The 57,671-nt window shown below is 63.7% G+C and carries 35 protein-coding genes (1 of these 35 running past the window's edge); 13 read left to right on the top strand and 22 right to left on the bottom strand.

The annotated features are described in order from the left end of the window. The 16 genes from V3C40_RS26620 to V3C40_RS26545 all read right to left on the bottom strand — a co-directional run. A protein-coding gene (locus tag V3C40_RS26620) for a glutamate synthase-related protein (RefSeq protein WP_034753803.1) crosses the window boundary here: on the bottom strand, positions 1–4,279 show its 5' portion. It extends 422 nt beyond the left edge of the window; only the first 4,279 of its 4,701 coding nucleotides appear in the window; the start codon lies at positions 4,277–4,279; the stop codon falls past the left edge of the window. A 194-nt stretch (positions 4,280–4,473) separates the two neighbouring features. Continuing rightward, positions 4,474–5,181: a transposase gene (locus V3C40_RS26615; RefSeq protein ID WP_331778966.1), complete on the bottom strand. Its 708-nt coding sequence runs from the start codon at positions 5,179–5,181 to the stop codon at positions 4,474–4,476. 154 nt (positions 5,182–5,335) lie between these two features. After that, the gene (locus V3C40_RS26610) at positions 5,336–6,016 is read right to left on the bottom strand and encodes a response regulator transcription factor (RefSeq protein WP_034753797.1); all 681 of its coding nucleotides are present in this window, start codon (positions 6,014–6,016) and stop codon (positions 5,336–5,338) included. Positions 6,017–6,152: 136 nt separating this feature from the next. Then, on the bottom strand, positions 6,153–7,280 hold the full coding sequence (locus tag V3C40_RS26605; protein WP_331778965.1) for a PAS domain-containing sensor histidine kinase: 1,128 nt from the start codon (positions 7,278–7,280) through the stop codon (positions 6,153–6,155). Between the two features lie 49 nt (positions 7,281–7,329). Then, positions 7,330–10,434, bottom strand: coding sequence for a DEAD/DEAH box helicase (locus V3C40_RS26600; RefSeq protein ID WP_070303719.1), 3,105 nt, complete (start codon positions 10,432–10,434; stop codon positions 7,330–7,332). A gap of 207 nt (positions 10,435–10,641) precedes the next feature. Continuing rightward, complete coding sequence (locus V3C40_RS26595; RefSeq protein WP_254671660.1) at positions 10,642–11,130, bottom strand: YbjN domain-containing protein; 489 nt, start codon at positions 11,128–11,130, stop codon at positions 10,642–10,644. Positions 11,131–11,155: 25 nt separating this feature from the next. Further along, positions 11,156–11,824, bottom strand: coding sequence for a hypothetical protein (locus tag V3C40_RS26590; protein WP_331778964.1), 669 nt, complete (start codon positions 11,822–11,824; stop codon positions 11,156–11,158). 9 nt (positions 11,825–11,833) lie between these two features. Then, positions 11,834–13,567: a putative porin gene (locus V3C40_RS26585; RefSeq protein ID WP_331778963.1), complete on the bottom strand. Its 1,734-nt coding sequence runs from the start codon at positions 13,565–13,567 to the stop codon at positions 11,834–11,836. Positions 13,568–13,605: 38 nt separating this feature from the next. Further along, entirely contained in the window at positions 13,606–14,322 is a 717-nt protein-coding gene (locus tag V3C40_RS26580; protein ID WP_223279041.1) for an energy transducer TonB family protein, read from the bottom strand. Between the two features lie 10 nt (positions 14,323–14,332). Further along, entirely contained in the window at positions 14,333–14,743 is a 411-nt protein-coding gene (locus tag V3C40_RS26575; RefSeq protein WP_331778962.1) for an ExbD/TolR family protein, read from the bottom strand. 13 nt (positions 14,744–14,756) lie between these two features. Next, entirely contained in the window at positions 14,757–16,538 is a 1,782-nt protein-coding gene (locus tag V3C40_RS26570; protein WP_331778961.1) for a DUF2341 domain-containing protein, read from the bottom strand. A gap of 56 nt (positions 16,539–16,594) precedes the next feature. Further along, entirely contained in the window at positions 16,595–18,232 is a 1,638-nt protein-coding gene (locus V3C40_RS26565; protein WP_081368398.1) for a ShlB/FhaC/HecB family hemolysin secretion/activation protein, read from the bottom strand. A gap of 144 nt (positions 18,233–18,376) precedes the next feature. Then, positions 18,377–32,038, bottom strand: coding sequence for a filamentous haemagglutinin family protein (locus V3C40_RS26560; protein ID WP_331778960.1), 13,662 nt, complete (start codon positions 32,036–32,038; stop codon positions 18,377–18,379). A gap of 173 nt (positions 32,039–32,211) precedes the next feature. Then, the gene (locus V3C40_RS26555) at positions 32,212–33,159 is read right to left on the bottom strand and encodes a FecR family protein (RefSeq protein ID WP_331778959.1); all 948 of its coding nucleotides are present in this window, start codon (positions 33,157–33,159) and stop codon (positions 32,212–32,214) included. Beyond that, positions 33,152–33,709 (bottom strand): RNA polymerase sigma factor, encoded by a 558-nt coding sequence (locus tag V3C40_RS26550; RefSeq protein WP_034753775.1) that lies wholly within the window; start codon positions 33,707–33,709, stop codon positions 33,152–33,154. The genes V3C40_RS26555 and V3C40_RS26550 overlap by 8 nt, the downstream gene beginning before the upstream one ends. A 2-nt stretch (positions 33,710–33,711) precedes the next feature. Beyond that, on the bottom strand, positions 33,712–34,374 hold the full coding sequence (locus V3C40_RS26545) for a secretin and TonB N-terminal domain-containing protein (RefSeq protein ID WP_331778958.1): 663 nt from the start codon (positions 34,372–34,374) through the stop codon (positions 33,712–33,714). A 260-nt stretch (positions 34,375–34,634) separates the two neighbouring features. Here V3C40_RS26545 and V3C40_RS26540 point away from each other — a divergent pair, with 260 nt between their 5' ends. The 5 genes from V3C40_RS26540 (at position 34,635) to V3C40_RS26520 (ending at position 38,954) form a co-directional block, all read left to right on the top strand. Beyond that, a complete protein-coding gene (locus V3C40_RS26540; RefSeq protein ID WP_331778957.1) occupies positions 34,635–35,012 on the top strand; it encodes a hypothetical protein in 378 nt (125 codons plus the stop codon). A 94-nt stretch (positions 35,013–35,106) separates the two neighbouring features. Then, on the top strand, positions 35,107–37,455 hold the full coding sequence (locus V3C40_RS26535) for a Tex family protein (protein ID WP_046683175.1): 2,349 nt from the start codon (positions 35,107–35,109) through the stop codon (positions 37,453–37,455). Between the two features lie 4 nt (positions 37,456–37,459). Continuing rightward, complete coding sequence (locus V3C40_RS26530) at positions 37,460–37,930, top strand: GNAT family N-acetyltransferase (RefSeq protein WP_331778956.1); 471 nt, start codon at positions 37,460–37,462, stop codon at positions 37,928–37,930. A 105-nt stretch (positions 37,931–38,035) separates the two neighbouring features. Beyond that, positions 38,036–38,347 (top strand): Grx4 family monothiol glutaredoxin, encoded by a 312-nt coding sequence (grxD, locus tag V3C40_RS26525; RefSeq protein ID WP_034753766.1) that lies wholly within the window; start codon positions 38,036–38,038, stop codon positions 38,345–38,347. Continuing rightward, positions 38,340–38,954 (top strand): UbiX family flavin prenyltransferase, encoded by a 615-nt coding sequence (locus V3C40_RS26520; RefSeq protein ID WP_331778955.1) that lies wholly within the window; start codon positions 38,340–38,342, stop codon positions 38,952–38,954. The genes grxD and V3C40_RS26520 overlap by 8 nt, the downstream gene beginning before the upstream one ends. Positions 38,955–39,109: 155 nt before the next feature. Here the strand turns inward: V3C40_RS26520 and V3C40_RS26515 are convergent, their stop codons facing one another. Further along, a complete protein-coding gene (locus V3C40_RS26515) occupies positions 39,110–39,436 on the bottom strand; it encodes a hypothetical protein (RefSeq protein WP_046683172.1) in 327 nt (108 codons plus the stop codon). Positions 39,437–39,525: 89 nt separating this feature from the next. Beyond that, entirely contained in the window at positions 39,526–39,933 is a 408-nt protein-coding gene (locus tag V3C40_RS26510) for a hypothetical protein (protein WP_034753756.1), read from the bottom strand. A gap of 721 nt (positions 39,934–40,654) precedes the next feature. Here V3C40_RS26510 and V3C40_RS26505 point away from each other — a divergent pair. From V3C40_RS26505 to V3C40_RS26480, 6 genes are all read left to right on the top strand, one after another. Beyond that, the gene (locus tag V3C40_RS26505; protein WP_034753754.1) at positions 40,655–41,059 is read left to right on the top strand and encodes a MerR family transcriptional regulator; all 405 of its coding nucleotides are present in this window, start codon (positions 40,655–40,657) and stop codon (positions 41,057–41,059) included. Positions 41,060–41,196: 137 nt separating this feature from the next. Further along, on the top strand, positions 41,197–42,381 hold the full coding sequence (locus V3C40_RS26500) for an isovaleryl-CoA dehydrogenase (RefSeq protein WP_034753750.1): 1,185 nt from the start codon (positions 41,197–41,199) through the stop codon (positions 42,379–42,381). Between the two features lie 53 nt (positions 42,382–42,434). After that, entirely contained in the window at positions 42,435–44,234 is a 1,800-nt protein-coding gene (gene aceK, locus V3C40_RS26495; RefSeq protein ID WP_331778954.1) for a bifunctional isocitrate dehydrogenase kinase/phosphatase, read from the top strand. Continuing rightward, positions 44,231–45,427 (top strand): acetyl-CoA C-acyltransferase, encoded by a 1,197-nt coding sequence (locus V3C40_RS26490; RefSeq protein WP_331778953.1) that lies wholly within the window; start codon positions 44,231–44,233, stop codon positions 45,425–45,427. Before aceK ends, V3C40_RS26490 begins: the two co-directional genes overlap by 4 nt. A gap of 80 nt (positions 45,428–45,507) precedes the next feature. Beyond that, a complete protein-coding gene (locus V3C40_RS26485; RefSeq protein ID WP_331778952.1) occupies positions 45,508–46,176 on the top strand; it encodes an SDR family oxidoreductase in 669 nt (222 codons plus the stop codon). 39 nt (positions 46,177–46,215) lie between these two features. After that, positions 46,216–47,343 carry an acyl-CoA dehydrogenase family protein gene (locus V3C40_RS26480; RefSeq protein WP_331778951.1) on the top strand — a complete coding sequence of 376 codons (1,128 nt, stop codon included), beginning with the start codon at positions 46,216–46,218 and terminating at the stop codon, positions 47,341–47,343. Between the two features lie 422 nt (positions 47,344–47,765). Here the strand turns inward: V3C40_RS26480 and V3C40_RS26475 are convergent, their stop codons facing one another. The 4 genes from V3C40_RS26475 to V3C40_RS26460 all read right to left on the bottom strand — a co-directional run bounded on the left by V3C40_RS26475 (position 47,766) and on the right by V3C40_RS26460 (position 54,690). Continuing rightward, positions 47,766–48,659, bottom strand: coding sequence for a YihY/virulence factor BrkB family protein (locus V3C40_RS26475; RefSeq protein WP_034753736.1), 894 nt, complete (start codon positions 48,657–48,659; stop codon positions 47,766–47,768). An 87-nt stretch (positions 48,660–48,746) separates the two neighbouring features. Then, positions 48,747–49,826, bottom strand: coding sequence for a S66 peptidase family protein (locus V3C40_RS26470; protein ID WP_331778950.1), 1,080 nt, complete (start codon positions 49,824–49,826; stop codon positions 48,747–48,749). Between the two features lie 88 nt (positions 49,827–49,914). Further along, positions 49,915–52,668, bottom strand: coding sequence for a TonB-dependent receptor (locus V3C40_RS26465; protein WP_331778949.1), 2,754 nt, complete (start codon positions 52,666–52,668; stop codon positions 49,915–49,917). 216 nt (positions 52,669–52,884) lie between these two features. Continuing rightward, a complete protein-coding gene (locus V3C40_RS26460; RefSeq protein WP_331778948.1) occupies positions 52,885–54,690 on the bottom strand; it encodes an ABC transporter substrate-binding protein in 1,806 nt (601 codons plus the stop codon). 214 nt (positions 54,691–54,904) lie between these two features. Between V3C40_RS26460 and V3C40_RS26455 the strand changes: the two genes are divergently transcribed. After that, positions 54,905–56,143 carry a nucleoside recognition domain-containing protein gene (locus V3C40_RS26455; RefSeq protein ID WP_034753725.1) on the top strand — a complete coding sequence of 413 codons (1,239 nt, stop codon included), beginning with the start codon at positions 54,905–54,907 and terminating at the stop codon, positions 56,141–56,143. A gap of 8 nt (positions 56,144–56,151) precedes the next feature. Next, the gene (gene dacB / locus V3C40_RS26450; RefSeq protein WP_331778947.1) at positions 56,152–57,654 is read left to right on the top strand and encodes a D-alanyl-D-alanine carboxypeptidase/D-alanyl-D-alanine endopeptidase; all 1,503 of its coding nucleotides are present in this window, start codon (positions 56,152–56,154) and stop codon (positions 57,652–57,654) included. The last annotated feature ends 17 nt before the right edge of the window (positions 57,655–57,671 follow it).

Below are 57,671 nucleotides of genomic sequence, written 5' to 3'. Positions count from 1 at the left end.
GGTCGCCCAGGCCCTCGACCACCGTGGTGGCGCCCGAGTTGCGCACGGCAAAGCGTTCGCCTGCCACGCCATTGAAGAACGCTTCGCCGGCGATGGCGCCGTACAGCACCGTGTTGCCGATGATGATGTTGTCCACGGCCCAGCCGCGGAACTCGGTATTGGGCCGCACGATGATGCGCCCGCCCGACAAGCCTTTACCCACGTAATCGTTGCCTTCACCCACCAGGTCGATGGTGATGCCGTGCGCCAGGAAGGCACAGGCCGACTGGCCCGCCGTGCCTTGCAACTGGATGTGGATGGTGTCATCCGGCAAGCCGGCATGGCCGTATTTCTTCGCCACTTCGCCGGACAGCATGGTGCCCACCGTGCGGTTCAAGTTGCGTACGGGCGAGATGAACGAGACGCGCTCGCCCTTTTCCAGCGCCGCGCGCGCTTGCGCGATCAGCTTGTGATCGAGCGCCTTTTCCAGCGCATGGTCCTGGAACTCCACGTGCCGGCAAGCTTGGCCATCTGGCGTTTCCGGCTTGTGGAAGATGGCCGAGAAGTCCAGACCCTGCGCCTTCCAGTGCGAAATCGCCTTCGATTTGTCCAGCAGGTCGACACGGCCGATCAGCTCGTCATACGTACGGATGCCCAGCTGCGCCATCAATTGACGGGCTTCCTCGGCAACGAAGAAGAAGTAATTGACGACATACTCGGGTTTGCCCGAGAACTTGGCGCGCAGCACCGGATCTTGCGTGGCCACGCCCACCGGGCAGGTATTCAAGTGGCATTTGCGCATCATGATGCAGCCTTCGACCACCAGCGGCGCCGTGGCGAAACCGATCTCGTCGGCGCCCAGCAGGGCGGCGATGACCACGTCGCGGCCCGTCTTCATCTGGCCGTCGGCCTGTACGCGGATGCGGCTGCGCAAGCCGTTCAAGACCAGCGTTTGTTGCGTTTCAGCCAGACCCAGCTCCCATGGCGTGCCCGCATGTTTCACGGAAGACAATGGCGACGCGCCCGTGCCGCCGTCATGGCCGGCAACGACCACATGGTCGGCTTTTGCCTTGGTGACGCCGGCGGCCACAGTGCCGATACCCACTTCCGACACCAGCTTCACGGAAATCGACGCGCGCGGATTGGCGTTCTTCAAGTCATGGATCAGCTGCGCCAGGTCCTCGATCGAATAGATGTCATGGTGCGGCGGCGGCGAAATCAGGCCCACGCCCGGCACGGAGAAGCGCAGGCTGGCGATGTATTCCGACACTTTATGCCCTGGCAACTGGCCACCTTCGCCCGGTTTCGCGCCCTGCGCCATCTTGATCTGGATCTGGTCGGCCGAGTTCAGGTAGGCGGCCGTGACGCCGAAACGTCCGGACGCCACCTGCTTGATGCGCGAACGCATGGAATCGCCTTCCTGCAGCGGAATGTCGACGACAATCTGCTCGGCGCCCACGATGGACGCCATGGTGTCGCCCTGGCGGATCGGGATGCCCTTCAATTCCTGCGTGTAGCGGTTCGGATCTTCGCCGCCCTCGCCCGTGTTCGACTTGCCGCCGATACGGTTCATGGCGACCGCAAGCGTTGCGTGCGCTTCCGTGCTGATCGAACCGAGCGACATGGCGCCCGTGGCGAAACGCTTGACGATTTCCTTGGCCGGCTCCACTTCATCGAGCGGGATGGCCTTGGTCGGGTCGAGCTTGAACTCGAACAGGCCGCGCAGGGTCAGATGGCGACGGCTCTGGTCGTTGATGATTTGCGCATACTCTTTATAGCTGGAGAAATTGTTGCTGCGCGTGGAATGCTGCAGCTTGGCAATCGCGTCCGGCGTCCACATGTGGTCTTCGCCGCGCACGCGGAACGCGTACTCGCCGCCCGCGTCGAGCTTGTCGGACAGCACGGGATCGTTGCCGAAGGCCAGCGCATGCAGGCGCAGCGCTTCTTCCGCCACTTCAAACACGCCGATGCCTTCCACGTTCGACGCCGTGCCCTTGAAGTATTTGTCGACCAGCGACTTGTTCAAGCCAATCGCTTCGAAGATTTGCGCGCCGCAGTAGGACATGTAGGTCGAAATACCCATCTTCGACATGACCTTCATCAAGCCTTTACCCACCGCCTTGGTGTAGTTATAGATGGCTTTGTCGCCCGACAAATCGCCCGGCAAGCCATGCGCCATGTCGGCCAGGGTTTCCATGGCCAGGTACGGGTGGACGGCTTCCGCGCCGTAGCCGGCCAGCAAGGCGAAGTGGTGGGTTTCGCGGGCCGAGCCCGTTTCCACGACGAGGCCGGTGGAGGCGCGCAAGCCCTTGCTCACCAGGTGCTGGTGAACGGTGGACGTTGCCAAGAGCGCAGGGATCGCCACCTGGTCGGCGCAAATGGCGCGGTCCGAGACGATCAGGATGTTGTGGCCGGATTTCACGGCATCGACGGCTTCCGCGCACAGCGAGGCCAGGCAGGCTTCCACGCCTTCCTTGCCCCAAGCCAGCGGGTAGCAGATGTCCAGTTCGTACGACTTGAACTTGCCGCCCGTGTGGGCGCTGATGTTGCGCAGACGGGCCATGTCGTCAAAGCCCAGCACGGGCTGCGCCACTTCCAGGCGCATCGGCGGGTTGACGTTGTTGGTATCGAGCAAGTTCGGTTTCGGGCCGATGAAGGACACGAGCGACATCACCATCGCTTCGCGGATCGGGTCGATCGGCGGATTCGTCACTTGCGCGAACAGCTGCTTGAAGTAGTTATACAAAGGCTTCAGTTTGTTCGACATGACGGCCAGCGGCGAGTCATTGCCCATCGAGCCCGTCGCCTCTTCGCCGGCCACGGCCATCGGCGCCATGAGGAACTTCAAATCTTCCTGCGTATAGCCGAACGCCTGCTGGCGGTCGAGCAAGGACGGCTGGGCTTTTTCGCCCTGCGCGCGGTCCAGCTTTGCCTGGCCTTCGGCCAGCTTGATCTCGTCGAGCTTGATGCGCACGGAGTTGATCCACGCTTTATACGGCTTGGCGTTAGCGTAGGTGTTTTTCAATTCCTGGTCGTCGATGATGCGGCCCGCTTCCAGGTCGATCAGGAACATTTTGCCAGGCTGCAAGCGCCATTTCTGGATGATCTTCGACTCGGGAATCGGCAGCACGCCCGATTCCGACGCCATCACCACGAGGTCGTCATCCGTGACGATGTAGCGGGCTGGACGCAAGCCGTTGCGGTCCAGGGTGCCGCCGATGTGGCGGCCGTCCGTAAACGCCATGGCGGCCGGGCCGTCCCACGGTTCCATCATGGCGGCGTGGTATTCATAGAAGGCGCGGCGGTTGTCATCCATCGTCGTGTGGTTTTCCCACGCTTCCGGAATCATCATCATCATCGCCTGGGCGATCGGATAGCCGGCCATCAGCAGCAATTCGAGCGCATTGTCGAAACACGCCGTGTCGGACTGGCCTTCATAGATCAGGGGGAACAGCTTTTGCAGGTCGTCGCCCAGCACGGCCGACTTCATGACGCCTTCGCGCGCGCGCATCCAGTTGAAGTTGCCTTTGACGGTGTTGATCTCGCCGTTGTGCGCGATCAAGCGGTACGGGTGGGCCAGCGGCCATTCGGGGAAGGTATTCGTCGAGAACCGCTGGTGCACGAGGGCCAGGGCCGAGATGCAACGCGCGTCCTGCAAGTCCTTGTAGTACACGCCCACCTGGTCGGCCAGCAGCAAGCCTTTATAGACAATCGTGCGGGCCGACATCGACGGCACGAAGAATTCCTTGCCATGCAACAGTTTCAAGGCCTGGATGGCGTGGCCCGACGATTTGCGGATCACATACAGTTTGCGCTCGAGCGCGTCGGTGACCATGATGTCGGGGCCGCGGCCGATGAAGATCTGGCGAATGACGGGTTCCTTGGCGCGCACGGTAGGCGACATCGGCATGTCCGTATCGATGGGCACGTTACGCCAGCCCAGTACGACTTGTCCCTCGATGCGCACGGCGCGTTCGATTTCCTGTTCGCAAGCGATGCGCGATGCGTGTTCCTTCGGCAGGAAAACCATGCCCACGCCGTATTCGCCAGGCGGCGGCAATTCCACGCCCTGCTTGGCCATTTCTTCGCGGTAGTACTGGTCGGGAATCTGGATCAGGATGCCGGCGCCATCGCCCATCAGCGCATCGGCGCCCACGGCGCCCCGGTGATCGAGGTTTTTCAGTATCAGCAAACCCTGTTCGACGATCGAATGGGTCTTGTTGCCCTTGATATGGGCGACGAAACCGACGCCGCAGGCATCGTGTTCATTGGCTGGGTCGTACAGGCCTTGCGCTTTCATGGGCTTCTCCGCTGCATATGACTATCGAAAAACTAGAGTAGTGCAACGCAACAAAAAACTCAACCAGAACAATTAGGGTCGGAGTCGAATTAAATCTGATTCTGTCGCCCTGAAAATTTAATAGGGACATAGTCGAGGCGATTTCAATAAAACGTCAGAAAGGAGTCATTTTTTGTTTTAAATGCGAATGGTTTTCAATTGGCGTCCGCTTCGGCCACGATTTTTCGGGGACGGCCGCGCTTGGCAGGCAGCACTTGCCGCTGCATTTTCTGCTCCAGCGCGTGCTTGAAAGCGTCGGATCCGAGCGGCCAGCCCTTCAATACAGCCTGTTCCAGGGTTTTGACCTGGCTGCTACCGAGGCCTTGCTCGAACAGGCGCAGATACGCCGCCTCGCGGTCGAACGGCGTGTTGCCCAGCGCCCAGTACAGCGCGTGGTCGGTGATGACGGAATCGGGCCGCACGCCGGCATGGTGGGCATAGCTCGACCACGCATGGTCGAGGGCATGTGCCACCAGCCCCGTTTGCACGGGCACGCATTCGAGGTAGCGGCAGCACAGGAGGAAGAAATTGTCGGGGTCGATGACGGAAGTTTTGTAGCGTCCCTGCCACAATGCCCCTACACGGCCGTATTTTTGGTTGAAATAGGGCACGTAATAGCGTCCCAGCCACTGCATCAGCTGCCCCAGACCCGTCGCATCGCCGGGAGTGGCCAGTAAATGTAGCTGATCAGGCAATAAAACGTAGGCGTGGATGGCCACCTTGAACATTTTCGCGCCTGTTTTCAGCCAGGAGAGGAATTGCGCGTAATCTGCCGCGTCCTCGAACACGGGCTGGCGGTTGCTGCCGCGCTGGATCACGTAATGAGGCAGTGCTGGAATGATAAGGCGGGGCAAACGGGCCATGGCAAGAGTCGGTAAAGATAGGCTAAGGCCTTGATTTTACACACTTGCGAGCACAAGACGTGACTCTGACCCTGTTTTATTTGACATGCTAAAAAAAACGGATGACTCTGTCCCTTTTATGCCACCACCTCGTGCGGGCGGCTGGCATCAGGTGTCAGGAAAGGTTGAAACTGGCCGACAGGCTGTAGCCCTCGCCATACGCGCTGCGCAGCGGCAAGTCCTGGCCCAGGCCAGTCTTGGCTTTCTTGCGCAGGCGGTACACGAGCATGTCGACCCGGCGCCCCGCATCGGGATCTTCGCCGCCCATGCCGGCCACGATGACGTCGCGCGGCACGGGGCGGGTGTTGATGGTCAACAGGTGCAGGAAGTTGAATTCCTTTTCCGTCAGGGCGATAACGGCGCCCATCAGCTCAAGTTGGCGAGCGCTTACTTTCAAGGTCCACTTGCCCGGCTCGGGCACGGGGTCTTGCGGACCGACGCGGCGGTCGAGCGCCTCGATGTGGGCGGCCAGTTCGGGGAATTTGATCGGCTTGGTCAGATAGTGGTCGGCACCCAGGCGCAAGCCCAGAATGCGGCTGTCGAAGGCGACGCGCCCCGTCAGCACCAGCACGCCGATTTGCGGATACAGCTGGCGCATGCGGGGGATGACGTTGAAGCCATCCTCATCGGGCAAGCCCAGGTCCAGCACGACCACGCCAACATTGCCATGGCTCAACGCCGTCCACATCCCGCCAGCAGAGCTGGTGATATGAACTTCGTGTTCGAGCTCAACGAGAAACTCCGCCATGTCTTCGGCGTAGTCCAGATTGTCTTCGACGATCAGTATTTTCGTCATTGCAACGCCATTCTTCCGTTAGTGAGCTACCGTGGGCAAACCATGCCATTCACTTCTACACCATGATGGACGGCACAATAGGTTTACGTCAAGGAATTATCACGGTTGCCTTCAGCGGAAGCAACTTTTTTCTAGTCTAGCCAGGAAGCGGCAGCCAAATCCGGAAAAGTGCCCCGCCTTCGGGCAGATTATGCCCCTGCAAACTCCCGCCATGCACGTCGACGACGGCGCGCGCCATGTACAGGCCCAGGCCCGCACCCGGATGCGTCGCATGGGTTCCACGGCTTCCTTTCTCGAACAGTCGCGCCAGTTCCTCTTCCCGCAAGCCGGGTCCCGCATCGCGCACGCACAGCGCCACGCCGCCTTCGGGCACCAGCCTGGCCGACAAGGTGATGCTGCTGCCCGGCGGGCTGAACTTGACGGCGTTATCCAGCAAGATTTTCAGGCACAGGGCCATGCCGGGCACGTCGCAGCGCAGCCGGGCCGGCAAGTCTTCGTCGAGTTCCAGCTGCACCGGGTGGCTGGCAGGCACGGTGGCGGCCGCCTGCTGCAGCAAGGCCAGCGGCGCGATGCCGTCGGCGGCCCGCTCGCGGCCGATGGCCGCCATGCGTTCGGGCGACAGATAGTCGTCGATCATGGCCAGCAGGCGGTCGACGGCCGTCTGGATTTTCACGTAGCGCTTGCGCGTGGCCTCGTCGGCATCTTTCGATGTCGAGACGAGGCGCTGGATGGCGCCGTCGATGGTGGCCAGCGGCGTGCGAAATTCATGCGACAGCATCGAGGCGAAGCGCTTCTGCTCCTTTTCCCGTTCCGCTTCCTGCGCCTGGGCCGCGCTGACGTCGCGCACCGTGCCCACGACGGTGACGCCCCGCCCGGCCACCGCGGGCACGATGGTCGAGCTGATTTCCAGCGCCAGCAGGTGGCCGTCGGCGTGCGGCAACTCCACTTCGCGCAGCAGGGTCAAGCGGCTGGTGTCGCCATCGCGCCAGCGCTGCAGACGGGCCGGCACATCGGCCGCCAGACGCGCCGCATGCTCGCGCAAGGAAGCCGCGTCATGGCCCGTCAGGCGCTGCGCGGCGGGGCTGATGTAGAGCAATTCGAGGGTGGTGGCGTCGAGCAGGAAGGCCGCGTCGCGCCCGTGCTCGGCCAGCAGGCGGAACTGCGCTTCGCCCGCCCGCGCGCGCAGCAGGGCGCGGCGCAACTGGACGAAACGCAGCGCCATGAGGATGGCGCCGGCAAGCAGCAGTAAGAAAATGGGCAGCATGCGTTATACCTGGCAAGAAAGAATCGCCAAGTATAAGCGTGCGGCAGCGTTAATCTTCCAGCGGGGCAAAAATCTGCTGCAAGTCTTCCTGCGTGAGGGCCATCTTCTGCGATTCGCCTTCGGCCAGGATCGATTGCGCCAGTTCCGATTTCTTTTGCTGCAGCAGCTGGATTTTCTCTTCCAGCGTGCCCTTCGCGATCAGCTTGTAGACGAACACGGGCTTGTCCTGGCCGATGCGCCAGGCGCGGTCCGTGGCCTGGTTTTCCGCCGCCGGGTTCCACCACGGGTCGTAGTGGATCACCGTGTCGGCCGCCGTCAGGTTCAGGCCCACGCCGCCCGCTTTCAGGCTGATCAGGAAAATCGGCACGGCGCCCTGCTGGAAGGCCGCCACTTGCGCGCCCCGGTCCTTTGTCTCGCCCGTCAGCAAGGCGTACGGGATGTCGCGCGACTCGAGTTCTTCCTCGATCAATTCCAGCATGCTGGTAAATTGCGAGAACACAAGAATCTTGCGCCCTTCGTCGAGCAAGTCTTCCACCATCTGCATCAGGTCGAGCAGCTTGGCCGAGCCGGCCGACTGCTTCTTCGCCGGCAAGGATTTCACGAGCCGCGGATCGCAGCAGACTTGCCGCAATTTCAGCAGCGCTTCGAGGATGACGATCTGGCTGCGCGCCACGCCCTTCTTGTCGATTTCTTCACGCACCTTTTGATCCATCGCAAGACGCACGGTTTCATACAGGTCGCGCTGCGGCCCCGTCAATTCCACCTTGCGCACCATTTCCGTCTTCGGCGGCAGCTCCTTGGCCACATTGTCCTTCGTGCGGCGCAACAGGAAAGGCTTGATGCGGCGGTTCAGCAGCATGCGGCGCAGCGGGTCGTCCTGGCGCTCGATCGGATGGCGGAACTGGGTGTTGAACGTCTTCTCGTCGCCCAGCAAGCCCGGCAGCAGGAAGTGGAATTGCGACCACAGTTCGCCCAGATGGTTTTCCAGCGGCGTGCCGGACAAACACAGGCGGTGGCGCGCGCGCAGCAGGCCCGCGCTTTGCGCCGCCTTGCTGCGCGTATTCTTGATGTAGTGCGATTCGTCGAGGATGACCAGGTGGAAATCGTGCTCGCGCAAGGTTTCCTCGTCGCGCGGCAACAGCGCGTACGTCGTCAGCACCAGGTCGCATTGATCGATCTGGTCGAACTGCTGGGCACGGTCCTTGCCTTGCAGCAGCAGCACTTTCAGGGAAGGCGCAAACTTGGCCGCCTCGTCCTGCCAGTTGCCCATCAAACTCGTCGGTGCAATCACCAGGGCCGGATGCGTGAGACGGCCCGCTTCCTTTTCCACCAGAATATGCGCCAAGGTTTGCACGGTTTTACCTAAGCCCATGTCATCGGCCAGGATGCCCGCCAGGTCATGGTCGCGCAGGAATTGCATCCATGCCAGGCCATCGGCCTGGTAGTCGCGCAAGGTCGCCTGCAAGCCGGCTGGCGCCGCCACTTTTTGCACGGAACCGAACTGGCTCAGCTTGCGGCCCATGGCGCGCAGCTGCTCGCCGCCCGTCCATTGCATCTCCAGGCCCCGTGCCAGCTCTTCCAGGCGTGCCGCGTCCAAGGTCGACATGCGCACGGCATGTTTGATCTTGTCGCTGAAATACAGTTCGCCCAGGGTGTTCAGGATGGGGCGCACACGGCCCCACGGCAGGGCCACGCGCGTACCGTCCGGCAAGGTTGCCAGCATCTGGTCATCGTCCGCGTGCGCTTCGATAACTTTCGGATTGAAATCGTTGGGCGCGTTGCGGATCAGCTGTACCAGCACGGGCAAGAGCGGCACTCTTTCGTGGTTGACGACGATGCCCAGTTCCAGCTCGAACCAGGCGTTGCCGCTGTCCGGGTCCTGGTCGTCGATTTCCGCGTACCAGTCGCCCACGTCGCTCACGTCGTAGCGGTACTTGGCCGTCTTTTCCACGATCCAGCCCTGCTCCAGCAAGGCGTCGATGCCGGACTCGGCAAAACGCAGCCATTCCGCCTGGGACGGCAGTTGCAAGGCGCCCTTCAAGCCGCTCAAGGGGGCCGAGCCCGGCTTCTTGAATTGCAGCTCGGCCAGGGTGGCCAGCGCACGCGCTTCGTCGACCGTATTTCTCTGGATAATTTCCGTCACGTCGCCCACTTGCCGCACCACGCGCTGCGACGGGTCGAACGAGACGCGCTCGCCATCGTAGTCGTAAGACAGCACGGCAAAATCGCTCCAGCGCTGGATGCTGCCATCGGCCAGCATGGCGCTATCGAGCAGCAAGACCGGTTGCGCCGGCACGTCCTTGCGCAAGCGCTGCGGCAACGGTTGCGGCAGCGGCATCAAATGCTGCAAGCCTTGCGCCAGCAGCAGTTGCGACACGCGCACCTTGTCATTCGCGTTCAACGGCGGCGCCTGCGCCACCAGCGCCTGCAAGTCGGCCAGGGAAATGTCGGAGCCGCCTTGGTTCAGTTCCAGCACGCCGCACGACAGATTGTCGATGTACCACGGCGGATCGGTGGGCAGCATGTAGTCGATCTGGTCGGCGCCATGGTGCTTCGCGCCTTCCGGCGGGTCCACTTGCCAGCCCAGACGCATGGTCTTGCCCTCGTCGCGCCAGAACAGGCGCGCGGGACGCACGGGACCTTCCTTCAACGGGTACACGAGGCCATTGCCGACATCGGCCCAGGAATTGGCCCACAACAATTTATCCTGCTCGGCCAGCATTTTCAGCAGGGCCGCGCCCACCTTGCCCTTCGGCTCCGTGGCGCTGCCGGTCTGCGAATTCTGCCCGCTGCGCATGGCCACGAAGAAACGCACGAGGTCTTCGTCGGCCGGCGTCAAAAACGTGGGGGGCGCCGACAGCAGCGAAAAGATCTCGCTGATGGGCGACGCCGCCGCCACGTCGCCGTTCGGCCGCAGCCGCGCCTTGTACAGGCACAGGGCCACGTGGCGGCCGCCGCTGGTGGGCGCCAGCACGTAGATCAGGCGGTGCTGGTTGAGTTTGGGATCAGGCTCGGCAATCGTCAGCACGGCCTTTGGATGGGCGGCAGCCTCCACCCGCTGCAGCCAGGTGGCGACGGCATACGGCAAAGGCGCTCCCGGCGCGCTGGCCGGGGCAACTGGGGTTTCACTGGTTTCGTCGCGGGTAAAATCCATGGGGCGCATTTTTGTGTAAAGGTCGTATCCAAATCGGCAACAGGCAATATTATCCGCCATACAGCCGTTGCTGGCTTGATTCACACACGCTCTTTGAGCAGTTTTAATGCGCGATGCCTAAAAAATAAGTATTTAATACGACACTTGAGACCCGCAGATGGCAAAAATGGCCCGTCGCGGGCCATTTTTCCTCCACTGGACGGCTTATCAGGCCGGCACAGTTTCTTCTTCTGCCACGCTGGCGGCCTCGACTACCGGTGCGGTGCTTGTATCGACCGGCGTAAAGTTGCGCAAAAACAAGAAGAACTGGCCCATCATCTGCGTCCACAGTTGCAGATTGATATTCAGGTACTCCGTGCTGACGCCGCCGGCGACCAGCACATCCATCTCCAGCACGACGAAATCGCCATGCTGGGCCACGCGGGCAAAACGCTTGCTGCGGTGCCATTCGGCCAGCAAGCCGGCCGGCAAGTCGCCGCCCTGCACGCGCAGCGGGCAGCTCAGGGTCAGATCCGCGTACTGGCCAGGCGCGGCTTCATTGCCCCACAGCACCTGGAAGCCGATGCCATGGCTGGCGCTGTGCAGGCGCACGACGCCGTCGTGTTCGATACTGGTCACGGCGCAGCCGGCCGCCTTGATGGCGTCGGCCGTTTGTTCCGCATTCAGGGTGGTCAGCAAGTTGTTGGTGTTTTCCATCGTCATTCCATTCATTTCAAAAAAATTATTGGGGGGCCGGCGTTTCTGTTTGGCGTGCATCAAAGCGGCCCTGGTACAGCTGGTCGCCATACTGCTGCGCGATTTGCTCGAGTTTCACCCTGCTTTGCGCGGCGAACGGCTGGCGCGCCTTCATGACGTCCAGCACGCCGAGGCCCTCATACGCTTGCAGGATGTCCTGCCCAGCCGCATACAGCTGGGCATTCTTGCTTTCGCAGCGCGCCAGGGCGCCCCGCTGGGCCGTCACTTCGCCGTCGAGACGCGCGCGCTCCGCTTCCAGCCGCTTGCCCGTGGCAGTCAATTGCTCGCTGGCCTGGCGGTACTGCGCCAGGCTGGCGGCCGCCTCTTGCGCGGCGGCCGTGCTGCGCTGTTGCTGCTCGCCCAGTTTTTCCCGCTGCGCGCGCTCGTGCGCCAGTTGCGACTGGCTGCGCGCCAGCTCCTTTTTCAAGCCATCGCTGGCGGGCGCGGCCGCAGCGGGCGCCGCCTTCTCGGCCGGTACACCCTTGGCTTTCAGCAGTTCCAGCTCGCCGCGCGTCTGCTGCAATTGCGCCGTCACGTTGCGCAGTTCAGCCCGCAAGCGCTCTTCCATGCTTTGCCCCTTCTGCGCCTGGGCCGTGCCGGCGGCCAGCAAGCTCAGCAGCAATAAAGGCAGGCGCATTTTGTTGGATATCAACATCATGGCTCCTTAAAAACGCGCGTTCAATTCGATTTGCAAGGTGTCGATCGACAGTGCCGAACCGAACACTTCGCGGCTCGACGTCCAGCGGCCGTTCAGCCACGTATTCTTGTCGAGCGCATACGCGCCGCCCATGTAGTAGCCGCGCGCATTCGTGCCGCCCAGGTGGAAAGTGGAATCGTTGTAGGCGTCAGGCAAGGCATCCGGTTCGATGCGCTTGTAGCCAAGCAAGACGTTCCAGTCGCCGCGCGCAGCCGGGCTGGCCTTGCCCAGGGTCGCTTGCAGCATGTAGGCATTGCCGCCGCTCTTGAAATCGGCTTGCGAGACGCCGCCCGTGCCGCCGAAGTTGTTCATGATGCCGCCCTTGGCGCGCGCCCACATTTCGTTCTTGTCGTAAGCCATGTTGCGCACATAATCGCCTTCGATGCGCAAATCCGTGCCGCCCGCGACCTTGCTATCCCAGCGCGCATTCAGGTTGGCCAGGCGGAACTTCGAGGCCAGGCCCACGAATTGCGGCTGCGGCGTATTGGCCGGGTCCAGCGGGTTCAGAGCGATATTGCGCAGCAACATCAAGCTATTGCCCTTTTGCATGCTCGATGGACGCGACCAGTCCGTGCTGCAGCCATCGGCGCCCGCGTACAGCGCGCACGGCTGCGAGTACTCTCCACTGATGTTGCGGAAGTTGTAGTAGGCCAAGGCGCCGCGCAGCTGATGGTCGCTATTGATCTTCCACGACGCGCCCACTTGCGCGCCCAGCAGCCATTTGTTTTCGCTCGACATTTTTGCCTGGCTGCGGCTAGGCGCATTGTCGGACGAATACTCGAGCGGAATCAGGCCCAGGGTACCGAAGACGGTGACGTCCTTGTTTGCACCGACCGGTTGCTGCACCTTGGCGGCGATACCGTCGAAATTGAGTTCGCTGGAAAACAGTTCGTCGCCAGACACAAACGGATTGTCGAAACGGCCCGCCGTCAGTTTCAGCCAGGAAGCGGGCTGGTAGGACAACCAGGCCTGGTCCAGCCAGATGTTTTTCTTGCCCAGGCCGCCACCGAGGGTTTGCGTGGTGGACACGGGGCTGTCGTCGTTGCCGCTGGCCAGGCGGATGCCTGCCTGCGTGGTCTCGGAAATATCGGCCAGGATGCCCAGGCGGGCACGCGCGCGCAGCAAGTGCTTGCGGTCTTCGCGCGTGTTCAGCAACGCCGGCAGAGCCAGGTTGGTGTTCGAATTGACGTCGTAGCCGCTGCCGCTGTTAAGCGAGCGCCAGTCGATCTCGATATTGCTGTTGGCCATGTCGTAATAGCGCGACTCGTAGCGCGCGCGCACGTCGCCTTCCAGGCGGATGCGCTTGGTCCAGGCCGGTGTTTCATTCGGCGCCGCCCAGCCGCCCGCTTTTGCCTCGGCCATGACCTGGCCCTTGATCTCGTCGCGGATCTGCTCGCGCACGGTTTGCGAAATATACGGCACACGCACGTCGCCCGGCTGCACCTGCGCCAGGGCGGCCGGCGCGGCGGCCGGACGGGCCTGCGCTTGTGCCAGCGCTTCGCTCTGCGCCTGCGCCAGCAGCGCTTCGCCGGCATCCTTGTTCAGGGCGCCGCTCTGAATCAGGCCGCGGATCAGCTTGACCATGGTGCTGTCGGCCGGGGCTTGCGCTTGTACCGCGCCCGCCGCCATGCTCAGGGCCAGGGCAGCCAGCGCCAGCGGAAGGCGGCGCATGCGCTGTGAGGGAGAGAATAAGGAATTCATTGTTTCTTTCGGAAAAAATTAATATGAATTTGGGGACGCTATGGCCGGCGGCCCTTAATGGAAACGCGGGCCGGGAAACGCAAGGACGCCGGTGGCCGTTCATCGGCGCGGAAGTCGCGCACCATGGCCAGCACTTGCTCATCCGTCTGCGCATTGCCCGTGCCTTGCACCAGCTGCACTTTCGTCGTCTTGCCTTCCGCATCGAGCCACAGGTCGACGCGGATATCGCTAAACGCCAGCTGGCGCGTGCGCGGGTCGCGGGCAAAGGCGAGCTGCAGCGCGTTAGCCACATAGCGGCCATACGATCCCGCGCCGAGTCCGCCGCCACCGCCGCCGCCCGTCATGCCGCCGCCGCGTCCGGCCTGGATGCCGAAGGCATCGCTGCCGGCCTGCGCCGCACCGTCGATCGTGACGGGGTCGCCCTTGTCCGGCGACGGACTTTCCGGCGCGTCATCCATGGGCTTGTCGGCCGGCGTCGGTTCCGGCTCCGACACTTCCGGCACCACCTTGTCCGGTGTCGGTTCCGGCAGTTTTTCCGGTTCCGGCGGCGGTGGCGGCGGAGGGGGCAGCATCAGCATCGGCGGGGCCGCCACTTCGCGCTTGGTGGCGGCCGTGTCCGACAGCAAATACCAGACCAGCGCGGCCAGCGCAGCGGCCAGCAGCACGCCGCCGGCCACGCCGCCCCAGCGGCGCCACCACTGCGCCGCGCCCGACGATTCCGGCGCGGCCATCTTCATCATGTCGTCACGCTTCACCTTGCGCTCCTCATGCCGGCTTGCCGGTCACCAGGCCCACCTGGTTCAGGTCGATGCGGCGCAGCAAATCGAGCACTTCGACCACTTTCGCGTACTGCACGGCGGCATCGCCGCGCACGATCACGGGAAAGTCGGGCGTCAGGGCCTTTTCCGTGCGCAAGCGCTCTTCCAGCTCGGGCAGGGTGACGGGATAGGCGTCGAGAAAGACCTGGCCCGCGTTGTCGATGGTGATGGCCTTGGTCTTCGGTTTTTCCAGCGCCATGGCCGAGCTGGCCTTGGGCAGGTCGACCTTGATGCCGGGAATGCTGGCGTTGCTGGTCAAGATGAAGATCACCAGCACCACCAGCAGCACGTCGACGAAGGGCGTGATGTTGATGCCGCCGCTACGCTTGCGGGGGGTAAACTTGGCGGAGGTGGTCATGGTTATGCGCCCCTCACGCCTGTTGCAGCACGGGACGCATCTGGCGTCCGTCGCCCTGCTCTTCAGCCAGGCGCGTGGCGAATTCGTCGACGAAGACGGCCATGTCGGCAACGATGGCGTCCGAACGCGAGGACAGCCAGTTGTAGCCGAACAGGGCAGGGATGGCCACGCCCAGGCCGGCGGCCGTACACAGCAGCGCGGCAGCCATGCCCGGCGCCACGGAGTTGATGTCCACGGCGCCTGCCATGGCCGCCACGACGAACACCAGCATGATGCCGATCACGGTGCCGAACAGGCCGACATACGGTGCGCCTTCGATGGTGGTCGACAGCCAGATCATGCGTTTGGACATGCGCTCGCTTTCACGCACCATCACGCCATCCATGGCGGCGCGGATGGCGCCAATCGTTGCGTTCGAGACGGCGTTCAGGTCGTAGCCGCGGTCGTGGCGGCGGCGCATCTCGTCGATGGCCACGTCATACAGACGCCACAGCGAGGAATCGGCCTTCACGGAAGCGCTGAGCTTGCCGTTGCGCGACAAGTGGTCGAGCGGCGCGCCGGCCGCTTCGTGGAACGACTGCATGAATTGCGCATTGGCGCGCGAGATGGCGCCATAGCTGCGGCCCTTGCCGATCATGATGATCCACGACAAGACCATCATCAGGCCCAGCACGCCGACGACGATCCAGGCGTCGAGCGGCATGGCGGCGATGATGAAACCGAAATGGCTTTTACCCGCTTGCTGTTCGTCTGCGCCAAACACGGCCAGGCGCGATTCGGAACCTTGCGAGACGGCGTCGGCCAGCAGCAGGGCGTCGGGACGGGCCGTGCGCGACAGGCGCAGCTCGTCGATGGCGCCCGTGAAGTTGGCCAGGGTGGCGGTACCGGAAGCGACCGGCGGCGCATCGGCGCCCACCGAGGCGGCCGTCGTAAAGGCTGGCAAGGCGATGGCCAGCGACACGGCCGGACGGCCGCCCACGTACAGGGCCACGTTGGCTTTGTCGGCCTTGACGGCCAGGTGCGACCATTGCGCGGCCTGGATCGGCTGGCCCGGCTTGCTGCGCTGGCCATTCACCTGCACGAAGGGCACGCCCTGGTCTATGCCGATCAGCAATTCATTGGCGCCGTCGCGGCGCGCATACAGCACTTGCTGCGCGCCCAGGCTGTCGGGACGCACCCAGGCGGAAAACGTGAACGGCGCACCGGCGGCCAGCGCCAGCGATGGCGAGGCGGGCAGCATCAACGGCGTGGTGCCCAGGCGGGCGCCGGCACCGATGACGGAACCGTCGAGCGACGGCACGGCCGTCTGCGCATGGTTGCCGTAGGCGGTGCTGTCGCGCGAGGGGACGCCAGGTTCGGTGAAGTGGTACACGAGGCTGTAGTCGGGGTCGAAAGTGCGCTGGCCATTGCCGGAAGCGGGCGCCTTTGGATTGCCGTAGTACATCCACAACTGCTGCGGCGTACCAGCCGTCAGGGCCGGCACGTCGACCCAGATCAGGGCGATGCCCAGCAGCGGATTGAATTGCTCGATCTGGTGGTTCAGCACCGTTTTATCGTCGCCCGCCACGAAACGCAGGTCGGCGCCGTTGTCGCTGACGCCTTCGAAGTTGAAGTTACCCGAATGCAGGCGCAGCAGCACAGGAATGCGGCCGGGATCGCCGCCCACGGCGCCCGCCTTCGGGCCGGCGTCGACGGTGACGGGTTTGCGGTAAGCCCAGTCGGGCTGCCACCAGGCATGCGCCAGGCCGGGAACGAGCGTGCCCAGGATCGTGAGCAGGAAAAAAAGACGTTGCATGACAGTGATTCTCCGAAGAAAAGTCTAAAAAAGTGCGGTGCTGGTGAGCTGGCCCGTCAGTAGCTGGCCGACAGGTTGAAATTGATGCGGCGCACGTGCTTGTGCGTGCGCGGGCCATCGCGCAGCGGGTAGGCGAAATCGATGCGGCCATTCAGGTAGCGCAGGAACTGGAAGCTGCTGCCCACGCCCACCGAAGCCAGGCCGAACAGGTCTTTCTGTTCCGGCAGCGGGTCGCGCAGACGCAGGCGCGCGCCATCGGCAAAGGCAAACAGACGCCAGTTTTCCAGGCGGCTGAAATACGTCAGCTGGGGCGTGCGCCATTCGACGGTACCGGAAACACCGTAGTCGCCCGTCGCTTCGGCCGACAGGTAGCCGCGCACGGAATTGGCCCCGCCGGCGGCCATCTGCTCGCCCGACACGAGCGCCGCGTCGGCCAGCTGGCCCGCCAGCTTGCCGTACAGCTGCGCGCCGCTGCCCAGGGTAGTGGTGGCGTTGGCGTCGCCCTTCAGGACGAGGAAGCTGGGCGAAGCCTTGTAGCGCTTGTTGTCGTAGGCGGCGCTGTTGCTGCCATAGCCGAACGCGGCGCGCGTGCCGGCCACCAGCGACAGACCCAGGCCGTACGTCGCCGTCTCCGTCTGCGCAAAGCCGTTGTAGGCCACGCTGAGCGGCACGTACTTCAGGGGAACGCTGGAGCCGGCGCCATTCAGCTGCAGCGCTTCCTGGTTATCCTTGAAATCGATGCCGCCGCTAAAGCTGTGCCACCAGATGCCGCTGTTGGGTACCGTGTAATTGAGCTTCATGCCCAGCGCATGGCCCTTGCCCAGCACGCTGGTGCCGCCCGTGCTGGCCACGTTGCTGTTCGACTGGTAGCCGGTCGCTTCCACGCTCCAGCCCTGCGTGCCGATCGGCGCCACGTACGAGGCCGACCACACCTTGGTCTGGTTCAAGTCGCCCGGCGTGCCGAAAAAGCTGATGGTGGCACTATGCCCCATCTGCCACAGGTTGTCGTGACCGAGCGAGATGCTGCTGCGCAGCTTCTTGGTATCGGCGCTGTAATCGTTGTTCAAGCCGACGCTGGCGCGCCACGGGCTGCTGTCCTCGACTTTCAAGTCCACGTCCATGGTACCGGGCAGGCTGCCCTGCTTGACCAAGGGCATCACCTGACGCTTGGGACCGCGGTTCAGAGCCGTCAATTCCACTTGCGCCTGCGTAAAATCAGGCACCTTGCCTTCCGTCAGGGCCGGCACTTGCTGGCGCACGTCGAGCGGCGAGTTGTATTGCGCACCGACCACGCGCAAGCGCCCCACCTTTGTTTCGCTCACCTGCAGCACCACCACGCCCTGCTCCACCTGCTGCTCGGGCAAGTCCACGTAGACGGACTGGTAGCCGCGCGCTTGATATGCAGCAACGAGGGCGTCGCGCGCCCCTTCCACGTCCTTCAGGGTGCGGCCCGGCCCCAGGAAGGGCGTGACCGCTTCTTCGATGGCACGCGCGTCGAGCACGGTATTGCCGCGCACCAGGTATTCCTCGATCGTCACCTGCCGTTCCGGCGCGGCCACGGGGGCCGCTGCCGGCACCGCGTCCTGCGCGCGCGCCATGCCGGGCAGCGCCAGCATGGCCAGGCACAGCATCGTCAAGGCGGTCGCGGGTGCCGCGGGTGCTGCCCCCTTGCCCTGTTTTTTCATTTCACGCATCTTCCATTCACCTTAAAATCAAACGGTTGCCCTGTGTTGCGGCGCTGGGCCGGCGTTTTTTCTGTTAATGCTGATCTACTGATGCCTAGACAGCCGCCGCGCGCGACGACTGCCGAATGTCATCAAATGTTCATAAAACTCCACTCAAGGCTGCAAGCCGCGCCGCTCGTTCGGCGTGAGCGCCTGCAACTGCGGCGCCGTCAACGGTCCCGCGCCCAGCACCTGCACCACGCCGGCCGGCTGGTAGCTGGACGCCTGCGGCTCGCCGCCCTGGTGCTTGCCGGCACCGGCGTCGTCCGCCTGCTCATTGCCAAAGCCCAGCACCTTCACCGTGAACAGCGACGGTTGCGCCTGGCGCGTGGCGGCCCGTTCGCGCTGCAGCACGTCCTGCGCCGCCGTGACGGCTTGCGTGGCGGCCGCGCTGGCATTGCTGAGCGCACCCACGTTCACGGTAGCGATCACCGGCAGGCCCGCCGACTTGCCCTGCACCTGGACGTTTTCCGCATTGATCACCTGCAAGGCCGCCAGGTTGACGTTGCCCGAGACGCGGATACCCGCCTCGCCCGCGTCGATGCTTCCCAGCGGGGCGATCAGGTCGATGTCGCCGGGCGGCACCTCCGGGATCGGGTTCAGGGTGGCGATGCCGGCGCCCGTGGCCGGCGTGCTCGGCGACAGGCTGACGAGGCCGATGCTGTCGTAGGTGCGGCGCTGCGGCGTGTAGACGACGGTGGACTTGGTGCCGCGGCCCGCATTGATGTCGCCCGTGGCCGACCAGGCCAGGATGTTGCCGCCGAAGGTGGTGAAGATGCGGCTCTGGCCCAGCAGGATGCTGTCCTTCGCGTACATCTGGATCTCGCCCGCGCCCTGCGTCAGCACGCCCGAGCCTTCGCCCGGCGCATAGCCGCCATCGACGCCGATCAGCGCCCGTCCGCCCGGCACCGTGATGCCGATATCGCCGCCGACATCCGTGTGGATGCCCGCGTCGTTGACGATCACGTGCGGCACGTTGACCGTCGGACGGCCCGCCTCGGCCCACTCCTGCGGGCTCAGGTAGCGCACGCCCGCGACCGGCCGCTTGGTGTACACGCCCTCGTAGTCGTTGACCGTGTACAGCGCGCTGCTGAACATCGTCAGGTCGCCCTTGTACTCGATCTTCTGGCCCGCCTTGTCCTGCGCCGGGAACAGGGTGGCGATGGCTTCGCGGCCGCGCAGGTAGCTGCCGCGGCGCATGCCGTCCGGATCGTTGTACTCGCGCCCGGCCGCCTTCAGTTCGGCAAAGTAGACATTGCTCAGGTAGACCTGCTGCTGTTCCTTCGGCAAGGCGGCAAAGAAGCTGCGCGCATCGGTGGCCGGGTCGTAGCGGATGCCCAGGCCGCTGTCGCCGCCAAAGCGCGTCGTCAGCCAGTTCACCAGGTGCAGCTGGCTGACCTGCGCATATTCGCGCGCCAGGTCGCGCCGCACGGCGCCTGTCTGCTGGCCGGCCTTTTCCAGTTCCGCCTGCTTCGTGCCGAGGAAGGCGGACGCGCCCGCCTCGTCGCCGCTGTAGGCGAACTGGCCGCGCAGCCAGTCGGCCAGGGTCAGCTTGCCGCCGTAGACGTACACGGCGCTGCCGGCCTGGTCGGCCAGCGGCTTGGCCGGATCGGCCAGCTTGGCCGGGTCCAGGTAGCGCGCCGCGAAAGCCGCATAGTCGGGACCATTGCGGCCCACGCCGGCCGCCACGCTGATGCCGGCGCCATTGCCGCGCTCGCCGGGGCCCGTGTTGACGATGGAGCCGATGCTGCGCAATTCCGCCTTGTCGGCCATGTACAGGTCGCGCCCGGCGCTCACGTTCAGCTGGCCCGGTCCCGCCACATAGAAGGTGCTGTAGCGGATGTCGCGCCCGGCGCTGACGACGGAAACGTCGTCAGCATTGCGGTGCACGAACAGATTGCCGCGCGCGGACGAGACGCCGGAGACGACCGGCTTGTCCGGAAAATCGGGCCGGCCGACAAAGCCCTGGCTGGTCCATCCGGCCGCGCCTTCCGGCACGCCTTCGACGCTGCCGAGCGGCGTGCCGGAATTGACGATGTCGCGTCCGGCCCGCACGGCCACGGCGCCGCCGCCTTCGTACCACACGCCCAGCGGGCCCGTTTCGCCCTTCAGTGTTCCCCGGTACACGATGCCGCCCGTGCGCAAGCCGACGATGTCGCCGCTGTTGGCATAGAAATGCGCGGGCTGCTGACCCACCGGCACGTAATCCGACACCGTCGGCGCCGTCATGCTGAACAGCGGATACAGTTGCTGCGAGGCATCGCTTGCGCCATTCGACGACGAACCGAACCATTTCAGCGCGCCGGGCGCCAGCCCGTTGGCGCTGACGTTATGCAAGGGCAGCAGGCCGAACCAGACCGGGTCCAGGGCGCCGACGAAGCCCGGGTTGAATGGACTTGGCAACAGGCGCGGATCGGCGCCCGATGCGGTGATCGGATAGCCGGCCGCATGGATGGAGTCGGCCGCCAGCATTTCCAGCTGGCCCGTGCCCGTCTTGACAAATTGCGGCGCCACCGGCGACGGCGCCAGGATCACGCCGTTTTGCGGCATGTCGACCTTGCCGCCCTCGCCCAGCCTGCCCAGGCTGGCATTGCCGTAATACAGGCTGCCGCTGGCGGCCACGGCGCGCAACACGGATGGCATGACGAAACGTGCATCCGTTGGCGCGTGGTTATCGCCCATGTCCGATTGTATCCAGGCGGACGTCGGCGTCAGATTGCCGCCCGCGCTGAACAGGTCGATGGCGGTGGCTGGCGTCCACAGCGAGAACCAGCTCCAGCCCTCGCCCTGGCGCTCGACGCCCTGGTAGTTGAACGGCGAACCATTGCCCAACTGCTTGACGCGGCCCGCATCGGCCGTACCGCCCAGCACCAGGTCGCCGCGCGCATCGATGCGCACGCCGCTGTCGCCCGGCACGAGGATGGGCCCGCCGCTGGCAATGGCCGTGCCCGCCGCATAGGTTTCATACGGCCGCGATTCCTTCGGATCGGCGCGGTCGAAGCGCAGTTCGACGCCGCCCACGGCGCCCGCCTCCATGCGCAGCGCGCCGCGCAAATTGGTGAAGGTGCTGTTGAGCGTCGGATACTGGCGCTCGAAGCGCGTGTCGGCATTCGGGGCATCGCTGTTGGCATCGAAGCTGCGCACCTCGGCGACAGGGTTGAGCCCGCCGCCGATGCGGATATCTAGGTCGCCACCGCCCGTCAGCAGCAGCTTGCCGTCCGGCGTCACCCTGCCCGTGCTGCCCACGGCCACGTTCAGGCCCTGGCTGCGCGGCGCGAACACGCCGCCCGGATCGGCGCGCGAGGTCAGCATGCCGGCGTTGCCGCCCGCCTGCAGCAGCACATTGCCGCCGCCGAGGGTGCCGATGCCCGTAAAGCCCGACACGACCGGCAGACCCGCAAACAGGTCGCCGCCTTCGGGACGCGCGACATAGGTGCCGAAATTGATCCACCATGCCGTCGGCACGCCCGCCCCCGTGCTGCCGCTGCCCTGGCGCCACAACCAGGCGCCGATGTCGCTGGTGTCCTGCTGCGCGCTCAGGGTGCCGATGGCATCCTCGCGGCGCTGCAGGGCGGTGCCTACGGTGTCGCCCTTGACGTCGCCCTGGGCGCGCAGCAGCAGGTTGCCGCCGTGCTCGGGATACCAGGCGCGGTACAGGCTCTCGCTGCCGCCATCGACGAAACGCGTCAACTTCTCGTCGCCCAACGCGCCGAGCAGCTTGCCCTTGGCGTTCAGGCCGCGCGGCAGGTTGAACAGATCCTTGCCATCGACCAGCGGCGAGGCCGACTGCGTGCCCGCCGTGTAGACGCCATACAGCGAACGCATGTCGAAATCGCCGGCGGCGAGCAAATCGAGGTCGCCCGTGCCCGTGCGCAGCACGCTGAACAGAAGCTGGCGCGCCGGCTCATCCTTGGTCACCATTTCGGGCGGCGTGCCGTCGGCAATCTTGGTCACCAGATCCGCATAACTCTCCAGCATGTTAGCTTCGGTACCAAACCACATTGTGATATCGACCTCGCCTTCCGGATACCCCAACATGGTGGCGTACTCGTTGAAAATATAGGTGCTTGGCAAGCCCGTGCCCGGCTTGACCGACGTCCGTTCTTCCATGCCGTAATGCGTATCGGCCAGCATCAGATGGGCGTCCTTCGCATGCGGCCGCAGCGCGCGCGTATCGGCGGCGGCCGTATCGGCGCCGCCCACCAGGCGCAGCGACCACGCTTGCGAACCCTGGGCCAGCATGGGCGCCAGCGCCAGGTTGCGGCCCTGCTTGCCCGCGCCGTCGGCAGGGCGCAGCGCCACCACGGTCGCGTCGCCAGGCAGCTTGACCAGCGTGCCGGCCGGCAGCACGCTGCCCTTGTCCAGCGCCAGCGCCGCCGCCAGCACCACGCCGTTGACGGGATTGACGCTATCGCCCGTGTCCCGCGGCTTGCCTTCCGGGAAAGGCAAGGCCACGTTCGCCGGCCACAGCATGGCCGCCACGCTGGCCGCGCCGGGCAGGCGCAGGCCGGGATCGAGCTGCATGCCGCTCGATAAGGCCAGCGCCTTCGGCAAGACCGTGCCGGCCGCGTACAGCACCTTGCCGTCGGCATCGCGCACGGCGCCGCCCAGCACGCTGCCGGCAGGCAGGTTCAACTCCGCCGTCAAGGTGGCGCGCGCCGCCAGCAAGGTGCCGCCGCGCAGCTGCATGGCTTTCATCGGCACGGCGAAATTGACGCTCGTGCCCGATTGGAAATACGTGTCTTCGGCCAGTGTCACGAGGCCCGCTTGCGGAACGACGACCTCGCCGCCCCATGGCAAGCGGCCCTTCACCAGCTGCCAGCCCTTGTCGTCCGGCGTGACGGGCAAGGTACGGGTATCGAAGCCATCCGTGATACTGCCAAAGACGCTGAGCTTGCCACCGGCGCGCACGACCAGCGCGCCCGCCTCGCCCGAGCCGTACACGCCGCTCAGGCGCGCCAGCGGATTGACGCCGTCGTAGCGGTGGCCCGACAGGTCGATGTCGCCATCGATGTGCAAGTCGCCGCCCGGCGTGGCGCTGACGATCTCGACGCCAGGGCGCAGGTGGAAAGCGTTGGCATCGCCACGCAAGCCGCGCAATTTTCTGTCCATCAAGTTGCCGTTGGCCAGCGCCTGGGCCATGAAGAGCTGGCTGTCCCCGTGTTTCTCGTCCAGATAGGCCTGGTTGATGCCCTGGTAGCTGCGGCCGTCCGCATCCTTGCCGGTACCGGCCGGGGCATCCTTGTATTGCCAGAAAGCGTTGACGTTGATGGTGCGCGCGCCGGCGATGTTCAGCGCGCCAGCCGCATCGATATCGACATCGTCGCCCGTGGCGCCACCGAGGCGCCGCGCGTTCAGGTCGATGCTGCCGTAGTTGCCGCCCTTGTCACCGCTGCGCAAGTCGAACCGCGCGCCATTTTCCAGGCTCAGGCGTCCACCAGGCGCGGCCAGTTCGATGACGGCGCGGTTCGGCGCCTCGATCGCTTGCCCGTAGCTGTCCGTGCGCAGCACCGTGCCATGCGCGTCGAGCACGGCGCCGGACTGGATGGTGACGCCGTCGCGGCCGGCCAGACGGATGCTGCCCACCTGCTCGCCGCTGGCGTCGATGCGGCCGCTCACGGTCAAGCTGCCGCCATCGACGGAGACGCTCACTTCGCGCGCCTTGACCTCGTCGCCGATGGTCAAATTGCCCTGCTTGAGCTGGAAGCTGCGGCTGCCGAATACCTTGCCCGTGTTCAGGCGCTGGTTCAGGCCGGCGAAGTCGCCGATCTGCTGGGCCCGCACCTCCACGCCGCCGGCCGCGTACGGCACCAGGGTGCCGCCTGCGTCATAATGGCCGCTGGCGCCGCCCAGCAAGCTGCCGCGCAAGTCGGCAGTACCGGCCGCGTCGCCCGTGGCGATCACGCTCAGCTTGCCGGCGCGGTTGTTCACGGCCGACAGGTCGATCACGGAAGCGCCCGCCTGGCGCACGTCGCCTGCGCGGCTGTCGAGGATCACGTCACCGCCCCAGCTGTACTTGCTGGTGTCGTAGAAATCGATCTTGCGGCCAGCCAGGTCCAGCTTGGCCTTGTCGCCCAGCAGCACATCGCGCTCGGCCGACAGGGTCAGCTTTCCGCTTGGCAGAACCACGGACGTATCCACGCTGACACTGTTGCCGTTCAGCGCCACTTCCGCGCCCAGGGCACCAGCCAGCGCCGCGTTCGTCGGCGTGGCGGCGGCCGCGCCGGCCGGCGCGCTCACCTTGAGGTCGCCGCCCGCCGTGATGCGGTTGACGGAACCGGCCGCGCCCGTCAACAGCGGCGTGTTGATCAGCAGATCGCCGCCGCTGTAGCGGTAGCCATTCGTGGCCGTATCCCACGCGCTTTGCGACTGGTAGACGGACAGGCTGCCCTTGTTGTTGGCGGTCAGCTGCTCGCTGGCATTGAGCGCCACCTGGCCGAAGCCCAGTATCAAACGGTCGAGGTTGTGGATGGTGTCGGGACGGCTGTCCGGCGTGAAGCCGAACTCGATGCGCTTGGCGTCGATCTGCAAGCGGCCGGTGCCCGTGCCGGGGCCGTTGGCAACGACGGCGCCGGGCGCATTCGTCGCGCCCTGCCACACGAGGGTGTCCGTGTGGATGCGCGCCAGCGCGTCCGTGCCGCCATAGCCGTAGATGGCGGGCGTGTTGAGCACCAGGCGCGACAGCGACGACTTGCCAGTCGCCGCATCGATGGTCGACAGTTGCGACGAATCATAGAAGTTGAAGGAATTGCGTGCCGTCAAGCCCAGGCTTTCCAGCGCCGGCGCGCCCGTACTGGTATCGCCGCGCAGCAGGCGGTCGAGCACGTCCTGGTTCAGCGCCAGGCCGTCCGGCAAGGCGCCGCGGGCGCTGGCATCGGCCAGCGAGGCGGCGCTGCCGATATTGATCGAACCCATCCCCAGCACCAGGTTGCGCGTGCCGTAGCGCACGTTATCGCGCAGGGTAAATGCGCGCTCCGTGACGGCGGCGATGGTGCCTTCCGAATACAGCGAAGTGGTGCCCGTGCAGGCGCCGCCCGCCTTGGCGCACGTGCCGATGTCGATGATGCCGGGACCGCCCGAATCGGACGGCGTGCGCACGGCCGGCAGCATATCCAGCCAGCCGTTCGAGACAGCCAGCACGCTGCCCATGGGCTGGTACACAAAGCCGTCGCGCGAATCCCAGGCCGCCTTGCCGCAGCCCAGCGTATTGATGCCGGAACCTTGCTCGAGGAAGATGCCGTCGTCGGTTTTCGTGGTCACCAGGAACACTTCGGCCGCCTTCAGCACGGCACCGTCGCGCAGCACGATGCCGCCCGCCGATTCGTTGATGGCGGCGATATTGGCGCGCTGATTGGTACCCGTGGCGAAATCGCTGTAGGTGACGCGCGGCAAGCCGCCGATGCCCAGGCGCTGGGCGCCGAAGGCGTTGATCTGCGAAGCGTGCACGGAGACGCCATCGAAGTCCGCCTGCGCTGCCGTGCCGTCGGCCAGCACTTGATAGCGGGTACCCGCATGGCCACCCGTGCCCAGCAGCAGCGAGCCGCCAAAGCCGCCCTCGGCCGGCGTGTACAGGGCGCTGCCATCCATCATCAATGGCGTGTGGTTATTTTCGACGCTGTGCAGGGACGGGGCGATCAGTTGCACCCGCACGCCCTTGGCGTCGCGTTCCAGCGTGGCGCGCGGCACGCCGTCGCGCGTGGCTTGCGCCACGGCAAAGGCGGCATAGCCCGTTTCATTGTATTGCGAGTAGGTACGCAGCACGTCGGCCGGCGTCAGGATGGCCTGGCTCGGCACGGCGTCGCGGATGGCCGTGCCGGCGATGCCCGTCTGCGCCGCCGTCGCATACGAACCATTGCGCATGGCCACCGTGCCGCCCGCCTCGACGGCGCCGGCCAGGCCATTCAGCTCCACGCGGAAGGCGCCCGGCAGCAAAGCGAAATTCGATGGCAGCAAGGTGTAGGTACCGGCCGCCAGGCCGGGCACGCCCGCGGCGATGGTGATCTGGCGTCCCACGGCCGGCTTGCCCGCGCCCTGCTCGGCCGTCAACGGCGCCACGTCCGGCTGCACGCCGGGAATGATGGCGTACACGGGGTTGGTATTCAGGCCGGGCAAGGTAAAGCCGCCATTCGGCTTCATCTGCACCAGCGGATTGAGGCGCGCATCGGTGGAGCCGCCCCGTCCGGCCAGGAAGGCCGCGCCCGTCAAGGTGCCGCCGCCCGACAGGTCGAGCACGGCGCCGGCTTGCACGTCGACGGCGGCGCCGACCAAGGCGATCTCGGGACCGTTGCCCACGCCCTTGAAGACGACGTCGTTGCCGTCATACAGGTAGCTGAGGCCATCGAGCGTGCCGCCGTACGGCATCGTCAAGCCTTTCGCGCTGACGGACGTCAGGCTGCCCGGCAGCAGATTGACATGGCCCGTATTGGCTTCAAAGCCTTCGGCCCCCAGGGTGATCTGGCCCTGCGGCGCGCGCAGCACGCCGTGCTGGTTGATCGTGGGCGCGACCAGGCTCAGGCTGCCGAACACGGAAAACGGCTGGTTCGGCGTGGCGCTGCCGGCGCTGCGCTCGACAGTGAGCGTGCGCAAGGGATCGAGCGTGACGCGGATATTGCCGTATTCATCGATCCGGCTGCTCTGGCCCACCGTGACCATGCCGCTGTCGCCCGTGGCCGGGTAGATTTGCGCGGCGACCAGGGTCGCGTTGCCCGGCTGGTACAGGGCGGCGTTGTTCGACATGCGCAAGTCGCCGCGGCTATTCAGGGTCAGCTGCTCGAAGGCATCGCGTTCGACGGCCAGCGGCGTGCCGCTGCTCTGCACGATCTCGCCGCGCGTGCCCATGTTGACCTCGCCCGCGAGATCGAGCATGCCCGCATCGATCTGCAGCAGGGAGCCATCGGCCACCAGCGGCACGCCCAGCATGCCGCGCCCCTTGCCCGAGTTTTTCGAGCCCTTCACGGCATTGGGCACGATGTAATTGTCTTTCTGCGCGCGCGCGGCCGTTCCCAGGCGCACATACGGCGCCGCCAGGCGCACCTGGCTGGCAAGGCCAGGCACCTTGTCCTGGCCGTCCGCATCGGGCGGCGGCGTCTGCGGCGGCTGCTGCGCCAGGCCCAGCGAACTGGCGCTCAGGCGCAGGCTCTGGCCCAGCGCCAGGCTGACGTCGCCATCGACGCTGAGCATGCCGTTTACATGCATGGCCAGGTTATCGAAGCCGCCGGCCTTCACACGGTCGGCGCCCAGGCGCGCACTGCCGTAGCGCAAGGCCTCATTCTGCTGGCCGGCGCGCAAATCAACCGGCAAGACGCTGTCGCCCTGTACTTGCGCCAGCACGAATTCGCGCGGTACCCGCACCGCATTGTCGACGCTATCGCCTTCCAGCGTCTGACGGTTCACCTGGCCGTAATTGGGCGTGTCGAGCGCCATCGCCAGGGTGCCGCCGGCCGCCCCGGCGCCACCGGCCACCGCGCGCAGCGTGCCATCGGCAAAGATGCCGTTGTACGAACTGAGCGAAATCAAGCCGCCGCTGCCGGCCACGTTGACGGCGCCCTGGTTCGGCAAGTCCAAGGTGGCTTGCGCGCCGCTGGCGTCGAGCAGGGCGCCCGGACGCACGACGACAAAGGCATCGGCCGCGTCGACGCTGGCCGCGTCGGCCTTGTAGCGGGCGCCGATTTCGATGCTGCCGCCCTTGTCCGCGCGGCCATAGCGCCCGCCGCGCATGTCGGTGGCGACGGTGGCGCGGCCGGCGACGTCGAGCACCGCGTGTTCGCCGATCCAGATCGACGTGGCTTGTCCCTTGCCGTTCGGCACATCGGCATCGCTGCCCGTACCCAACGTGCCGGGCAGGATGGCGATCTTGCCGCCCCAGGCGTCAAGGCGGCCGTCGATACTGACCTGGCCATTGCTCGTCATGCTGATCTGGCGGCCCGGATCGACCGTGACGACGGCGCCTTGCGCCACCGCCAGGGCGCCCTTCACATACGGGCTGCCGGCCGTCAGCGTCAGGTCGGCGCCTGCGCGCTGCGTCAAGCGGCCCTTGCGCGCATCTTCCTGGTACAACTCCGGCGTCCACACTTCCAGCGCGGCAGCCGGATCGGTGCCGCTCGCCACCGTGTGGCCGGTGGCGGGATTGAAGCGCAGCACGGGCATTTTCACATCGATATGCGCATCCTTGACCACCACGACGCCGTCGCGGCCCGTGACGGCGTAGTCGGCAAAGCCGCTCTGGAACAGGCTGGCGTCCAGCGCCAGCATGGGCTGCACGGCAACGTCACGGCCCAGCATGGTGCCGGTCGGCAACAGCGCGCCGCGCGGCGCGCGCACGTCGTCGGCGGCGATGCTGCCGGCCGCATACTGGGTCGTCATCGGCAAGATGGGCAAGCCGTTCGGAAAAGCCGCCGCCGAAACCTCGAAGCCTGTAGCGAGGCCGTTGATGGCCGTCACCACGCTGCCTGCGGGAACGATGGAACCGCCCCAGACATACGTCGTGCCGTCGATGAAGAAGCTCGCGCCCGGCGGCACCAGAAAATCACTCTCCAGCACCAACGGTTTCTGCGCCGACACGTCCACCGTCACGGGCATGCTCAAGGTCTGGCCCGGCTTGATCACGCTGGTGCTGAGCGCGAAATCGAAGGGAATCTTCTCGCCCTTGGCAATCAAAAATTCATCGGCCAGGCGCAGGCCGACGGGAGCGCTGCTTCCTCCTGGCAGCACGTCGCCGTCCTGCAGCTTGCCGCCGATGCTGACGGCCGTGCCGCTGTCGATCGTCAGGCGTCCGCCGCCCTTCACGCCGTGGCCGCGCAACTCGCCGTCAAGCTTGAGCAAGGCGCCCGTCGGCGTTTTTTCGCGCGGCAAGTCGACGGCCAGGGCGATGTCGCCGCCGCGCCCGCCCTGCAGGCTGCCATTGCTCATCAAAGCCGCGCCCGATGAAACGTCGATGACGCTGCCGCCGGCCAGCTCGATGCCGCCCGAACTCTTCACCGTGACCTTGCCGCCATTCACGTATGGCAGGCCGGCGACCGCGCCCGGGTCCAGTTCCAGGTTGCTCCACAGGCCCCGCGTATCGAGACGCACGCCCGGCGCCACGCGCACGCCGGCCGGGCCCGCGGCGCGCCCTTCCGGCGACACGGTCCCTTCCACCCACACGGCGCCCGCGTTCGCCAGGTAGCGCGAGATGATGTCACCGGCGGCGATGCTGCCGCTGCGCGCGCTCACGTTCGCCTTGATGGCCACGTCGGTGGCGTGCAGGGCAATGTCGCCGCCATCGGCCACGCGCACGTCCGCGTTGACGTCGAGCTTGTCGTAGGCGTAGATATTCAGGGCGCCCAGTTCCAGCCCATTGAGCCAGTCGGCATCGAGCTGCAAGGTCTTGCTACGCGCGGCCGGCAAGGCTTCACTGAGCAGCTGGCCATCGGCGACGGATGCCACCTTGCCGATCTCGACGTTTTCCAGCACGGCTTGCGGGCTGTCGCGCAACTGGCCCGCCTTCGTATCGAAGACGGGCGTCATTTTGCCGACGATCAATTGACCGGCGCGCGCGGCCGACGTCTGCGCCTGCTTGTAGCTATCGACGCCGTCATCGCGCTTGCGCTGCTGGCGCTCGCCCTGGAATACGGACGTGTCGATATCGCCTTCGAGCACGGCGGCGCCCGTGGAAACGATCAGGCGGCCCGCATCGCGGCCCACCGTGTAGCCGTTTTCCAGGCGCTCGCGCGGACCGATCAAGGCATTCGCATGGGTTTCCGTCGTGTTCGCGCCCCAGCGCGCATGCGTACTTTCATAGCCGCGGTACAAGCCCGTGTACAGATTGTCGCCAGGGGCCGTGCTGAGCTTGTACATCGCGCCATCGGCGCCCTTCAGCCACGTCTGCTTGACCATGCCCGTCTGCACGTCCAGCGAACCGCCGGCGATGTTGATGCGCGAACCGGCCTGCGTCACCACTTCGCCGCCGCCAAAGCCGACAGTGCCGCCCTGGGCCGCCCATTCGCCGATGCCGTGGCCGCTGGTGTTCAGGTAGCCGCTCACTTCCAGCAAGCCGCCCGCCGTGTACCAGCGGTCCGTGGCGTAGCCGTTGGTGCCGGCCGGCACCAGCACCAGGTCGCGGCGGTCGACCCACACGTCGCTGTTGTTCAGGTATTTGGCGTCGCGGCTGCCCGGTGCGTCGCGCTGTTCGTTGCCCTGCACGTTGATCAGCACATTGTTGCTGCTCATGTCGACCTTCACGCCGACGGCGCCGGACACGTCGATGGCGGCGCCGCGCGCCACGTGGCTGCGGCGGGCCGCATCGGCCAGCACCTGGCCGCCCGTAGCCAGGGTCAGCGAATCGCCTTCGAACTCGATGTTGCCGGCGGAAACGATGCGCACCAGCGACTGGTCGCGCCGGTCCTGCGGCGTGTCCGTGCCCTTGCCCGTGTCTTTCAGCAAGGTATCGCGCTGCACGTCGAGCGCCGTGGCGCCGTTGTCATCGATGACGATGGCGCTGACGCTGCCGCGCGCCAGGGTCACGCCGGCGTTCTCGCCCGCCGCCGCCAGGTGGATCGTGCCGCGGCCATTGACGGTCGTGCTCGACAACAGCACGCCATCCTGGCGCACGCTATTGCCGCTGAGCGTGATGTCGCCCGTGGCCGCCTGGATCAGGCCGTTGTTGACGACGCTGCCGGCGCCGCTGTCGGCCACGCGCAGCATCTCGACTTCATTGCCGCGCGTGCTCGAATACTGGTTCTTGTCCGTGCCCATGCCCTGGCGCACGACGATGGCGTCGCCAGCCGCCAGGGTGGTCTGGCCATTCGGCGTGGTGATGGCGCCCGCATTCTCGACGGCGCGGCCGGCCAGCAGCACGTAGCCGCCGCCTTCCGTCACCGTCTGCGGCTTGCGCGTGTCGATGCGCGCGCCGGCGGCGACGACGACGTCCGCTTCGGCCGCCGCATGCGTAAAGGTATTCTGGTCCAGCAACAAATCATTCGCGAAGGTCGGCACGGTGCCCGTACCCTGCGCCTTGCCGTACAAGCCGCTCTTGAACTGGCTGTCGCTCATGCCCATGGCGGCCGCGGCCAGGCTGCGCGTATCGACCTGGCTGCTGCCCGTAAACACGATGCCGTTGCGGTTGACGATCATCACCGTGCCATCGGCCTTGATCTGGCCCTGGATCTGGCTGGGGCGCGCCAGCGGATCGTTGACGCGGTTCAACACGGACCAGTGCGATTTCTGGTCGAACTGCAAGGTGGTGTTCTTGCCGACGTTAAAACTTTCCCAGTTCAGGATGGCCTTGTCGTCCGTCTGCACGACCTTCACGACGGTCTTGCCATCGGCCTGGCTCTGCACGGGCGCCTGGGCGTTGAGCCAGCCCGCCGTCAGGCTGTTGCTGTCGACCTGCAAGCCGCCCTTGACGAGGCCATCGGGCGCGCCGCCGGCCGCCAGCGCCGCCTGGCGCGCGGCTGCCTGCACCGCCTGTTCGGCGGCGATGCCGCGCGCGGCCAGCAACAGGTTGTTCAGCGACTGCTGCAGCTTGCCTTCGGCTTTTTGCTGCTGCATCAAAGGATTGTTCAGCGAGGTGGCCGGCTGGCCATTCGGCAAGCGTCCCGTGGCGGCCGCCGTGCCCTGCTGCGCGCCCTTGCCCGCGAACCAGGCGCCGCTGAACGGCTGCTGCGCCTGCGCGCCGCCCGCCTGCAGCAGCATGGCGATGGCCAGCGCCAGCGGTTTCAAGCGCACGGGGCGCCCGTTGTGGCTGCCCGCCATGGCGGAGGAGGATGCGTGTTTCGTGACCGACTTGCTTCGCTGCATGGCGACATTCCCTTTTCATGTTCCGTTGCTGACCGATATCGCGAGGCGGCGCGCGGCACGCACGGGGCGGGCGGCAGGCACTGATTCGCGGCTTCCAGCAGCATTGACAGGGAACAAGGTCCGGGACTGCAAAAGGTCATGAAAATGTCATAATTGGCGCCACGCTTTTGCGCTTAGCCGAACAGCACGATGCCGCCAGGCAAACGCGTCACGCGTGCGCCATACGCGTCCTGGATCAGGGCGATCACGTCGTCGAGGCGGTCGAGCGAAAAGCTCGCTTGCACACGCGTGTGTTTCAATGTGTCGCCATTAAGGATCAGCTTGCCGGGACGGTAGCGGTTCACCTCGTCCACCACCTCGGCCAGGGTGCTTTGTTTGAAGACCAGCAGGCGGTGGCGCCACGCGCTGACGTCGCCCCTGGCCACCGCGCGGGCGATGCCAAAATGCTCGGGCCGGTAACGCAGCTGCTGACCGGCGGCCAGTTCCGCATCGTTGCCGGCCTGCACCACGCGCAGGCGGCCCGCCAGGCACGTCACGCACACTTCCTGGCCGAACAGGCGGATATTGAAACGCGCGCTGCCGGCCGACACGGTGCCGTCGCCTGCCTGCACGCGCACGCTTGCCGCGCCGTGCAAGCCGGCTTGGAATTCCGCTTCACCGGCCAGCAGCACCAGCGACGCGGCGCCGTCCTGCACGGGCGCCGCATCGAGCCGCGTCTGCGTATTCATCTGCACCAGCACGCCGCCATCGAGCGCCACTTCGCGCTGCTCGCCCGTGCCCGTGGCATAGTCGGCGGCCAGACCCGCCACGGCCGGCCACAGGTCGGTCGGCGGGCGCAGCACCAGCAAGCCCAGCGAAGCAGCGACGGCGCCGCCGAGCCAGGCGCGCCGCGCCACGTTGACAGGCGCCTGCGCCCGCTTGACGGCGCGCGCGGCCGGCGCCATGGCGCCCCACACGGCGCGCACTTCGGCAAACGCCGTCGCATGCCTGCGGCTGCGCGCGCACCAGTGACGGAACACTTGCGCGTCGCGCTCGCTGACCTGGCCCGAGGCCAGGCGCACGACCCACGCCTGCGCTTCCTTCTGGATGACACCCATGTCGTCTTCCGTTTGTTCAATCATGATGTTTAGACGTTTTTCCCGCGCCGGGACCGAAGCGCTGGATGAAATCGCGTCCCATGCGTTCGCAGCAATGTTCGAGTCCCGCGCGCAATTCCTTCTCCACGGTGCGGGCGGAAATGCCGAAGCGCTCGGCGATATCACGGTGCGGCAACTGGTCGACGCGGGCGGCGATGACGATGGCGCGCCGGCGTTTCGGCAACTCCTGCAAGGCCCGTTCCAGTTCCTCGAGCTCGGCGCGCGCGCTGAAGGTGCGGGCCGGGTCGGCCAGCTCATCGGCCATCTCGTACAGATCGTCGATATCGGGCAGGCTGAGCAGGCGCGCATTGTCGCGGCGTTGATCTTCCGCAATGTTGATGGCGATGCGCATCAGATAGGCGGACGGATAGCTGATCGCCTCGGGCGCCGTCATCCGCTCCACCCGCAAATACGTTTCATGCAGCGCGTCATTGGCCAGGTCTTCCGAGCCCAGGCGGCGCTGCAAATGGCGGCGAAACTGTCCGTAGCGTTCCAGGAACAGCTTGCGCAAAGTGGCTTTCAGCAAATCCGACATGGTCAGGGCGCTCCGGCCACGAGGTAGGGCGCGCAATCGGCATCGGGATCGGGCCGCGGCGTCAATAAGATCGTCAGCGGCTGCGGCAAGCCCGCCGGCGGCGCGCCATCGATCAGCAGGCTGCGCAGGCGCTGCAGCACGGCGCGGTCGCGCTGTTCCACGCCGCTCGGTTCGAGCACGTGCACGGCGCGCACCTTGCCCCGCTCGTCGAGCCACAGCTGGAAGGCCAGGCGGTAGCGACCGAAGGCGTCCGGATGCAGACGGCACAGGGCGCGCGTGAGCGAGCGCTGCAGGACGGCCGCATAGCCTTGCAATGGTGCGGTGGCGGGGGCAGCTTCGGCCGGCACGGGCGCCGACGCCACGGGTGCATCGGCCAGCGCCAGCAAGGTGAACGCATTGCTGCCGCTGAAGCGCGCGCCCAGCTGGGTGCCGGCCAGCAAACGCTGCAGCGCTTCGGCAGGCGTGTAGTCGCCGCGCACGGGCGAGGCCACCCTGCCGGCCGCCAGCTGGCTGCTGACGAGCACGGAATACCCGGTCACTTCGCCAAACGCCACCAGGGCCGCGTCGAGCGGCTGGGCGGGCAAGTCGAAGCGCAGGGTTGCGTGCGCGGCGGCGTCAGCACCGTCCGCGCCCGCAGCCGGCCGCACGAATGTCATGAATGTCATCAATGTCATCAGCAAGCAGGCGGACAGGGCATTGCCCTTTGCGGCGCGGCGGTGGCTTAGTGTCATTTTCCAGGGGACGCAACGAAAAGTCCTGCTCATGAAGTGTCTTGACTGCAATAGATCAAGCAGAATGGCAAGATGGTAGCTTCGTAAAATGACAACTGCATGACATGGCATCAGCCCGCACCCCGGCCTGTGTCATCGCCGCGACACATGACCTTGCTATGCTGGACGCTGATTCCACCGTTCCGGGAGCCGCCATGGCACGCCTGTTCTTGACTGTTTTATTCGCTTGCTTATTCGCTTGCGCCGCCCTGCCCGCGCAGGCGGACGAACACACCGTTGTCGTGAAGGCTCCCGCGCCGGAGAAGGGCTGCGTGGAGGTGGAAGTCAGTGGCCAGCGCACGCAGTCGATGTCTTGCTTGAATGAAAAATTATTGCCGAATAGCAACACCATGAACCGGCAGCCACCCGCCCTGTCCGGCGCGGAAGCGGTCATGCAGCGCCCGTCGAACCAGCTGGGCCTGTACAACCGCGCCGCCCTCGAACACCGCATGGGCAATGCCTTTGGCAAGTCCGTCACGCCGCAGAGGCCGCCAGCTCCCGCGCCCGCCAGCCCGCTGCTGCCGACGCGCTAGGCCGCTTGTCAACGCACAGTCCATTTGCGCTGTCAAGATTGCGCAATCGCGCCGATTGCGTATCATTCCAGGCTTGATCGCTCTGGAAACAACCATGCTGCCCACTATCGAACAACGCCTTGCCCTTGAACTTGCCGCCAAACCGGTGCAAGTTGCCGCCGCCATCGAACTGCTCGACGAAGGCGCCACCGTGCCCTTCATCGCCCGTTACCGCAAGGAAGCGACCGGCGGCCTCGACGATATCCAGCTGCGCCTGCTGGAAGAGCGCTTGCGCTATCTGCGCGAACTGGAAGAGCGGCGCGCCGCCATCGTGGCGTCGATCACGGAACAGAACAAGATGACACCCGAGTTGCTCGACGCCGTCATGCACGCGGAAGACAAGACGCGCCTGGAAGATTTGTATTTGCCGTACAAACAGAAGCGCCGCACGAAGGCGCAGATCGCCATCGAAGCGGGCCTGATGCCGCTGGCCGACGGCTTGCTGGAGAACCCGGAACTGACGCCGGAAACAGAAGCGGGCAAGTTCCTGCGCGACGCGTTTACGAGTGCCGACGGCAACAACCCGGGCGTGCTTGACACCAAGGCGGCCCTCGACGGCGCGCGCCAGATTTTGATGGAACGTTTCGCCGAAGATGCGACCCTGCTGCAAACCTTGCGCGAATACGTGCAGGAACACGGCATCGTCGAATCGAAAGTGGTGGAAGGCAAGCAGGACGAAGGCGAAAAATTCGCCGATTATTTCGATTACTCGGAAACCATCTCGACCGTCCCTTCGCACCGCGCGCTGGCGCTGCTGCGCGGCCGCCGCGAAGGCATCCTCGACGTCACCCTGCGCCTGGACACGGAAGCGGAAAAACCGAAATGGGATGCGCCGCACAATCCGTGCGAAGGCCGCATCGCCGCCCGCTTCGGCATCAAGCAACAGGGCCGCCCTGCCGACAAATGGCTGGCCGACACGGCGCGCTGGACCTGGCGCGTGAAAAGCTTCATGCATCTGGAAACGGAACTGATGGGCGCGCTGCGCGAACGCTCGGAACTCGATGCGATCAATGTGTTTGCCACCAATCTGAAGGCGCTGCTGCTGGCCGCGCCGGCCGGCCAGCGCGCCACCATGGGCCTGGACCCAGGCTTGCGCACGGGCGTCAAGGTCGCTGTCGTCGATGCCACCGGTAAAGTCGTCGACACGGCCGTGATCTACCCGCACCAGCCGAAGAACGACTGGGATGGTTCGCTGCACACCTTGGGCCGCCTGGCCGCCAAGCACAATGTGTCGCTCATTTCCATCGGCAACGGCACGGCCTCGCGCGAGACCGATAAACTGGCGCAGGACCTGATCAAGCAGCATCCGGAAGCGAAGATGACGAAGATCGTCGTCTCGGAAGCGGGCGCGTCGGTGTATTCGGCGTCCGAGTTCGCCTCGAAAGAATTGCCGGACATGGATGTGTCGCTGCGCGGTGCCGTCTCGATCGCGCGCCGCCTGCAAGACCCGCTGGCCGAACTGGTGAAAATCGACCCGAAATCGATCGGCGTGGGCCAGTACCAGCATGACGTAAGCCAAAGCCAGCTGGCCCGCTCGCTCGATGCCGTCGTGGAAGATTGCGTGAACGCCGTCGGCGTGGACGTCAATACGGCGTCGGCGCCCCTGCTGGCGCGCGTGTCCGGCCTGTCGGCCAGCGTGGCGCAAAGCATCGTCACCTACCGCGACATGAAGGGCGCGTTCACTTCGCGCGCAGCCTTGAAAGCCGTGCCGCGCTTGGGAGATAAAACGTATGAGCAGGCGGCCGGCTTCCTGCGCGTGATGGGCGGTGAGAATCCGCTGGACGCCTCGGCCGTCCACCCGGAATCGTACCCGCTGGTGGAAAAGATCCTGGCGGACATCAAAAAGGATATCAAGGCCGTCATCGGCGAAACGGCCTTGCTGAAAACCTTGAGCCCGGCAAAGTACGCGGATGAAACGTTTGGCGTGCCGACCATTTCCGACATCTTGAAGGAACTGGAAAAGCCGGGCCGCGACCCGCGTCCGGAGTTCACCACCGCCACCTTCAAGGAAGGCGTGGAAGAAATCCGCGACTTGCGCCCGGACATGATTCTCGAAGGCGTGGTCACCAACGTGGCCGCCTTTGGCGCGTTTGTCGACATCGGCGTGCACCAGGATGGCCTCGTGCACATCTCGGCCCTGTCGAACACGTTCGTGAAAGATCCGCACACGGTGGTCAAGGCTGGCCAGGTCGTGCGCGTGAAAGTGCTGGAAGTCGATGAAAAGCGCAAGCGCATCGCGCTGACCATGCGTTTGACGGACAGCGCGCCGCAAGCGGGCAGCAAGCCTGAGCAACGTGGCGACCGCAACGACCGGCGCAGCATGGCGCAGCACCAGTCGCAATCGCGCAACGCGCCCGAGCCGGCCGGCAGCATGGCCGCCGCGTTCGCCAAGCTGCGCGGCTAAGTCCATGGCCGCCAGGCATGATCTCATCATCCTGGCGGTGGATGCCGCCAGCGTGGAGGCGCAGCTGCTGCTCGACGCATTGTCGGACGCGCTGCTGCGCATCAATGGCGACAGTGGCCGTTCTTCCTTCGATGTCGAAGCGGCAACGCCGCGCGGCGGCTTTTACCTGGCCCGCGATGCGGCTGGAGAACTGCTGGGCTGCGCCGCCCTGCGCCCGCTGGGCGAAGCGGACAGCGCCGTAGGCGAACTCAAGCGTATGTATGCGCGCCCGGGTTCGACTGGCGTGGGTGCGGCCCTGCTGGCCCATGTGGAGGCGCAGGCGCGCCAGCATGGCTACCAGGCCCTGCACCTGTCCACGCGCGTGGCGAATACCCGCGCCGTGGCGTTTTATGCCAAACACGGCTATGCACCCGTCATTGCCTGGGGCAAATACGTGGGCGCGGCACAATCGACCTGCCTGGGCAAGACCTTATAAGCGTCAACGTGGCTGACTTGCCCAATTTATGACTTGAGCGCATACCCGTGCCGGCGTTTTCTTATAAAATGACGGCATCTATTTATTTACCCATCAGAGGCAGCTATGAGCGACGTACAAACCTGGATCAAAGAAACCGTGACGAACACGCCAGTCGTGCTGTTCATGAAGGGCACGGCCCAGTTCCCGCAGTGCGGCTTTTCCGGCCGCGCCATCCAGATCCTGAAAGCGTGCGGCGTGGAAAACATCGCTACAGTCAACGTGCTGGATGACCCGGAAGTTCGCCAGGGTATCAAGGATTACTCGAACTGGCCGACCATTCCACAGCTGTATGTCAAAGGCGAGTTCATCGGTGGTTCCGATATCATGAATGAAATGTTTGAATCGGGCGAACTGAAGTCCCTGCTGGATGCCTGATAGCCAAACGCAGCGGCCGCGCCGTATCGTCGTGGCCATCACGGGCGCCACGGGCGCCGTGTATGGCTTGCGGCTGCTGCAATTGCTGGGCGCCACTCCCGGCGTCGAAACGCATCTGGTCTTGTCGGATGCGGCCGTATTGACCCTGCACCAGGAAACGGGCGTGGGGCGCAAGGAAATCGAAGCGCAGGCGCACGTGGTGCACAAGCTGCGCGACATCGGCGCCTCTATCGCCAGCGGCTCGTTTCAATCGGATGGCATGGTCGTCGCACCGTGCTCGATGAAGACGCTGGCGGCCGTGGCGCATGGCTTGTCGGATAATTTGATCACGCGGGCAGCCGATGTCGTGCTCAAGGAACGCCGCCGCCTGATCCTGATGGTGCGCGAAACGCCGTTCAACCTGGCGCACCTGCGCAATATGACGGCCGTGACCGAAATGGGCGGCATCATCTTCCCGCCCTTACCGAGCTTTTATCACCACCCGCAGAGCATCGCGGAGATGGTCGACCATACGGTGGCGCGCGTCATCGACCTGCTCGGCATCGAGCACAGCCTGGCGCCGCGGTGGAATGGTCTTAAGTCCACTAGTGACACCCCTATTCTGTAGTTGGCGTCACGATGTAACTCTGGCGTCACGATGCCTGACAAAAGCGTAGCGAGCAGCAGTGATTTGTGGCCGAGAAGCGCAACCGTGCTCCAGCACGGTGAGCATCGCCGGCCGCAAAGCGCGACGCGCAGTAGCTTTGGTCAGGCATCCACCACTCAGCGTTTTTCGAACTGCGTGGCACTTGCCTGCTTCAAATCCCTGGCTTCTTCAACCATCCTGCGGTGGGCGATCCGTTTGCGCATCACTTCCGCATGTTGCGCGGCAGTCATGGGGGGCACGGTCATCAAGTCCTTCAGCTGCGCGGTATTGCTGTAGTTACTTTTCATAAGACGGCTCAAATGCTCGGCTCCGTAGTGGATGAACTGGCTGCTTCTGATGTGATTATGCGCTGGTATTGGCCGCTGCGCCGCCGCACGCGGGATTATTGTCAAATAATTCCGCTGCAGCGCAACATGCGAGGTCTTATTGTGCGGCAAAATCATGTCTCCAGTATGACCTTGCGCAAATAAAAGGACAGGGGGAGCACCGCCAGCGAAAGGCGGACGGCGCTGGCCGGGGATGGCCTGGATGCTTACTTTTGGTAGTTGACTCGTACCAGCATGCGAATAAATTCTCGCGCGATTTGACGATGATGTTCATCTAATCTTTGCAAATCGGCAATTAATTTCACATCAGCGGACTCAAAACGCGACAAAGCGCTGCCCGCTTCGCCATTCGGCGTGGCGCTTTCCGGGCCGCCAAAACGCAACCATTCCGCCGGAACGCCCAACCATTGGGCAATCATGCGCAATTTCTCTTGCGTCGGAATTGCTTCACCTACTAACCATTTCCTAGCTGCATGCACGGTAATCGGGCGCCCGTCGAAACGGATATTGAATTCCCGGGCCAGTCTGGTCGGGCTGTCTGGAGAATAATGGGCGTTTTTGAGAGCCAACTGAAGTCGCTGGCTGAAGCTTTCGCGTTCGTTAGAAGAATTCATAGGTGTACTATTTCATGTTGTAACATGAAAGTCAGTTTCTTGAATGACCATACAGATTGTTACATTTGAAAAGAGTATCAATTAACAATTAACACTCCAGCCGGGCTTTTCAGGTCAAAAAGTGGGCCGAATTTTCTCTTGCGATTCTGCGTGGCTTCGGTTCAAATTCGCGGTTAGCCTTGATTTTCGCACTGCAGCACGATTCAAAGCCTCGGTTTGGCATTACAACGTACGGTATCGGATAATGCCCTCCTCTACCGATACATGCAATGCCGATGTCATACAATTTCTTGTAGACAAAGTTTTCAGAAGGGCCATTTTGTTTCCAATATAGAAACGACATGAACAACGTGCTCATAGTGAAACGTTGTTTTTCGATCGTGCCTATTGGAAAGAGTCTGCGCCTAAAAATTTTACTGCCATCGCAGCGAAAAGAATGTCGCCGTTATGCCAGGAAAGCTCTTTTTGGTGTCATCTTGGCCACCAACTCTCGATCTTAAGCGCGTTTGTGCAAGAAGAATCAATTTATTTTCAGTAATTGTTGTCTGATTCGCCAAATTCTCCCGTTCACGCCCTCTCTTTTCTTTGTTGCAGCACGGGCAGGGCACGCTACAATAGTATTGACGTTGACGTAAACGGCACCTTGCCACCATTGCCTCGCAGCACCCATCCACACCCATCCAGTGACCGACCACCCATGCAACCGACACCGCCCGCATCCATGACTACCTATACGATTACCGAACTGGCGCGGGAATTCGACATCACGGCGCGCGCCATCCGTTTCTATGAAGACCAGGGCTTGCTCAGCCCGAAACGCGAAGGCGCTGGCGGACGCAGCCGCGTCTACACGCCGCGCGACCGCACCCGCTTGAAACTGACCCTGCGCGGCAAGCGCCTGGGCCTGGCGTTGTCGGAGATCAAGAGCCTGGTCGACATGTACGAGTCGCCGAAGGACACGCGCGCGCAGATGGACCGCTTCCTCGGCGTGCTGGCGCAGCACCGGCAGACCCTGGAGCAGCAGCGCATCGATATCGAAATGGCGCTGGCGGAAATCAGCGCGCATGAAGATGCGTGCGCGCGCATGCTGGCGGACTTGAACCTTGATAAGGCGCAAACAAACTAAATCGATGCGGCGGCGCTTACCACGCACAGCGCTTTACACGCCTCACTTTACGTTTACGTAAACGTCACAACTGAGTATCATAGCTTCACTGACCCGGCCCCCATGACCGCCACACTTATAACGACGACGAGGACGACATGCTCCATCTCCCAGGCTTGACCTTTGACCACGGCGACGACATCGCCTCGCTGCGCGAAGCGATCCAACAATTTGCCGCCGCCGAAATCGCGCCGCGCGCGGCCGAAATCGACCGTACGGACCAGTTCCCCATGGACCTGTGGCGCAAGATGGGCGACATGGGCTTGCTCGGCATCACCGTCAGCGAAGAATACGGCGGCGCCGGCATGGGTTACCTGGCGCACATCATCGCCATGGAAGAGATCTCGCGCGCCTCGGCTTCCGTCGGCCTGTCCTACGGCGCCCATTCGAACCTGTGCGTCAACCAGATCAAACGCAACGGCACGGCCGAGCAAAAAGCGAAATACCTGCCGAAACTGATCACGGGCGAACACATCGGCGCCCTGGCCATGTCGGAACCGAACGCGGGCTCGGACGTCGTCAGCATGAAGCTGCGCGCCGACTTCAAGGGCGACCGCTGGGTCTTGAACGGCACCAAAATGTGGATCACCAACGGCCCCGACGCGGACGTGCTGGTGGTGTATGCGAAAAACGACCTGGAAGCGGGTCCGCGCGGCATGACGGCTTTCCTGATCGAAAAGAATTTCAAAGGCTTTTCCATCGCGCAAAAGCTCGACAAGCTGGGCATGCGCGGCTCGCACACGGGCGAACTGGTGTTCCAGGATTGCGAAGTGCCGGCCGAAAACGTGCTGGGCGGCCTGGGCAAGGGCGTCAACGTGCTGATGTCGGGCCTCGATTTCGAGCGCACCGTGCTGTCCGGCGGCCCGCTGGGCATCATGCAGGCTTGCATGGATCTGGTCGTGCCCTACGTACATGACCGCAAGCAATTCGGCCAGGCCATCGGTGAATTCCAGTTGATGCAAGGTAAGCTGGCCGATATGTATTCGACCATGATGGCGTGCAAGGCCTATGTCTACGCCGTGGGCCAGGCCTGCGACCGCGCCACCACGCCGGAAGCCGTGCGCCAGTTGCGCAAGGATGCGGCCGGCGCCATTCTGTATAGTGCGGAGAAGGCGACCTGGATGGCGGGTGAAGCGATCCAGGCCCTGGGCGGCAACGGCTACATCAACGAGTATCCGGCCGGCCGCCTGTGGCGCGATGCCAAGCTGTATGAAATCGGCGCCGGGACCAGCGAAATCCGCCGCATGCTGATAGGCCGCGAACTGTTTGCGGAAACCAAGTAAGCACGGGCGCGCGACGATCGACTGGGTGATGAGCCATTCATGCGAGCACAACTATGACGCACATTGCCTTCCCCAAATTGCTCTCTTCCCAGATTGCATTCGATATCGCGCGCACCATCCGCGACGGCTTCGACAAGCATTACCGTTTGTTCCGTGAAACGAGCCAGCAAGCCAAGCAGTATTTCGAGCAAGGCGCCTGGACTGCGGCGCAGACGGCGGCCCGCGAACGCATCGACTTTTATGACAAGCGCGTGCAGGAATGCGTGCAGATGCTGGAAGATGAGTACGAAGAGTCGGAGTTGAGCGACGAAGTGTGGCGCGAACTCAAGTTGCACTACATCGGCATGCTGACGGAACACAAGCAGCCGGAACTGGCCGAAACCTTCTTCAATTCCGTCTGCTGCAACATCCTGCACCGCACGTATTTCAATAACGACTATATTTTCGTGCGCCCTGTCGTTTCCACGGAATACATCGAAACGCAGGATCCCGTCCCCACCTACCGCGTGTATTACCCGGGCAAGGATGGCTTGCGCCATACCCTGACGCGCATGGTGAGCAACTTCCAGCTCGACTGCGCATTTGCCAACCTCGAGCGTGACGTGGCCCAGGTGGAAGCGCGGCTGCAGCAGCTGTTCGGCGGCGAGCGGCTCGAGCCGAACCACCAGATCCAGGTCTTGACCAGCTTGTTCTACCGCAACAAGGGCGCCTATCTGGTCGGCAAGGGCATCAACGGCAACCGCGAATATCCGTTCGTCGTACCGATCCTGCACAACCGGCACAGCAAGCTCGTGCTCGACACGGTGCTGTTCGACCACCAGCAGATCGCCGTGCTGTTTTCATTTACGCGCGCCTATTTCCTGGTCGATATGGAAGTGCCGTCGGCCTATGTGCAATTCCTGCGCAGCTTGCTGCCGCGCAAACCGCGCAGCGAAATCTATACGATATTGGGTTTGCAAAAACAGGGCAAGACCTTGTTTTACCGCGACTACCTGCAGCACTTGAAACACTCGTCGGACCACTTCGAAAGCGCGCCCGGCATCCGCGGCCTCGTGATGCTGGTGTTTGCCCTGCCCTCGTTTCCGTATGTCTTCAAGGTGATCAAGGACTTTTTCCCGCCGCCCAAGGAAACCACGCGCGCGCAAGTCCAGCAAAAGTATTTGCTGGTGAAACACCACGACCGCGTGGGCCGCATGGCCGACACGCTCGAGTATTCCAACGTGGCCTTTCCCCGCGCCCGTTTTGCCGAGGAATTGCTGGCCGAGCTGAAACAGTTCGCGCCCTCGCTGATCGAAGAAGACCACGAGCAGATCATCATCCGCCACCTGTACATCGAACGGCGCATGGTGCCGCTGAACATGTGGCTGAGCAATGCTGAAAAGGACGGCCGCGATGACCTGGTCGAACACGCCATCGTCGAGTACGGCAACGCCATCAAGGAACTCGTGGCGGCAAATATTTTCCCGGGCGACATGCTGTATAAAAACTTTGGCGTGACCCGTCATCAACGCGTCGTTTTTTACGATTACGATGAAATCGAGTACATCACCGATTGCCAGTTCCGTGTCATCCCCGAGGCGCGCACGGAGGAAGAAGAAATGTCGGCCGAACCTTGGTATCCCATCGGCAAGCACGATGTGTTTCCCGAACAATTCGGCACCTTCCTGCTGGGCAATCCCCGCATCCGCCGCTATTTCATGCAGCACCATGCCGACCTGCTGACGGCGCAATACTGGCAGGCGCGCAAGCAGCGCATTGAAGACGGCCATATCGAGGACGTCTTCCCGTATCCGCAGCACCTGCGTTTTTGTATGCAGTCACCCTCCCCACCCTTAACCGGAGATCCAACATGAATGATCCAGTCGTAATCGTCGGTGCCGCGCGCACCCCCATGGGCGCCTTCCAGGGCGACTTTGCCAACGTCACCGCCAGCGACCTGGGCGCCGTGGCCATCCGCGCCGCCGTGGAACGGGCCGGCGTGGCGCCGGACGCCGTTGAACACGTGTATTTCGGCAATTGCCTGATGGCTGGCCAAGGCCAGGCGCCCGCGCGCCAAGCCTTGCGCAAGGCGGGCTTGCCCGATTCCACGGGCGCCGTGACCCTGTCGAAAATGTGCGGCTCGGCCATGCAGACGACCATGTTCGCGCATGACACCTTGCTCGCCGGCAGCGCCGACGTGGTGGTGGCGGGCGGCATGGAATCGATGACCAACGCCCCTTACCTGGTGCCGAAGGCGCGCGGCGGCTACCGCATCGGCCATGGCATGATCTATGACCACATGATGATGGATGGCCTGGAAGACGCCTACAGCCGCGATGAAAAGGGCAATGCCCGCTCGATGGGCACGTTTGCCGAAGAGTGCGCCAGCCAGTACCACTTCACGCGCGAAGCGCAGGATGCGTTCGCCATCGAATCCGTAAAACGCGCGCAGGCGGCCACCAAGGATGGCAGTTTTGAGTGGGAAATCGCCCCCGTGACCGTTTCCGGCCGCGGCGGCGACACCATCGTCAGCATCGATGAAGGCCCGCAAAAAGCCCGCCTGGAAAAAATCCCGACCTTGAAGGCGGCATTCAAGAAGGATGGCACGATCACGGCCGCCTCGTCTTCTTCGATCAACGATGGCGCGGCAGCCCTGGTGCTGATGCGCGAATCGACGGCGAAAAAACTCGGCTGCACCGTCATCGCGAAAATCCACGGCCACGCCACGCATGCGCAGGCGCCGAACGAATTCACCACGGCCCCTATCGGCGCGGTGAAAAAACTGTACGCCAAGACGGGCTGGAGCAGCAGCAATGTGGATTTGTTCGAGATCAATGAAGCGTTCGCGGCCGTGCCGATGGCCGCCATGCACGACCTCGACATTCCGCACAGCAAGATCAACATCCACGGCGGCGCGTGCGCGCTGGGCCACCCGATCGGCGCCTCGGGAGCGCGCATCATCGTCACCCTGCTGGGCGCCTTGAAAAAAACCGGCGGCAAGCGCGGCGTGGCGGCCTTGTGCATCGGCGGCGGCGAAGCGACGGCGATGGCAATCGAACTGGTATAAGCTGCTCTGTTGACGACAGGCGCGCGCGGCGTGGATACGTTCGCTGCGCGCCTTTTCATTGATTACTCAGGGAGAAAGACATGCCTACCGCATTGATTATCGGCGCCTCGCGCGGCATCGGCCACGAAATCGTCCGTCAATACCGCCACGACGGCTGGCGAGTGATTGCCACGGCGCGCACGCAAGACGCTTGCGACGCCCTCACGCAACTGGGTGCGGAAGCGCACCGGCTCGACGTGACGGACGTGGACGGCTGTGCCGGCCTGGGCTGGAAACTCGACGATGAAAAGCTCGACGTGGCCATCCTCAACGCGGGCGTGTATGGCCCGCGCCACGACGGTACCCCCACGCAAGAAGATTTCGATGCCGTCATGCACACGAACGTGCTGGCGGCCATGCGGCTGCTGCCGATCCTGGCACCGCTGGTAGGCAATGCCAAAGGGAAACTGGCCGTGCTGTCCTCGCACATGGGTTCCCTGAGCGAGCGGGGCAACCCCAGCGGTTCGCTGTACCGCGCCAGCAAGGCCGCCTTGAATTCCGTGCTGATCGACACGTCCCTCGTGTACGGCCCGCAAGGCGTCAGCTGCGTGGCCTTCCACCCGGGCTGGGTGCGCACGGACATGGGCGGCGCCGGCGCCGATCTTTCCCCAGAGCAAAGCGCTGCCGGCATCCGCGCCACCCTGGCCAGCTTGCCGGCCACGGACAAGGCCGTGTTCCGCAATTACGATGGCAAGCCCATCAGCTGGTAATTCCACCACACACCATAAAAACAAACGAGACGACGTCCCATGATACTCAATGAAGAACAGACCATGATCCAGGAAGCACTGCGCAGTTTTTCGCGCGAGCGCCTGGCGCCCAACGCGGCCCGCTGGGACAAGGAACATCATTTCCCGAAAGAAGAATTGCAGGAACTGGCCGCGCTGGGCGCCTTTGGCGTGGCCGTGCCGGAAGCGCTCGGTGGTGCCGGCCTCGACTACGTGTCGCTGGCCCTGGTGCTGGAAGAAATCGCCGCCGGCGATGGCGGCACGTCGACCATCATTTCCGTCAACAATTGCCCCGTGTGCAGCATCGCCATGATGTACGCCAACGACGCGCAAAAGGAACAATGGCTGCGCCCGCTGGCGCAAGGCACGATGCTCGGTGCGTTTTGCCTGACAGAACCACACACGGGCAGCGACGCCTCGGCCCTGCGCACGACGGCCACCCGCGATGGCAATGAATACGTAATCAACGGCACCAAGCAGTTCATTACCAGCGGCAAGTATGCGGACGTGGCCATCGTCATGGCCGTCACCGACAAGGCGGCTGGCAAGCGTGGCATCAGCGCCTTCTGGGTGCCGACGAACACGCCTGGCTACATCGTGGCAGGACTGGAACAGAAGATGGGCCAGCACTCGTCGGACACGGCGCAAATCCTGTTCGAGAATTGCCGCATCCCGGCGGAAAATCTGATCGGCGAAGAAGGACAAGGCTACAAGATCGCCCTGTCCGGCCTGGAAGGCGGACGCATCGGCATCGCCTCGCAAGCCGTGGGCATGGCGCGCGCCGCGTATGAGGCGGCCCTGAGCTATGCGCGCGACCGGGAAAGTTTCGGCAAGCCCATCTATGAACACCAGGCCGTGCAATTCCGCCTGGCCGACATGGCCACGCAGATCGAAGCGGCGCGCCAGCTGATCCGCCACGCGGCCTCGATGAAGGATGCAGGCTTGCCCTGCCTGAAGGAAGCGGCCATGGCCAAGCTGTTTGCGTCGGAAATGGCGGAAAAAGTGTGCTCGGACGCCATCCAGGTGCATGGCGGCTACGGCTATGTGTCCGACTTCCCCGTCGAGCGCATCTACCGCGACGTGCGCGTGTGCCAGATTTACGAGGGGACCAGCGATATTCAGAAGATTTTGATCGCGCGGGCGTTATAAACCCCAGGCAAAGGCTGGGGTCTGACCCCCACATGCGTTGGCGCGGAGCTTTGCGTTAGCGGTGTTGTGGGTCTGACCCCATACGCCAACTATGGACGAAAAAAAAGCCCGCTAGCGCGGGCTTCGTTCCAATGTATTACCAATGCTTTAATCGTGTCATGGACGCCAGTGCTATCTGCAAAGTGCCTCCTGATTTTCGGACTCCCATGCTATCTGCATGGTGACTCCAAGTGTAAAATCGACCATCGTATCCGGAATTACAAAATCCATTTCTTCGCACTGTCACGCCATCGACATTACACCTGTCGGTCGCCGCGCTGAAACTGGATGGTGAGATGATTTGCTGCCAAATCTCAATCACTGAACGCAGTATAGCACAGCCTTTTGTGCAATGCAACAACGAATTGAAGCCATACTTTAAATCAAGTCCTTAGCGCCAGCGGCTTGTCCTCTTCGCCGCCACGGGCCACTCTTTCGTATTCGGAAATCACTTGCGCGCCCAGCAGCAGCAAGGTGGCGCCGATTTCCAGGCTGAACATGACGACGATAGCCGTCGTCATCGAGCCGTAGACAATATTCACCTGCGACAAGGTAGAGAAATACCAGACCAGCACGTGGCGCGCAATTTCCCACAGCAGGGCCGCCGTCACGCCGCCGATCAGCGCATGCGTGATCGACAGGCGCCCCACCGGCATGACCAGGTAGATCGAGCTGAGCACGAGGATTTCGCCCGCCAGCCCCAGCAAATACAGCAGCACGCCCGATACCCCTTCCAGGCCCCAGTCATGGCGCAGGAAGCGCACGCTTTCCTCCCCCATCACTTGCAGGCTGCCCGCCACCAGGGTGATCAGCAAAATACCGATACCCAGGCACAAGATGTAGCAATACGGCAGCACGGCGGAAATGAGGAAATGGCGGCGGCGGATGGCGACGCGGTGGATGAAGATCACGCTCATGGCGTTTTCCAGCACGGTAAACGCCAAGGAACTGAAAAACAGCATGGTCAGCAGCAGTAGCCAGCCGATCACGCCCCGGTTGTTGAGGAAATGCGCCACTTCCGCCACGATGGCTTTCGATTGCCCGGGCACCAGCCATTCCAGGTAATGGCCTATGGTTTGCAGCAATTCGTCCTGCGCGATCACGTGCGACAGGGCCACCACCACCAGCATCAGCAGGGGCACGATGGACAGCAGCGAGTAATACGCGACGGCGCCCGCCAGCAGCAAGCCCTGATTGGCGCGGAAACCCTTCAGCACCTGCAGCACGAAGGCCAGCGGGTGGCTGAGGATGTAGGTACTGGCGTGGCGGTTGATCATGTCGGGTACGGTGAAGAAGGCGGCGCGGCCTCGTGCCACGCCTGCATTCACACTAGCATACTGACCATCGACCCGCTGCACCGTACGCTAACAGACGGCCGGCTCCAATAAGGTCAAGGTTTGCCGGTCCGCATCCAGGGTGGCGAGGATGCCCATCGGTATCGTGAACTGGTGGCGGATGTGGCCAAACGAGTAGCCGCTGACGGCTGGCACGCGCAAGGGCTGCAAATGCTGGTCCACGGTGGCATCGAGGGTCAGCGCGGTATCGCCCTCGGCCGCCTCGCAATGCTCGAAGATACCCAGCATCAAGGCCGCGGCCTTGTTGAACCCTACAGACAGGTCGAGCTGGCACAACATCCTGTCGATGCGGTACGGCACTTCATTGATTTCTTCGAGGAACAAAATATGCTCGCGGAAATCGGCCGCATACGGCGTGCCGGCCAGCGCGCTGACCATGCACAGATTGCCGCCCGTCAAGCGCCCCGTCGCCTGGCCGCCGTGCACGGTGCGGATGGCAAAGTTCGGCTGCGTCTGCGCGCGGCGGTGATTGTCGAGCGCCATCGGGATCGTGTACTGCTCTTGCGGCGTCATCAGCACGTTTTGCAGCTGCGTCACCGTGTACTCGGAAAACGTGGACGAGGCCACGGGGCCGTGGAAGGTCACCAGGCCCGTCTGGCGGGCGATGGCCAAGTGCAGGGCCGTGATATCGGAATAGCCGATCAGCACTTTCGGGTTGGCGCGGATCAAGGCATAGTCGAGCAGCGCCAGCAGCGAAATGCAGCCCGAGCCGCCGCGTATCGCCCACACGGCCTTGACGTCCGGGTCGCGGAACGCCGCGTGCAAATCGTCCAGGCGTTGCTGCACCGTGCCCGCATAGTTGCCGTGCACGGCGCGGATATTGGCGCCCAGGCTGGCGCGCAAGCCCAGCGATTCGATATTGTGCACGGCCTTGGCAATGGCGTCTTCATCCGTAAAACCGCCCGGTGCGATGATGGCGACCAGGTCGCCCTGGCGCAAACGCGCCGGCTTGATCAATGCGTGTTGCTGTTGCATGCGTTTGCCCTTCCCTTGCGCGGCCGCCGCCAACACCGGTGTGCCCGTCGCCCCCAGAGTGGCGGCCAGCAAGCCGCCGAAGCGGCGCCGGCTGAGATTGGTCTGACTGGACATGCGGCCCTTTCCTGGAATAAAAACGGCGACGCCAGGCGCCGCCGCACGAGGTTAGCACGCCAGCGGGATCGCCGCCGGCATGGTTGCCTTACATGAACTTGTACTTCAGCTGGAACGACAGCGAACGGCCGCGAGGATCGGCCACGCGCGGGTCCCAGCCGGCGCCCACCACTTCATCCACGTTGTGCGCGGTGAATGGCGGATCGCGGTCGAACAGGTTCTGGATGCCCACGGTAATCGTCGTATTTTTGAAGCCCGTGTAGGTACCCGACAAGTTATACGTGGTGTAGCTGGACACGTCCGGCTTGAAGCCCGGTGGCGGCGCACCCTTGCCGCCGTTCGGCAGCTGGTCCTTGTAGCCCGACGAAAAACTCTGGATCAGTAAACCGCTCCAGTCGCCGCGCGACACGCCAAAGCTGGCATTGTGTTTCCAGCGCAGGTACAGATCGCGCGTATAGAACTTGCCGACCAGTTCCTGGTATTCCTGGCCTTGATATTCTGCAAACTTGAAGCTGTCCATATACGTACCGTCCAGGGTCGCCGTCCATTTCGCGTCCTGGATCTTGCCTTCGCCACGCAAGCCCACGTCGAGGCCGCGCACGCGGCTGCCTGCCGCATTGATCCAGCCCGCCTGCACGTACTCGATGGTGCCGTCCGGATTGCGGTGGATGTACTGGTTCAGCGCCTGGTAATTGGCCAGCACGATTTGCGGCGTGCGGTTCAGGATGCGGTCCTTGGTATTGATGGCCCAGTAGTCGAACGAGGCCGAATAGCCCTTGAATGGCTCAATGACAAAACCGACGCTGCCCTGCTTCGACGTTTCCGGCTTCAGGTTCGTGTTGCCGCCCGTCCTGTAGTCGAGGCGGTCGATGGCGCAGTACTCGGGCACGCCCGGATGCTTGGCGCAGCCTTCCTGATCGATCACGCCGTTCGGCAACTCCTGGCTCAGCGAACCCGAATACAGCTGCTGGAAGCTTGGTGCGAGGAAACCCTTGCTGGCCGAACCACGGAACAGCAGGAAGTCGGTCGGCTGGTAGCGGAAGGCCACTTTCGGATTCGTCGTCGCGCCCACCAGGCTGTAATCGTCGCGGCGGATGGCCAGCTGCATTTCCAGGTCCTTCGTGACCGGCACCAGCAGCTCGGCATACACGGCCTTGACGGTACGGCTGGCATCTTTTAGTGCGGCATTGCCTGGTGACAGCAAAATCTGCGTGGCATCGACGTCTTGCGCAAAGCTGTAACCTTCGCGGCGCAAGTCAAAACCGGCCGCCATGGCCAAGGCACCGGCCGGCAGCTGGAACAGCTCGCCCGAAACGGAACCGTCGATCTGCGTCAGGGTCGTCTTGCCGTGCTGGAAGTCACCACGGAACTTGGTCGATTCGATCAATTGCTTGGCCGCTTCCATCTGGCTCTGGCCGGCGCCCACCCATGGATTGATGATGCCGCTGGCCAGGGCCGCGTACAGCTTGTCCGTGTAGGAATAGCCATCCGTCAGCTTGGTCTTGGTGCTGCTTTCGGCGCGCGAAATGCCGGCCTTGTAATCCCACTTGCCAAAGTTGCCTTCAAAGCCCACCAGCACGCGGGCATTGTCTGTCGTGTTTTCCTGCGTGCGGTTGCCCACGTCATTGGCGCGCCATTTGTAGGAAATCGGCTTGGTCCTGTCGAAAGAAGGGATGTAGGCCGACAGATCCTGGTAATACGCGCCACCGACCGGATACAAATTCTTGTTGGCAACGGTCGCCTGCACCTGCATCGGCGTCAAAATGGCCGTGGCCTTGGTGCGCGAACCGAGCACTTCGACAAACATGCGGTGGTCGGGCGCCAGCTGGAAGGTGCCGCGCGACAACAGATTGGCACGTTCAACGGGGAATTGCAGCACATAGTCGGCGCCATAGTCATACGCGCAGGAATACGTGGTGCGCAGCGGCGAGGTCACGTCTTTCCACAGTGCCGTCTGGTACTGCGACATGCCGGCGATGCTGTCGCACTTGCCCTGGAAACTCAAGGGATTGGCTTGCAGGTATTTATTCGCATCGCCTGGCAGCTGGAACGAGGCGCCCAGCGCCGTGCCGGCACCCGCCATCTGGTTGGCAAACGGCGTGCCCGTCGTATCGGGCGACAGGCCGCGGCCCGGCTGGAAGCCGTTGACGAAGGAGCGGTCGCGGCCATTGAGCTGCTGCGCCTTGTCGACGGTCAGGCTGGCCATGATGTTGTAGCGGTCGCTTTCGAGCGAACCCGTGCCGGCCAGCAGCGAGGCGCGGCGCGTGGCGCCGCCGCCTGCCTGCGTGTCGTTGGTGGAGACGGACGCTTCCACGCCGCTGTAATTGGTTTTCAAAATGAAATTGATCACGCCGCCGATGGCGTCCGTGCCGTAGATGGCCGAGGCGCCATCCTTGAGGATTTCCACGCGCGAAATCGCACCCAGCGGGATCGAGTTCAGGTCGACCGACTTGCCGCTGGCGCCGTGCGTGGCGATGCGGCGGCCGTTCAACAGCACCAGGGTGCTCGACGGTCCCAGGCCGCGCAGCGAGGCGAACGAAGCGCCGCCGCTGACCCTGTCCGCATCGGCGCCAAACACGTTATTGCCCGAAGTCATGTTATCGGCGCCCGTGCCATTCGCCGACAGGGTGCGCACCAGTTGCTCGGTCGTCGTGATGCCCTGTTTTTCGATCTGGTCAAAGGTGATGACTTGCACCGGCAGCGCGCCTTCCTTGGCCACGCGTTTGATGCTGCTGCCCGTCACTTCGACCCGTTGCATTGCTGGCGGCGTCGCTTCCTGTGCGACGACCGGTCCCACCACCCCCATCAATGCCACCAACTGCGCTAGCTTTTTCAATTTCACAGGTCTTCTCCTTGTTGGGCAATCGAAACTTGAGTCATCAAGTCAGGCTGTTAGATATGTCGCAACGTCTGTCTCGCAGTACATTTTTTTATGACAATTGCGCATGACTTTATTTGTTTTCATTTTCAGAGTAGCGCGATGCATCCGCGGCCAGCCAATGAAAAATGCTTTCCTAACCATAACTTTTTGGAATGAATGCCCTTTTCAGTGACATGGTCACTTGCCTGCGGGGCTACCCTTGGCTTTATCCACGTCCAGATAGCGCCAGGACGTGAATTCCACGGGGTGGCGCCTGTAGTTTTTTAGCCACGGTTGTTGCAGATCGGCAGAGATGGGATGCGTCAGCAGCACCCACGGCGTGTAAGCGTGGATCAGCTGAAACAGGTCGAAGTACAGACTGCGTCGGCGCGGCGTATCGGATAGCAGGCGCGCCTCCTCATAGCGTTTATTGTAATCGGGCAAGTTGAAGCGGGCATAGTTGGCGCGGCCACTGTTGGGACCGTACAACAATTGCATAAAGTTATCACCATCGGGGAAGTCGGCGATCCAGTTGGTCTCGAACATCTGCACCTTGCCCAGGCGCGACGCCTTGATGATTTCCGTCTTCTTGTCGCTTTTAAACTCCACGCGCACGCCGATGGCGTTCAGGTTGCGGCGCCACAATTCGTCGCGCAAACGCCCCACCGTGCTCGGCTCCGTATGCATGGTGAGGATCAAGGGCGTGCCGTCCGGCTGGGTGCGGAAACCGTCTGGGCCCGCCTTGTAGCCGAAACGGTCGAGCAGGGCGCGCGCCAGGGCCGGATCATAGCCGACGGGGCTGCGGTAGCTCTTGTCGTAGCCGAGCACATTGGGCGGCAGCGGCGACTGGGCCGGCAAGGCCAATCCCTTTTTCAGCAGCGCGATGTCTTCGCGGCTGTTGTAGCTGAGGGCGATGGCGCGCCGCAGGGCCAGCTTGTCCTTGCTCGTGCCGCCCAGCACGGGGTCGTCCATGTTCATCCACATGTAATACGTCTGCAGCACGGGAAAGCGCGTCAGCTGCATGCCCTTGGCGGCCAGCGCCGGTTTCAGCGCGCCGTTTTCCAGCACCATGTCCGTCATCGATTCCGGCACTTGCTCCAGGTAATCGAACTCGCCTTTCAGGAAACCCAGCATGCGCGATTGATATTCCTCGACGATGCGCACCTCGATGCGCTCGACCAGCGGTAGTTGCTTGCCTTCCAGTGCCGTCGCGATGGCGCGCGCGTCGACCGGCAAGGCGGCCAGCGCCTTGGTTTCCGTATGGAACACGGTGGCACGGAAAGTCGGATTGGCTTGCAGCACGATCTTGTCGCTGCGCTTCCACTCCTTCACCAGGAACGGCCCCGTGCCCACGGGATGGTTGCCGATCTGTCCTGCCGCCGGGTACGCTTCGGCCACTTCGCGCGCCACCACAGCTGTCGCAGGCATGGCCAGGTAAAACAGGAAGTTCGGGTCGACGCCGTTCAGGCGGATGCGCAGGGTGTATTTGTCCAGCGCCTGCAAGCCGGCGATCGGCATGTCGTAGCTGAATTTTGTTTTCAGCGCCGCATCGCCCACCAGCTTGTCTTCCAGAAGGAACAGCCACGGCGACTTCAGGCTGGGGTCATACAGCCGCGTCAGGCTGTACACATAATCCTGCGCCGTCACTTCGCGCGGCTTGCCCTTGAAGGCGGGATCGGGCGTAAAGAATATGCCGGGCTGTAAGTGAAAAGTATACGTGCGCCCGCCATCTTCCACGGTCGGCATGGCGCGCGCCGTATTGCCCTGCAGTTGCACGGGGCGCGCCAGGTAGTCATAGCGCAGCAAGGGATCGAAAATGTTTTCCATCAAATTCAGGCTGGCCAGGTCCGACGCCACGGCCGGGTCCAGGCCTGTCTCGCTGGTGCTGAGGAACAGGTGCAAGGTCTTGTTCGCGCGGGCATCGGCGGCGGCGTGGGCCTGTACGGTAAAAAGCGTCAACAGGGCCAAGCCGGCGGCGCAGGCGGTTTTGCGTAAAAACATCATCAGTAATCCAGTGCAGACAAAGGTAAGGAACAGCAGTAAGCGACAGGCATCCCCCACACTACGCGGGCACGCTGCGGGGCGCCAATGAAAACAGGCTGCCAGCTTATAACTTTTTGGCATGCGATTGCTGCATTCTTTCATCAACTCGTATCGGGCTGCCCCTATACTTTGTTTGCAGACATTTTTCACTCCCGACACACAGAACTGATCGCATATGGCACTTAATTACATCTGGTCCGGCTTTTTCCTCGTAGGCTTCCTGGCCGCAGTGCTGCAGTGGCTGTTCCTCGGCGATACCGATATCTTCAAGCGCATCATCGACGGCACGTTCGAGACGGCGCGCATGGGCGTGATGGATATCGCCCTGCCGCTGGCGGGCGTGATGACCTTGTGGCTCGGCATCATGAACATCGGTGAAAAGGCGGGCATCGTCGGCTGGCTGGCGAAAGTCATCGCACCGTTCTTTTCGCGCATCTTCCCGGAAATTCCGAAAGACCACCCGGCCACGGGCCACATGGTGATGAATTTCTCGGCCAATCTGCTGGGCCTGGACAATGCAGCCACGCCGTTCGGCTTGAAGGCCATGGAAAGCCTGCAAACCTTGAACCCGAACAAGGAAGAGGCGACGAATGCGCAAATCATGTTTCTGGTGCTGCACACTTCGGGCCTGACCCTGATTCCGCTGGCCATCATGGCACAGCGCTCCATCCTCGGCGCGGCCGACCCGTCCGACATCTTTATCCCGTGCATGATCGCCACCTATGTGGCCACCATGGTCGGCATCATCACGGTGTCCATCAAGCAGCGCATCAACTTGCTCAACCGGGTCGTGCTGGGCTGGATGGGCGGCATGACGAGCGCCATCGTCGCCATGATCTGGTACTTCACGCAATACCTGACGAAGCAGGAGATCGAGCTGGTCTCGAAAGTGGTCAGCAACCTGGTCTTGATCAGCGTGATCGCCATATTTATTATTGGCGCGCTGCGCAAGAAAGTGAACGTGTATGACGCCTTCATCGAGGGCGCGAAAGGCGGCATCCAGACGTCGATCACCGTGATTCCCTATCTGGTCGGCATGCTGGTGGCCATCAGCGTGATCCGTAACGCGGGCGTGTTCAATTTCCTGATGAGCGGCATGAACTGGTTCTTCGCCAACCTGGGCATCAATACGGACTTCGTGCCCGCGCTGCCGACGGCCATGATGAAGCCGCTCAGCGGCTCCGGCTCGAAAGCCATGATGATCGACGCCATGAATACGTATGGCGTCGACTCGTTTGTCGGCCGCCTGGCCTGCGTCTTCCAGGGCTCGGCCGACACCACCTTCTATATCGTGGCCCTGTACTTCGGCTCGGTGGGCATCCGCAAGACGCGCTATGCCATCACGGCCGGCCTGATCGCCGATCTGGCCGGCGTGATCACCGCCGTCTTTGTCGCCTACGTCTTTTTCCACTAAGGAGCACCATGTTACGTCCTGTTCTGATGGCTGCACTGTTGGCGGGTCTTGGCCTGTCGACTGCCCAGGCGCAATTGCCCGAATCTGTCAGCCTGCTGTTGCGCAGCGCGAATATCCCCGAAGACGCGATGGGCGCCATCGTCCTGCGCGGCAACACGGTGGTGATGTCGCATGGCGCCGAGCGCAGCATGCAGCCGGCCTCCACCATGAAACTGGTGACGACGGCCGTGGGCCTGGAGCAGCTCGGGCCCATCTTCCGCGGCCGCACGGAACTGCGCACAAGCGCCGACGTCATCAATGGCGTACTGAAGGGCGACTTGATCCTGCGCGGCGGCGCCGACACGGATTTCAATGCGAACGTGCTCGAGCACATGCTGCAAACCTTGCGCACGCAAGGCATCGTGAAAATCAAGGGCGACCTGATCCTCGACCGACAGCTGTTCCAGCCGGCCCGGCCCGACATTGGTGCGCCGCCGTTCGACGAATCGGCCGAGTTCCGCTACAACGTCATTCCCGATGCCTTGCTGCTGAACACTAATCTGCTCGATATCAATATCAACTCGACGGACCGGCAATTGAGCATCCTGATGCAGCCGGCGCTCGAGAACGTCAGCATCACGAGCGACATGAAGCTGATCAAGGGCAGTTGCGCCAGATGGGAAGACGGCTGGCGCCCGCCCGAATACCGGCGCGATGCGAGCGGCAAGCTGCAAGTGATCCTGCATGGCACCTTCCCGCAAAATTGCAGCAAGGCTACCAGCATCAATGTTCTTGATCGTAATGATTACGCGGACCGCTTGTTCCGTGCGACCTGGAAACGCCTGGGCGGCACGATCACGGGCACGGTGCGCGAAGCGCCGGCAACCGGCTTGCCGCCGACGGCCGAACCGGTCGGCACGCGCATGCTGGCCGACCACGTGGCGCGCGCCTTGCCGGAAGTCTTGCGCGATATCAACAAGACGTCCGACAATACCCTGGCCCGCACCCTGTTCCTGAGCTTGGGCAGCTTGCAAAGCGATGGCTGGCTGGGCAGCCGCCCCGTCGCCATGGCGGTGCCGGAAGACACGGCCACGCGTGCGCGGCAAGTGATCCAGGAATGGTTCCAGCGGCATCAGATCGACACCCAAGGCATGCTGGTCGACAACGGTTCCGGCTTGTCGCGCACGGGACGCATTGCGCCTGCGCAAATGGCCGGTGTCCTGCAGGCCATGCAGCAAAGTCCGTGGGCACCCGAGTTCCAGTCCAGCCTGCCCATCGTCGCGCTGGACGGCACCATGCGCAAGCGCCTGTTGAACAGTCCAGCGGCCGCACGGGCCCGCATCAAGACGGGAACATTGAAGAATGTGGTGGCCATCGCCGGCTATGTCCCCGACGCCAACAACCAGCTGTGCGTGGTGGTCGCCATGATCAATAGCGACCTGGTCGGCAACGGCAATGGCCGTGCGGCGGTTGATGCGCTGATCGAGTGGGTCGCCAGGAGCGGCGTCACATCGGTGGTTGCCGGTCAATAAACGGGAAGCAAAGACAG

The organism is Janthinobacterium sp. LS2A (assembly GCF_036543145.1).
GTDB classification, from domain to species: domain Bacteria; phylum Pseudomonadota; class Gammaproteobacteria; order Burkholderiales; family Burkholderiaceae_D; genus Janthinobacterium; species Janthinobacterium aestuarii.
The sequence above is the reverse complement of the archived record's forward strand: the minus strand, read 5'-3'. Positions and strand labels throughout refer to the sequence as shown.

Coding starts and splice junctions, on each gene's coding strand:
- V3C40_RS26615 (WP_331778966.1), bottom strand. CDS start 5,181: ATGGCCCGTTTGCCCCGCCTTATCATTCCAGCACTGCCTCATTACGTG.
- V3C40_RS26610 (WP_034753797.1), bottom strand. CDS start 6,016: ATGACGAAAATACTGATCGTCGAAGACAATCTGGACTACGCCGAAGAC.
- V3C40_RS26605 (WP_331778965.1), bottom strand. CDS start 7,280: ATGCTGCCCATTTTCTTACTGCTGCTTGCCGGCGCCATCCTCATGGCG.
- V3C40_RS26600 (WP_070303719.1), bottom strand. CDS start 10,434: ATGGATTTTACCCGCGACGAAACCAGTGAAACCCCAGTTGCCCCGGCC.
- V3C40_RS26595 (WP_254671660.1), bottom strand. CDS start 11,130: ATGGAAAACACCAACAACTTGCTGACCACCCTGAATGCGGAACAAACG.
- V3C40_RS26590 (WP_331778964.1), bottom strand. CDS start 11,824: ATGTTGATATCCAACAAAATGCGCCTGCCTTTATTGCTGCTGAGCTTG.
- V3C40_RS26585 (WP_331778963.1), bottom strand. CDS start 13,567: ATGAATTCCTTATTCTCTCCCTCACAGCGCATGCGCCGCCTTCCGCTG.
- V3C40_RS26575 (WP_331778962.1), bottom strand. CDS start 14,743: ATGACCACCTCCGCCAAGTTTACCCCCCGCAAGCGTAGCGGCGGCATC.
- V3C40_RS26570 (WP_331778961.1), bottom strand. CDS start 16,538: ATGCAACGTCTTTTTTTCCTGCTCACGATCCTGGGCACGCTCGTTCCC.
- V3C40_RS26565 (WP_081368398.1), bottom strand. CDS start 18,232: ATGCGTGAAATGAAAAAACAGGGCAAGGGGGCAGCACCCGCGGCACCC.
- V3C40_RS26560 (WP_331778960.1), bottom strand. CDS start 32,038: ATGCAGCGAAGCAAGTCGGTCACGAAACACGCATCCTCCTCCGCCATG.
- V3C40_RS26555 (WP_331778959.1), bottom strand. CDS start 33,159: ATGATTGAACAAACGGAAGACGACATGGGTGTCATCCAGAAGGAAGCG.
- V3C40_RS26550 (WP_034753775.1), bottom strand. CDS start 33,709: ATGTCGGATTTGCTGAAAGCCACTTTGCGCAAGCTGTTCCTGGAACGC.
- V3C40_RS26545 (WP_331778958.1), bottom strand. CDS start 34,374: ATGACATTCATGACATTCGTGCGGCCGGCTGCGGGCGCGGACGGTGCT.
- V3C40_RS26540 (WP_331778957.1), top strand. CDS start 34,635: ATGGCACGCCTGTTCTTGACTGTTTTATTCGCTTGCTTATTCGCTTGC.
- V3C40_RS26535 (WP_046683175.1), top strand. CDS start 35,107: ATGCTGCCCACTATCGAACAACGCCTTGCCCTTGAACTTGCCGCCAAA.
- V3C40_RS26530 (WP_331778956.1), top strand. CDS start 37,460: ATGGCCGCCAGGCATGATCTCATCATCCTGGCGGTGGATGCCGCCAGC.
- grxD (WP_034753766.1), top strand. CDS start 38,036: ATGAGCGACGTACAAACCTGGATCAAAGAAACCGTGACGAACACGCCA.
- V3C40_RS26520 (WP_331778955.1), top strand. CDS start 38,340: ATGCCTGATAGCCAAACGCAGCGGCCGCGCCGTATCGTCGTGGCCATC.
- V3C40_RS26515 (WP_046683172.1), bottom strand. CDS start 39,436: ATGATTTTGCCGCACAATAAGACCTCGCATGTTGCGCTGCAGCGGAAT.
- V3C40_RS26510 (WP_034753756.1), bottom strand. CDS start 39,933: ATGAATTCTTCTAACGAACGCGAAAGCTTCAGCCAGCGACTTCAGTTG.
- V3C40_RS26505 (WP_034753754.1), top strand. CDS start 40,655: ATGACTACCTATACGATTACCGAACTGGCGCGGGAATTCGACATCACG.
- V3C40_RS26500 (WP_034753750.1), top strand. CDS start 41,197: ATGCTCCATCTCCCAGGCTTGACCTTTGACCACGGCGACGACATCGCC.
- aceK (WP_331778954.1), top strand. CDS start 42,435: ATGACGCACATTGCCTTCCCCAAATTGCTCTCTTCCCAGATTGCATTC.
- V3C40_RS26490 (WP_331778953.1), top strand. CDS start 44,231: ATGAATGATCCAGTCGTAATCGTCGGTGCCGCGCGCACCCCCATGGGC.
- V3C40_RS26485 (WP_331778952.1), top strand. CDS start 45,508: ATGCCTACCGCATTGATTATCGGCGCCTCGCGCGGCATCGGCCACGAA.
- V3C40_RS26480 (WP_331778951.1), top strand. CDS start 46,216: ATGATACTCAATGAAGAACAGACCATGATCCAGGAAGCACTGCGCAGT.
- V3C40_RS26475 (WP_034753736.1), bottom strand. CDS start 48,659: ATGATCAACCGCCACGCCAGTACCTACATCCTCAGCCACCCGCTGGCC.
- V3C40_RS26470 (WP_331778950.1), bottom strand. CDS start 49,826: ATGTCCAGTCAGACCAATCTCAGCCGGCGCCGCTTCGGCGGCTTGCTG.
- V3C40_RS26460 (WP_331778948.1), bottom strand. CDS start 54,690: ATGATGTTTTTACGCAAAACCGCCTGCGCCGCCGGCTTGGCCCTGTTG.
- V3C40_RS26455 (WP_034753725.1), top strand. CDS start 54,905: ATGGCACTTAATTACATCTGGTCCGGCTTTTTCCTCGTAGGCTTCCTG.
- dacB (WP_331778947.1), top strand. CDS start 56,152: ATGTTACGTCCTGTTCTGATGGCTGCACTGTTGGCGGGTCTTGGCCTG.